Raw genomic sequence first — 57017 nt, 5'->3', positions numbered from 1 at the left:
GGATGCCGCGTGGTACAGCAACGACGAATGGTGCATGCCGTGCTCGCGGTCGGCCCACGCGGCGATGACCGGCTCGCGCTCGCGGCCGTGGTCGGTGTAGCGGCTGCCGCCGAAGCTGCGCGGGGCGCCGTGCAGCTTCTCCCAGGCGGCGGACTTCACCGAGGTGCGGGTCGCGAGCTTCGCGGCATCGGTCGCGGTGATGCCCTGCGACCGGGCCCGGAGCCAGGCCACCCGATCGGTCGAGTCGGCGACGACGCGGGTCTCGTGCGGCAGCTTCGCGCGCGGCGCGATCGAGCCGCGGTCGTCGCGGGGGTCGCGCGTCTCACGCAGATCGCCGTCTGGCGTGAGATCGAAGAGCGCGAAGGGGGAGTCGGGCACACCCAGAGAGTATCGCGGGCCGCCCACGCGCGGACGGCGGGTTCGGTGTGTCAGCGCGACGCGCTCGCGACGATGCGGTCGAACGCGGCATCCGCTTCGGGGTCGATGCGCTGCAGCTCGGGCGTCGCGTCGATGAACTCGATGATCTCCTGTGCGCCGCGGTCGAACGTGATCGTCGTGGCGAAGTCGGGAACGAGGGCCTTCACCTTCGAGTTGTCGAACACCATCGAGTGCGCCTTGTCGCCGAGCAGGCCGGGGCCCCACTCGGGGTTGAGCGCGGCGATGGTCTCGGATGCCACGTGCACGAGGTCGGGCGAGGAGACCCCGGCCGCGTCGGCGAGCCAGGTGTAGATCTGGTTCCACGTGGGGGAGTGGTCGCCGGTGATGTGGAACGCGTCGCCGATCGCGAGCGGGTTGCCGAGCAGGCCCGCGAACGCGACGGCGAAGTCGCGGTGGTGGGTGATGGTCCAGAGGCTCGTGCCGTCGCCGTGCACGAGCACCGGCCGGCCGGCGCGCATGCGGGCGATGTCGGTGTACCCGCCGATGGTCGGCAGCAGCGTGCGATCGTACGTGTGCGACGGGCGCACGATCGTCGCCGGGAACCCGCGCTCGCGCACGGCCTCGACGAGCAGGTCCTCGCACGCGATCTTGTCGCGGGAGTACTGCCATTCGGAGTTCACGAGCGGCGTCGACTCGGTCACCGGCAGGCGCGACGGCGGGGTCTGGTAGGCCGATGCGCTGCTGATGAAGACGTACTGGCCGACGCGACCCTCGAAGAGCTCGAGGTCGGTGCGGACGTGCTCGGGGGTGAACGCGAGGAACTCGCACACGACGTCGAACTCCAGCGGGTTCGCGGTGTCGCGGCCGAGGGCGGCGCGCACCGAGTCGGGCTCGCGGATGTCGGCGGTGATCGTGCGCACGGTCGGAGGCAGCGGCCGCAGGGTCGAGGACGACCCGCGATTCAGCACGGTCACGTCGTGCCCGAGGTCGACCGCCCTGGCGACGCAGGCCGAGCTGATCACGCCGCTGCCGCCGATGAAGAGGATCCGCTTGCTCATCCCTCGATGCTCGCAGATATCCACGCGGGCGGTGCTGATCCCGAACCGGGAAGCGTGGGCGGATGTCGCGTGCCGACCACTTGGGCGACGCTCAGCTCACCTGCACGAGTCGCCGCTGCCACCCGGTCGAGCCGTCGGGGGCGATGGGCGCTCGCTCCTCGACCTGGAGGTTGCCGTCGCGGTCGGTGGCCCGCACGGTCACGTTGTGGCTGCCGCTCGTGGCCTCCCACTCGAGGAACCACTGCACCCAGGTGTCGGCGTTCACGGGGTTCGAGAGGGTCGCGCGCTGCCAGTCGGCGTCGTCGATCTTGACCTCGACGTGGTCGATGCCGACGGTCTGCGCCCAGGCGACGCCCGCGATGACGGTCGTGCCGGGTGCGACGGCCTTGTCGAGCCGGGGCGTGTCGATGCGCGACGAGAGCTTGATGGGGGCCTTCGCGCTGTACCCGCGCGGGGTCCAGTACGCCTCCTCGGCGTCGAAGCGCGTGACCTTCAGCTCGGTGATCCACTTCGTCGCCGAGACGTAGCCGTAGAGGCCGGGCACGACCATGCGCACCGGGAATCCGTGTTCGAGCGGCAGCGGCTCGCCGTTCATGGCGACCGCGAGGATCGCGTCGAGCCCGTCGTCGGTGAGCGAGGCGAGCGGCGTCGACGCGGTGAAGCCGTCGACGCTCCGCGAGAGCACCATGTCGGCGTCGGCGCCCGGCGAGGCCTTCGCGAGCACGTCGCGCACAGGCACGCCGAGCCACTTCGCGGTGCCGAGCAGGTCGCCGCCGACCTCGTTCGAGACGCAGGTCAGCGTGATCGAGTACTCGTCGAGGCCCATCGCCACGAGGTCGTCGAACGTCAGCTCGACGCGCTCGCCGACCATGCCGTCGACGACGAGTCGCCATGTGGCCGGGTCGACCGAGGGCACGGTGAGCGCGGTGTCGACGCGATAGAAGTCGGCGTTGGGCGTGTACAGCGGCGTGAGGCCCGGGATGTCGAGCTCGGCGCCGTCCGGAACCGTGACGATCGAGTTCGGCGCCGGCAGCTTCAGCGCCTTGCGGATTGCGGCGATCGAGCTCGTCGCGGCGCCGGCGACGCGCGAGCCGACGCCGACCACGAGGGCGGATGCCGCGGCGATCCCGGCGAGCACGAAGAACCCGCGACGGTCGACGGATGCCGCGGGCCGGCCGGCCTTCGCGCGCTCGCCGGGATCGGGCGGAACCGCCGAGCCCGCCACGTCGTCGTTCGCAACCGCGGACCCGTGCCACGCCCGGAGCCGACGCGCGAGCAGCACGAGCACGACGATGCCCGCGGCGGAGCCGACGAGCGGGGGCAGCCACGCGAACGCGGTCGCGCCCGTTCGCGTCACGACGGCCGCGAGCGAGAGTGCGCCGGCGAGTCCGAGGGCGATCGCGCCGAGCGGGGGCTTGACGAACTGCAGCACGCCGGCGATCGCCGAGGCGACGAGCACGGCGAGGCCGAGCCCGCCGAGCAGCGCGATCTTGTCGTACTCGCCGAACACCTCGATCGCGAACTCCTTGGCCCACTGCGGCACGATGTCGATCACGAACGATCCGACGGCGAGGATCGGGCTGCCGTCGCGGGCGACGACGAGTGCCACGAGTTCGGCCGCGGCGAGGAACACACCGGCGCTGACGACGCCGGAGAGCGCGGCGAGCGACCGCCAGCGCAGCCGCCTCCGGGCCGATCGTGCGGCCGGCGCCGCCGATGCCGCAGGCGCGGGGTCGCCGCCGCGGCCGCTCGCTCGCCGTTCCTCGTGCTCCATGTCGGGCCCTCCGTCCGGTGCGCGGCGCATCGCCTCGCTGTCGGTGGTTCGGCGCGGGCGTCGGCGCGGATTGGCCGGGAGCGATCCGGTGTGCTCGCGTAGCTGCGTGCGGGCTGAACATCTCGCCGCTCGTCTTGCCCTTGAGGTAAGGCTTACCTAAAGTGGACTTCGAACCCCTGACAGTTGAGGAAAGGCCGGTCGATGGTCAGCAGGATGCGCCCGCCAGCACCGCCCGCGGCACACGTGCTCATGGCCGGCGACACGGGCGACATCGCCGCGATCCGCTCCCGGCTCGCCGACTGCGACCCGAACGCCACCGGACTCGTGTTCGTCGAGGCGTTCAACGCCGTGCAGATCGTGCACCTCGACGCGCCCGCGGGGGTCGGCGTGCACTGGGTGTTCCGCGAGAACGCGCTCGGCACGGTCGCACCCCGCGGTCAGGTGCTCGTCGCCGCGGTCGACGGGTGGCTCGACGAGTGGATGCGCCCCGAGGGCGGCGTCGAGATCGTCATCTGGCTCGGCGCGCGTTCGTCGGGCATCGTCAACACCTACGCGAGTCGACTCGACCGCGAGCTCGCCGCGATCTAGCCCGTTCTGCGCACGAGCACGTGCCGTGGCCCGTCGGCCCGCGTCACGTGCGCACGGGGACGGCCGCGATCGCGCTCACCTCGACGACGAACGCCGGGTTCGCGAACCCCGCCACCTGGATCACCTGCACGGTCGTCGCGTGCCGACCCCAGACCTCGGCCGAGGCCTCGTAGCCGGCCGTCGCATCGGCGCCCGCGACGAGCGTGATCGTCAGCGATACGACGTTGGTCTGGTCGGCGCCCGCCTCGGCGAGCACGGCGAGCAGGTTCTGCATGGCGCGGCGGGTCTGCGGCCCGAGGCCGCCCTCGACGACGACGCCGTCGGCATCGACGCCGTTCTGCCCGCCGACGTAGAGGGTGTCGTGCGCCCCGGTCACGAGCACACCCTGGCTGAAGGCCGGGCTGCGGTGCAGCGACGGCGGGTTGAGGTGCGTGATCTCCATGGGTCCGGTCTACGCCTGCCCACCGACATCCGCACGCATCGGTGCAGGCGGCGTCAGTCGGCGATGCTCCAGTAGTACACGTCTCCGCCGGGGTGCAGCTCGGTGATCGCGTAGTCGACCGAGCGATCCCATGTGGCGTCGGTGTGGCCCGCGTAGAGGACGTCGATCGATCCGTCGTCGTTCGTCACGACGGCGGTGACGATGCCCGTGTGGTCGCGATCGCCGGAGACGTCCCAGTCGAACTGCACGATGTCGCCGACCTTCACCTGGTCGCGCTGGTCGTCGGTGAGCGCGGTCGCGAGGTCGGGGCGCGACTCGAGGTACTCCATGAACGCCGTCGAGCTGCGCCAGGCGGCCGAGCTCGAGTAGGCGTCGCCGACGGCGTACCACCACTCGTCGTCTTCGACCCAGCCGCGGGCGATGAGCGACTGGCTCGCCAGGTTCATGCAGTCGTTCTCGTCGATGAAGCCGTACTCGTCGCTCCAGGTCGAGTCCCAGTTCTGCTCGACGTACTCCATCTGCGCCGCGACGTCGGTGCTCAACGACGCCCAGTCGAGTTCGAGGCCCGAGTCGGGGTCGGCCGTCGTGTCGGCGCTGGCGGCGGACTCCTGCACCTCGACCGAATCCTCGGCGCTCTCGGCGGGGGAGGGCGCGCCCTGCGTCGCCGACGCCCAGCCGATCGCCACGAATCCGCACCCCACGGCGAGCACCGTCACGACGGCCGTGACGGCGAGTGCGCGGCGGCGGCGGAACATGCGGCGGCGGTCGTCCTCGGTCGGCTCGTCGGCGCCCGAGAGCTCGGCCGGCTCGAAATCGTCGTGGGGGTCTGAGGGCGGTTCGGGGTACGACATCCCTTCGACGGTAGGTGTCGAGCCTGTGCATCCCCTTTGGCTTCCATCCGAAAGCCCCCGGGGAGGCAGCACCGGCATCGAACCGTGCACACGGACGACCGATGCCGTAGCCACGCGCGGTGGCTGCGGCATCCGGTCAGCGGTGCTCGAAGGGGTCGGGTCAGCGTTCGGTGACGGTGCCGGCCTTGATGTGGAGGCGGCGCTGGGCGCGCTTGGCCACCGCCGAGTCGTGCGTCACGACGATGAGGGTCAGCCCGCGGTCGCGGTGCAGCCCCTCGAGGATCTCGAGGATCTCGTCGCGGGTCTCCTCGTCGAGGGCGCCCGTCGGCTCGTCGGCGAGCAGCACGTCGGGCTCCTTGACGAGTGCGCGGGCGATCGCGACGCGCTGCTGCTGGCCGCCGGAGAGCTCGGTCGGCAGGTGCCCCGCCCGGTCGGCGAGCCCGACCGAGGCGAGGGCCTCCGCGGCCCGCTTCGCGCGCACCTCGCCCGAGACGCCGAGCGGTTCGAGCGCGGTCTCGACGTTCTCCTGCGCGGTGAGCGTGGGGATCAGGTTGAAGTTCTGGAAGACGAACCCGATCTCCTTCGCGCGGATCTTCGCGAGCCTGCCGTCGGGCATGTTCGAGATGTCGTCGGCGCCGATGGTGATCGTGCCCGACGTCGGCCGGTCGAGTCCGCCGAGCATCTGCAGCAGCGTCGACTTGCCGCCGCCCGTCGGGCCCTGGATGGCGACGTGCTGGCCTGCGCCGATGGCGAGGTCGACGTTCTTCAGCGCGTGCACCGTGCGGTTGCCCTGCCGGTACGTCTTGGTGAGTTTCGTGAGCGTGTACATGGTGTCCTTCGGTTCGAGGGCGAACGGAGATTCGGTCGTGCGCGGATGCCGGTGGCCGGTCTCAGCCGACGCTCCGCAGTGCCTCGGCGGGCCGCAGCCGCGACGCGCGCCAGCCGCCGATCGCACCGGCGAGCAGGCCGCCGAGGATCGCGATGCCCACGGCGATCGCGATGACCGACACCGTGATGGGCGCGTTCAGCGCGACCTCGGTCGTGGCCGCCGCGGTCTGGCTCATGGGGCCGCCGAAGCCGCGCGTCACGGTGCCGCCGCTCGCGTCGCCGCCCGCCGCACCGCCGGGGCCGCCCTGTCCGCCGGCCAGGTCGAAGCCGCTGCTCGAGGCGCTGCCCGAGAGGGTCGGGGCGATCACGTTGATCACGAGGATGCCGATGAGGCCGATCGCGATGCCGGCCGCGCCGCCGATGAGGCCGGTGACGAGCGACTCGCCGGCGACCTGGCCGGTGATGCGGCGGTTCGACCAGCCGATGGCCTTCAGGGTGCCGAACTCGCGTGTGCGGCGCGTGACGCCCGAGATGGTGAACAGGATCGCGATGAGGAACGCGGCGACGAGCACGGCGAGCGACAGCCAGAGGCCGAGGTTCGACACGAGGTCGGAGGCCGTGCTGAGCGAACCCGAGACGCTCGACGCGAGGTCCTCCTGCGTCGACACGGTCGCGTCGGGCAGCGCGGCCTCGATGTCGGCCTGCACCTGCGAGATGTCGGTCGACGATGCCGCTTGAACGTAGATGTTCGAGAGCATGCCCTCTTCGCCCGAGAGGGTCTGGGCCACGTCGAGCGGGATGTAGACATTCGACGCGCTCGCCGAGTCTGCCGCGTTCGACGTGACCGTGCCGACGATCTCGAAGTCGGTGCCGCCGATGTCGATGGTGCCGCCCACGGCGAGTTCGGCGCTCGTGGCGTAGTCGGCGTCGAGCACGGCGACGTTCGCGCCCGTGTCGTCGGCGTCGAGCGTTCGGCCCTCGGCGAGGGACACGGCCGAGAGCGGGCCGATCGCGTCGGCAGACGGGTCGAGGCCGAGCACGCTGAACGAGTCGACGTCGAAGGCGCTGCCGCCCGCGCCGTCCGGGCCGCCCTGCGGCGCCTCGCCGTCAGTGCCCTCCGTCGTCGTCGGGCCGCTCGGCACGGTGCCGTCGCCGCCCTGCTGCATCTGCGGCATCTGGCCGTTGAAGGTCGTGTTCGTCAGCGACAGGGTGCCGGATGCGGCGGCGACGTTGTCGACGCCGAGCACCGTGTCGAGGGCGCTCGCGTCGAATGTGCTCGCGCCGAACCCGGCCATCAGGCGCGACTGGCTGAGCTCGGTCGTGCCGTCGGTCGTGGTGCCGGCGTCCGCGTCGAACTCGAAGCGCGGACCGCCGCCGCCCTCGCCCTCCTCGGGAGGCGTCGGCGATTGCGACACCGTGATGTCGGTGCCGACGCCGTAGACCGACTCGAGCACCGAGGCCTGCGCGGCCTTCACGCCCGAGGCGACGGAGTTGACGATGATGACGAGCGCGATCGCGAGCGCCATCCCGATGGCGATGATCGCCGTCTGTCTGCGGCGACCGGCGAGCTCGCGCCGGAGATACGTGAAGAACATGGGAATCCTCGGGGGTCGGGCGGAGCGCACCGGGCGGGGCGCCGTCCACGAACGTAGGGACGCGGGCTTTGGCCCCCCTTGCCGCACCCTATGGATCGGCCATGAGCGCCGGCACGCGGCATCCGCTCACAAAGCTCATAGGAAACGCATAGCGCGACGCGGATACTGGAGACATGACGAGCACCAGCCAGCATCGCGCTCCCCAGATCGCCAAGGGCGACGGATCCATGGTCCGCGTGCTCGTGGTCGACGACGAGCACTCGCTCACCGACCTGCTGAAGATGGCCCTGCGCTACGAGGGCTGGGACGTGCGCACCGCCGCCGACGGCGTCAGCGCCGTGAAGGTCGCCCGCGAGTTCCGGCCCGACGCGATCGTGCTCGACATCATGCTGCCCGACATCGACGGGCTCGAGGTGCTGCAGCGCGTGCGCGCCGACGGCACCGAGACGCCCGTGCTGTTCCTCACCGCGAAGGACTCGCTCGACGACCGCATCGCGGGCCTCACCGCGGGCGGCGACGACTACGTCACCAAGCCGTTCAGCCTCGAAGAGGTCGTCGCGCGCCTGCGCGGACTCATCCGCCGGTCGTCGCTCACGCTCGCGAACGCGAAGGACCCCGTGCTCGTCGTCGGCGACCTCTCGCTCGACGAGGACAGCTACGAGGTCGAGCGCGCCGGCACGCAGATCGAGCTCACCGCGACCGAGTTCGAGCTGCTGCGCTTCCTGATGCGCAACCCGCGCCGCGTGCTCAGCAAGGCGCAGATCCTCGATCGCGTGTGGTCCTACGACTTCGGCGGCAAGGAGTCGGTCGTCGAGCTCTACATCTCGTACCTGCGCAAGAAGATCGACGCGGGGCGCGAGCCGATGATCCACACCGTGCGCGGCGCGGGCTACATGATCAAGGCCGCCGGATGACGAAGCCCGGCGACCCCGGCCACGCGGCCGCCGCGCGGGCCGACGCCCAGACGCACGCCTCCGCGCTGCTCGACGCCGAGGCGCACGAGGCCGGCGGTCGACGCCGCGGACGCCCGTGGACCCTGCATCGTCGGCTGCTCGTGATCGTCGCGGCCCTCCTCATCGCGGTGAGCGCGGTCGTCGGGCTCGTGACGGTCGCCGTCTTCCACAGCGCGTCGCTGAGCCGGCTCGACACGAACCTCGACTCCGCGATCTCGCGCACGAACCTCGGACCGGCCCTCCCCGGAGACCCGGCCGATGCGCCGGGCATCGCCCTGAACGTCCCGGGTCAGGAGGCCGGCACGCTCGCGGCGCTCGTGCAGACCGACGGCACCGCCAACGCGGGGTACATCACCGATCGCGGTCGTGTGCTCGAGCTTCCCGCCGACGTCGCCGAACCCCTCACCACCGTGCCCGCCGACGGCGGATCGCACACGATCTCCATCGACCGGCTGGGCGAGTACCGGGCGAAGGCCGTCGAGCGCCCCGAGTGGAACGGCATCACCGTCGTGCTCGCGCTGCCGCTCGGCGAGGTGACCACCGCGACGACGCAGCTCGCGATCACGATCACGATCGTGGCGGTGCTCGGGCTGGTGCTCGCGCTCTTCGTCGGATCCGCGGTCATCCGCCGTGCGCTGAGCCCGCTCGCCAACGTCACCGCGACCGCGCAGCGCGTGTCGGAGCTGCCGCTCGAGCGCGGCGACGTCGCGCTCGCCGAACGCGTGCCCGTCGACGACGAGCGAACCGAGGTCGGCCGCCTCGGCACGGCGTTCAACCGCATGCTCGGGCACGTGGCATCCGCCCTCACCGCCCGCGAGCACAGCGAACGCAAGGTGCGACGCTTCGTGGCCGACGCCTCGCACGAGCTGCGCACGCCGCTCGCGTCGATCCGCGGCTACGCCGAGCTCACGCGCCTGCACGGCGGCGACCTGCCGCCCGACGTCACGCACGCGATCTCGCGCATCGAGTCCGAGTCCGTGCGCATGACCGAGCTCGTCGAAGACCTCCTGCTCCTCGCCCGGCTCGACGAGGGCCGCGAGCTCGCCGCCAGGCCGGTCGACCTCGAGCGCATGCTCGGCGAGGCCGTCGGCGACGCGCAGGCGGCGGGCCCCGGCCACGACTGGGAGGTGCGGGCGACGGATGCCGCGACGGCCGTCGTCGGCGACGAACCCCGCCTGCGCCAGGTCGTGACGAACCTGCTGGCGAACGCCCGGGTGCACACGCCGGAGGGCACGCACGTCGTCGCCTCGCTCGACCGCGAGGGCGACGAGGTCGTGCTGCGCGTGAGCGACGACGGACCCGGCATCCCGCCCGAGCTCCTGGGCTCGCTGTTCGAGCGCTTCGCCCGCGGGGACTCCTCCCGCTCGCGCCGGGCCGGCAGCACCGGCCTCGGGCTCGCGATCGTTCGCGCGGTCGTCGAGGCGCACGACGGCGAGGTCGACGTGGCGAGCGAGCCCGGCTCCACGGTGTTCACCGTGCGCCTGCCCGCCGCCCCGCCCGCCTCGCCCGTCGAGTAGACCGCCGGTCGAGGAGCGAAGCGTCTCGAGACCAGCGCCCGGCCGCAACGCTGGTCTCGAGACGGCGCTGGCGCGCCTCCTCGACCGGCGTCGCACGCGACGAAGGCCCGCCCTCCAGATGGAGGGCGGGCCTTCGGACGTTCGCGGCGACCGGGCGTCAGGCGTTGCCGATGCTCCGCAGCAGGTCGGCGAAGCGGCGGAGCTCGGCCTCTGGCCGACCGGTGAGCACGTCGCGCAGGCGCTGCTGGTTGGCATCGCGCACGCTCTGCACGCGCTCGATCGCCTTGGGCGTCGCGACGAGCACCCGGACGCGGCCGTCGTGCTCGTCGGCCCGGGTCTCGACCAGGCCGAACTCCTCGAGCACGCGGATCTGGCGACTGACGACGGACTTGTCCATCTCGTACATCTCCGCGAGTACGTGCGCGTTGGTCGTGCCGAGGCGCGTGATCGACGAGAGCAGCTTGTAGGCGGCCGGTTGCAGATCGGGGTGGATCTGCTGGGCCGCCTCCTTCCAGACCGTGCGGACCCGGTTGAACAGCATGCTCAGCTGTTCTTCGACCTCGGCGATGGCGGAGGCCGTGGCCTGGTCGGCCGTCGAGTCGATCGCGTCGATCAGCTCGATCGACTCGCCGGAGTCGGTCTGGTCGGAGGCCTCGGTCACGAGCGTCATGTTATCGGGCGGTCGTGGTGTCGGCCGTGTCGGAGCCGGCCGCCGACGGGCGGTTGCCCGTGCCGGCGGTCGCCTTCGAGGGGGCGTCCGCCGCGGCATCCGTCTCGACGAGCTGGATCGACGAGGTCACGGGTGCACCGATCTCGGCTTCGGCCAGGTCGATCGCGACCTGCTCGAACTCCTCCTTCAGCTGCTCGGCCGAGGTCTTCGTCGAGAGGGCCTTGTTCGGCAGGAAGGCGATCGCGATCACGCTGAGCAGCGCGAGCGGCACGGTGACCCAGAAGACATCGGCGATGCCGTTGCCGTAGGCGTTCTCGATGATCACGCGGATGCCCTCGGGCAGCTGCGAGACGTGGGGGATGCCGCCGCCGGCGAGGCCCTTCAGCGCGTCGATCTCCTCGGGCGAGGTGGGCGTGAAGTTCTTCAGGCCCGACGTGATGTGCGTCGTGACCTGCGTGGCCAGCAGCGAGCCCATGACGGTGACGCCGATGGTGCCCGCGATGGTGCGGAAGAAGTTCACGTTCGAGCTCGCGGCACCCAGCTGCGAGGCCGGGGTGTCGTTCTGCACGACGAGCGTGAGGTTCTGCATGACCATGCCGAGGCCCGCGCCGAGCACGACCATGTAGACGCTGACCCAGAGGTAGTCGGTGTCGTAGTCGAGCGTCGTCATGAGGTAGCCGCCGGCGACGACGAGCAGCGAGCCGAGCACCATGAAGCGCTTCCACTTGCCGAACTTGCTGATGAGTGCGCCGACGAGGATCGAGGCGCCCATCTGGCCGACGATCATGGGGATCGTCATGAGGCCAGACTCGGTCGGGGTCGCGCCACGGGCGAGCTGGAAGTACTGCGCGAGGAACACGCTGGTCGCGAACATCGAGACGCCGATCGCGATGGACGCGATGACGGCGAGCGTGAAGGTGCGGTTCTTGAAGAGCGTCATCGGCACGATGGGCTCCGGCACGAAGAACTCGGTGACCACGAAGCCGATGATGGCCGCGGCCGAGACGCCGATCACGACGTAGCTCGTCATCGAGTCCCACTCGAACTCGCTCCCGCCGAGGGAGACCCAGATGAGCAGCAGCGAGACGCCGACCGTGAGCAGCGCGATGCCGACGTAGTCGATCTTCACGGCGCGCTTGGGCATGGGCGGAAGGTGCAGCGTGCGCTGGATGACGATGAGCGCGATGATCGCGAGCGGGATCGGCAGGAAGAAGTTGGCGCGCCAACCCCAGGCGTCGGTCACGACGCCGCCGAGCAGCGGGCCGCCGATGGTCGCGACGGCCATGATGCCGCCGACGAAGCCCATGTACTTGCCGCGCTCGCGCGGCGAGATGATGACCGCGATGAGGATCATGACGAGCGACATGAGGCCACCCGCGCCGAGGCCCTGGATCACGCGGACGGCGATGAGGGTCGTGGTGTCCTGGGCGAAGCCGGCGATCGCCGTGCCGACGACGAAGAGGCTGATCGCCGAGATGAGCAGCACCTTGCGGTTCACCAGGTCGGCGAGCTTGCCCCAGATCGGGGTCGAGACGGCCATGGCGAGCAGGCTCGCGGTGATGACCCAGGTGTAGGCGGTCTGGTCGCCGCCGAGGTCGGCGATGATGAGCGGCATCGAGGTCGAGACGACCGTGCCGGAGATGACGGCGACGAACATCGCCACGACTAGGCCGGAGATCGCGACGATCACCTCGCGCGGGGTGCGTTGCGCCGACGCGGCCGGCATGCTGCCGGTCGTGGGCTTGTCTGTCACAGAAGTCACGTGTGTTTCCTTACGTCTTGCACGTCTTGTCGATTCACAAGGTTGATATAGAGCAACTATATATAAATGGTTGCATTGAGTCAACTTTGGACTTCGGTCAACTATTCCCGCGTGGGCCGATCCGATGGGCGGATGCCGCGGGCGGCCGCCTGCGGCCCGATTTGGCCGAGCCGGCGGCATCCGGTAATGTGGTCCGAAGCCGAAGACCGCTGGTTGTCGTGCCGCCCGGGTTCATCCCCGAGAAGCCGACCGAAGTCTTGCGAAAGCAAGGGCCCGCGCAGGTGTGACGAAGACTTTCCGATGCGAATCGGGCCAGGCTCCGCGCAACTGCGCCGGAGCCTTTTTGTTTGTTCGCACCACCTCGCCACCCAGTCGCGATCCGAAGCCGTGCATCGCCACCGTGATGCACGTTGAATACTCAAGGAGTGGCCATGGCGAACAAGGAAGCCTCGGTTGCCGAACTCACGAACCTGTTCGAGAGCTCTGCTGCCGTTCTGCTGACCGAATACCGCGGCCTGACGGTTGCACAGCTCAAGCAGCTGCGCAACAGCATCCGTCAGGACGCGAGCTACGCCGTGGTGAAGAACACGCTGACCAAGATCGCCGCGAACAACGCGGGGATCACGACGCTGGACGACGACCTCACCGGTCCGTCCGCCGTCGCCTTCGTGCACGGCGACTTCGTCGCCACTGCCAAGGCCGTTCGTGACTTCGCCAAGGCAAACCCGAATCTTGTGATCAAGGGCGGCGTCTTCGAGGGCAAGACCCTCAACGCCGACGAGGTCAACAAGTACGCCTCGCTCGAGAGCCGCGAGGTTCTGCTTGCGAAGGCAGCGGGAATGATGAAGGCGACGATGGGCAAGGCTGCCGCCACCATCGACGCGCTTCGCGAAAAGCTGGAGACCGCCGAGGCCGCGTAAGCGCCCGACGTTCTCGTTCTACAAACCCCATCTATTAGGAGATACATCATGGCGAAGCTCACCACCGAAGAGCTGCTCGAGCAGTTTGCCGGCCTGACGCTTGTCGAGCTCAGCGAGTTCGTGAAGGCGTTCGAGGAGAAGTTCGAAGTCACCGCTGCCGCTCCCGTCGCCGCTGCCGGCGGCGCTGGCGCTGCTGCTGAAGAGGTTGAGGAGAAGGACTCCTTCGACGTCATCCTCGAGGCTGCCGGCGACAAGAAGATCCAGGTCATCAAGACCGTCCGCGAGCTCACCTCGCTCGGTCTCGGCGAGGCCAAGGCCGTCGTCGACGGTGCTCCCAAGGCCGTGCTCGAGGGCGCGAACAAGGAAGCCGCCGAGAAGGCCAAGGAGGCCCTCGAGGCTGCTGGCGCCACCGTCACCCTCAAGTAATCCGGCGCGCCCGATCCGGGCGCACTCGGCTTGAGGTGACCAGCGTCACCTGAACTGAACGGATGCCCCGTGACTCGTCATGAGTCACGGGGCATTCGTGCATCCGGGCGGCCGATGGCGTCCGGCGGGATAGTTACATAGCTTGGCTATGTATACTGGGAGCGTGACCTCAGAACTCCGCACCGTGCTCGGCGACCTCATCTCGGTGAACAACCGACTCACCCGACTCGCGGCATCCGTCAGCGGCAACACCGAATCGCCCGCGATCTGGCGCACCATCGTCGTGCTGCGCGATCTCGGCCCCATGCGACTCGGCGAGCTCGCCCGCGTCAGCCGGGTGAGCCAGCCCACCATGACCAAGCTCGTGCACACGCTCGACGAGCGCGGATGGATCCGGCGCATCGCCGACGCCGGCGATGCGAGGGCGTGGCTCATCTCGGCCGACCCGAGCGGTCTCGCGGCCCTCGCCGCGTGGCGCGACGAGGTCACCGCCGCGCTCGAGCCCACCTTCGACGACCTCTCCGACGACGAGATCGCGACGCTCGCGGCCTCCGTCGAGATCGTGCGCAGCCGACTCGAGCGGGCGCGCGAGGCGCTCCGCGAGGGCAAGTCGGCATGAGCGCGCAGACCGGCAGCATCGCCGCGGCACCCGCGGCACCCGCCACCCGCGGCGGCGGCTCGGGCCACGGCGGCGGCCACGCGGCATCCGCCTCGATCCTGAAGCAGCCGAAGGCCGTCTGGGCCGTCGCCTTCGCGAGCGTCATCGCATTCATGGGCATCGGGCTCGTCGACCCGATCCTGCCCGCGATCGCCGAGAGCCTGCAGGCGACCCCGACCGAGACCGAGATGCTCTTCACGAGCTACCTGCTCGTCACGGGCTTCGCCATGCTCGGCACGAGCTGGATCTCGAGCCGCATCGGGGCGAAGAAGACGCTGCTCATCGGGCTCGCCATCATCGTCGTGTTCGCGGCGGCGGCGGGGCTCTCGCAGAACGTCGAGGAGATCATCGGCTTCCGCGCGGGCTGGGGCCTCGGCAACGCGCTCTTCATCTCGACCGCGCTCGCGACGATCGTCGGCGCGGCCTCGGGCGGCACGGGCTCGGCGATCATCCTCTACGAGGCGGCGCTCGGCCTCGGCATCGCGATCGGCCCACTGCTGGGCGGCCTGCTCGGCCACCTCAGCTGGCGCGGTCCGTTCTTCGGCACCGCAGCCCTCATGGCGATCGGGTTCATCGCGATCCTCGTGCTGCTCAAGCGCGACCCCGACGCGGCGAGGCCCGAGCCGACCCGGCTCTCGGCGCCGATCCGCGCGCTGCGGCAGCCCGCCCTCGCGGTGCTCGCCGGTGCCGCCCTGTTCTACAACATCGGCTTCTTCGTGCTGCTCGCGTACTCGCCGTTCCCGCTCGGCTTCGACGCGCTCGGCCTGGGCTTCACCTTCTTCGGGTGGGGCGTCGCGCTCGCGATCACGTCGGTCTTCGTCGCACCCCTGCTGACCGCACGGATGCCGCGCACTCGCGTGCTGTGGATCGCGCTGCCCCTGCTGGCGGTCGTGCTCGCCGCGGCGGGCCTCTCGATCTCGTCGCCCGCGTGGCTCGTGGTCTGGATCGTCGTCGGCGGGCTCGTGCTCGGCGTGCTGAACACCGTGCTCACCGAGTGCGTGATGGAGGCGACCGACCTGCAGCGTTCGGTCGCGTCGAGCGCCTACTCGGCGGTGCGGTTCCTCGGCGGTGCGGTCGCCCCGCCCGCCGCGGCCGAGCTCGCGCGCCTCATCTCGCCCGAAGCGCCCTACTACGCGGCCGCGGGGTCGGTGCTCATCGCGACGCTCATCGTCGTGCTCGGACGTCGGGCCCTGCGCCGGGTCGACGGCCCGGCCGAGCCGGCGCTCGTCGAGGCCGAGGCGATCGCGGTCGGCGACGCGGCGTAGGTCCGCACCGATCGATCCGGCGGCGGTCGTCTCAGGCGACGGCTGGCCGCGCGGTGCTGCCGCGCACCACGAGCCGCGTCGGCATCGGCGCACCCGAGTCGGGCAGCGGGTCGGGGGCCCCTCCGCCGCCGCCCTCGCCGCCGAGCATGCGCAGGGCGACCTCGACCGCGAGCCGACCCTGCTCGGTGGGCGACTGCTCGATGGTCGTGAGGTCGAAGAGCTCGGCGTGCTCGTGCCCGTCGACGCCGATCACCGAGAGGTCGCGCGGCATCGAGAGCCCCAGGCGCTCGGCCGCTCGGATCACTCCGAACGCCATCTCGTCGGATGCCGCGAACACCGCGGTGGGCCGGTGCGCCGGATGCCCGAGCAGCTGCAGCCCGGCCGCGAATCCCGCCGGCATGCCCATGTCGGCCTCGACGAGGATCGCGCCGGGACCCCCGGCCGAGCTCTCGTCTGCCAGCAGCGGCAGGCCCGCGGCATCCGTCGTCTCGAGGAAGCCCGCCGCACGCAGCCCCGCGACGCTCGCCGGCTGGCTCGTCGCGCCGACGCCCGCGAGGTGCGCGATGCGCGTGTGCCCGAGGTGCAGCAGATGCGAGGTCGCGAGCGCGCCGACCCCGTGGTCGTCGATCGTGAGCCTCGCGGTCACCTCGCCGCTGCCGCCGATGCACACGACCGGCTTCTCTCGGCGCTCGAGGCCGCCGATCTCGCCGGGCGTCAGGTCGACGCCGATCACGATGACCGCGTCGACGCGTTTCCTGGCCAGGAAGAACTCGAAGACGCGCGAGCGCTCCGGCCCCGAGACCGGCAGGTTGTACAGCGTGAGGTCGTAGCCCGCGGCGAGCAGCGTGCGCTCGATGCCGTCGAGCACGGCCCCGAAGAACCAGCGGTTCACGAACGGGATCACCACGCCGATGTTCTTCGTGCGCCCCGTCACGAGGCTCGCGGCGTCGGGCGACGCGATGTACCCGATCTCGGATGCCGCGAGCTGCACCCTGCGCCGGGTGTCGGCGGCGACGTGGCCGCGGCCCGACAGTGCACGTGACGCCGTGGCCTTGGAGACCCCCGCGAGGCGGGCGACATCGCCGATGGCGGGCATCCGCGCCTCCCTCCGTCGGGTGTTCCGAGGCCGATCGTAGTGCCCCCGCCCGCCGAGTGGAACCGGTCTCGGTCCTGCGGTCGGATGAGGCATCCGTCGCCCGATCGTGACCGGCAAACGCTTGTGCGGGCTTGCCGCCGTCCCATAGCGTTGCCGATGGAACCGGTTCCGGGTCCGCCCCTGCACCACATTCGCTACTCAACGAGGAGAAGACATGAGACTCAGAGGGCATCGCCGTTTGACGGCCTCGCTCGTGGCGGCCGCGGCACTCGGCCTCACACTCACGGCCTGCACCGGCGACATCGCACAAGAAGACAACGCCGACGTCGACTGCGCCGACTACGAGTCGTACGGCTCGTTCGACGGCGCCGAGGTCACGATCGCCGGCACGATCCTCGACCTCGAGGCCGACCGCCTCAACGAGTCGTGGGCCGACTTCGAGCAGTGCACCGGCATCGCGATCGACTACCAGGGCTCGAGCGAGTTCGAGGCGCAGATCGCCGTGCTCGCCGAGGGCGGCAACGCGCCCGACATCGGCATCGTGCCGCAGCCCGGCCTGCTCGCCCGTCTCGCAGACGGCGGCTGGCTGATCCCGGCGTCGCAGGCCGTCGAAGACAACGTCGACGAGTTCTGGTCCGAGGACTGGAAGAAGTACGGCACCTACGACGACACCTTCTACGCGGCACCGCTCATGGCCAGCATCAAGGGGTACGTCTGGTACTCGCCGGCCGAGTTCGAGGAGAAGGGCTACGAGATCCCGAAGACCCTCGACGAGCTGAAGACGCTGTCCGAGACCATCGCGGCCGAGGGCGACCACAAGCCCTGGTGCGTCGGCCTCGAGTCCGGCGACGCGACCGGCTGGCCGGGCACCGACTGGGTCGAGGACTTCGTGCTCCGCCAGGCCGGCGCCGACGTCTACGACCAGTGGGTGACGCACGAGATCCCGTTCAACGACCCGCAGATCGCCACGGCGTTCGACTCGGTCGGCGAGTACCTGAAGAGCGACGACATGGTCAACGGCGGCATCGGCGACGTGTCGACGCTCGTCACCGAGGCGTTCCAGACCGCAGGTCTGCCGATCGTCGACGGCGAGTGCTCGCTGCACCACCAGGCCTCGTTCTACGAGACCTTCTGGAACCCCGACGGCGGCGACGCGGTGAAGGTCGCGTCCGACGGCGACGTGTTCGGATTCCTGCTGCCGCCGGTCAGTGCCGACGACCCGCAGGCCGTCACGGGCGGTGGCGAGTTCCCGGTCGCGTTCCGCGACGCCGAAGAGGTCGAGGCCGTGCGCGCCTACCTGTCGAGCGACACGTGGGCGAACAACCGCGTCAGCCTCGGCGGCGTGGTGAGCGCCAACAAGGGCGTCGACCCCGAGAACGCGTCGAGCGAGCTGCTCGTGCAGTCCATCGAGATCCTCCAGGATCCCGAGACCACGTTCCGGTTCGACGGTTCCGACCTGATGCCCGGTGCCGTCGGCGCCGACTCCTTCTGGAAGGGCATCGTGTCGTGGGTCGGCGGAGAGGACACCAAGCAGGTGCTCGACACGATCGAGGCCAGCTGGCCGACCAGCTGATCGGCGCCGTGACGCGTCCGGCCTGAGCCGGAGCTCACGGTAACGACGAGGGGTGGGGTTCCAGGAGCCCCACCCCTCGGCAACCCGGCATCATCCACGGCTGAATTCAACGAGGAATTTGGGAGGCACGATGACCACGGCCGATCTGCTCGGCAAGATCCTGCAGGTGGTGATGGGGCTCGCCGTGTTCGCGGCGGTCGTCGGCCTCCTCATCTTCCTCATCGACAAGGCGCCCAAGAAGGGGCGCGACTACTGGCAGCTGGCAGGGTTCCTGGCCCCCGCGATGATCTTCCTCGCGGTCGGCCTGGTCTACCCCGCCATCCGCACGGGCATCCTCGCCTTCCAGGACAAGGGCGGCGACTGGACGTTCGACAACTTCGTCTGGATGTTCACGCAGCCCGCGGCGATCCGCACCCTGATCAACACGATCGTGTGGGTCGCGCTCGTGCCCGTGATCTCGACCGCGATCGGCCTGGCGTACGCGATGTTCATCGACCGGTCGCGCGGCGAGAAGTTCTACAAGGTGATCCTGTTCATGCCGATCGCGATCTCGTTCGTCGGGGCGAGCGTCATCTGGCGGTTCGTCTACGAGTACCGCTCGGGCGACCGCGAGCAGATCGGCCTGCTGAACGCGATCGTCGTCGCCTTCGGCGGCGACCCGGTGCAGTGGTTGCAGACCGACCCGATCAACACGATCCTGCTGATCGTCATCATGATCTGGATCCAGACCGGGTTCGCGATGGTGCTGTTGAGCGCGGCCATCAAGGGCGTCCCGAGCGAGCAGATCGAAGCCGCGCAGCTCGACGGCACCAACGCCTGGCAGCGGTTCATGAACGTGACGGTGCCCGGCATCCGAGGATCGCTGGTCGTCGTGTTCACGACGATCTCGATCGCCACGCTCAAGGTCTTCGACATCGTCCGAACGATGACCGCCGGAAACTTCAACACGAGCGTCGTCGCGAACGAGATGTACACGCAGGCGTTCCGGGCGAGCGAGGTCGGGCGAGGTTCTGCGCTGGCGTTGATCCTCTTCGTCATGGTGCTGCCGATCGTCATCTACAACGTGAACGTGCTCCGCAAGCAGAGGGAGATCCGATGAGCAGCGTCGCCCCCGCCGAACTCCCGATCGATCGCGAACTCGCCGACGGCGAGGCCGCGGAGATCGCCGAGCACGAGCCGAGCACGAAGGCCGGCCGCGTCAAGAAGCGGCTCACCTCGCGCACGGCGACGATCGCATCGATCGTCATCGCCGTGCTCTGGACGATCCCGACGTTCGGCCTGCTGATCTCGTCGTTCCGCCCGGCGGAGCTGATCCGCACCACGGGCTGGTGGACGATCTTCCAGAACCCGGGCTTCACGCTCGAGAACTACCAGGACGTGCTGTTCTCGGCGTCGTCGTCGTCACCGCAGCTCGGTGCGTACATCGTGAACTCGATCGCGATCACGCTGCTCGGCACGCTCATCACGCTGGTCTTCGCGGCGATGGCGGCCTACGCGTTCGCGTGGATCAAGTTCAAGTGGGTGAACTGGCTCTTCATCTTCGTGTTCGCACTGCAGATCATCCCGCTGCAGATGTCGCTCGTGCCGCTGCTGCAGATCTTCTCGACCGTGCTGCGGCCGATGCAGGCGTGGCTCCACGACATCGTGCCGATCATCCCCGAGCAGAACTACCTGCCGCTCTGGCTGGCGCACGCGATGTTCGGCCTGCCGCTCGCGATCTTCCTGCTGCACAACTTCATCTCCGACATCCCGGGCGACGTCATCGAGGCGGCGCGGGTCGACGGGGCCACGCACGGTCAGGTGTTCTTCCGCATCGTGCTTCCGCTCGCGACCCCGGCGCTCGCGTCGTTCGCGATCTTCCAGTTCATCTGGGTCTGGAACGACCTGCTCGTCGCGTTGATCTTCTCGGGCGGTACGCAAGACGTCGCCCCGATCACGCAACGATTGGCGGAGTTGGTCGGCACGAGAGGTCAGGACTGGCAGTTGCTCACCGCGGCCGCCTTCATCTCGATCATCATTCCGCTGATCGTGTTCTTCAGCCTGCAGCGCTACTTCGTGCGCGGGCTCCTGGCGGGCGCGACCAAGGGGTAGTCGGGCCTCAGACGCACAGGGAAGACGGATGCCGCGGGCGGCCGCCCGCGCCATCCGTTCGCCCTGCATCGTCGGCACCGGCAGCAGCCTGAAGCGAACAGCGCGGTCGGGGTCGTCCGCGACCGGCGGCCGGGTCCGCGGGCGGACGTAGGGTTGGCGCATGAGCATGCACGGCGGTGGCGGGGGCGCGCCCGGAGGACAGACCGGGCGATTCGGCAAGCCGCGCACGCGCATCTCGGGGGCCGACGAGTCGGCGCAGCGAGCCGAGAACGAGGCGGCGCCGAAGATCCCGAACCTGCTGGGCCGCATCGCCGAGCTGTTCCAGCCGCACCGCGGATCCCTCGTGGTCGTGGTCGTGCTCGTGCTCGTGGGGGCCGGCCTCAGCGTGATCCCGCCGCTGCTCACCGAGCGCGCGTTCGACGAGGGCCTGTTCCCGCCCGACCCGGCGAACGAGGGTGCCACGACCGGCCCGAACCTGCAGGTGCTCGTCTGGATCGTGGCCGCGATGATCGGCATCTACGTGGTCTCGTCGCTGCTCGCCGTGTGGCAGACGTGGATGACCGCGACGATCGGCAACAACGTCATGGGCGCGCTGCGGGTGCGCATGTTCACGCACCTCCAGTCGATGGAGCTGAGCTTCTTCACGCGCACGAAGACGGGCGTGATCCAGTCGCGCCTGCAGAACGACGTCGGCGGCGTCGCCTCGGTGCTGACGAACACCGTCTCGAGCGTGCTGGGCAACACGGTCACCGTGATCTCGGCGTTCATCGCGATGCTCATCCTCAACTGGCAGCTGACGGTCGTCGCGCTCGTGCTGATGCCGTTCATGGTGTTCGCGCAGCGACGCGTCGGCAAGGTCCGGGCGCGCATCGCGGGCGAGACGCAGGAGTCGCTCTCCGAGATGACGGCGATCACCCAGGAGACGCTGAGCGTCTCGGGCATCCTGCTCTCGAAGTCGTTCACCCGGCAGCAGAACGAGATCGACCGCTACGCCGACGAGAACCGCAACCAGGTGCGCCTGCAGGTGCGCCAGCAGATGACGGGCCAGTGGTTCTTCGCCCTGGTGGGCATCTTCATGTCGTCGATCCCCGCGATCGTGTACCTCGCGTCCGGCCTGCTCATCTCCAACGGGGCGGCGGATGTCACGGCCGGCACGATCGTGGCCTTCACGACCGTTCAGGCGCGGTTGCTGTTCCCGCTCATGGCGCTCATGCGGGTCTCGCTCGACCTCCAGACCTCGACCGCGCTGTTCGCGCGGATCTTCGAGTACCTCGATCTGCGGCCCACCATCGTCGATGCGCCCGACGCCCGCGACGCGGCATCCGGAGCCGCGCTGGGCCGGGTCGAGTTCGAGAACGTGACGTTCCGGTACCCCGATGCGACCGACGACACCGTGCCGACGCTCGACGGCGTGAGCTTCGCGATCGAGCCGGGCCAGTTCGCGGCGTTCGTCGGGCCGTCGGGCGCCGGGAAGACGACGGTGTCCTACCTCGTTCCCCGGCTGTACGAGGCGACCGGCGGAGTCGTGCGGTTCGCGGGCGACGACGTGCGCGAGCTCCGGCAGGAGTCGCTCGTGCGCAACATCGGCATCGTGAGCCAGGAGACCTACCTCTTCCACGCCTCGATCGCCGAGAACCTGCGGTACGCGAAGCCCGACGCGACCGACGCAGAGCTCGAGGCGGCGGCCCGTGCGGCCAACATCCACGAGACGATCGCGTCCTTCCCCGACGGCTACGAGACCACCGTGGGCGAGCGCGGCTACCGACTGTCTGGTGGCGAGAAGCAGCGCATCGCGATCGCGCGCGTGCTGCTCAAGGACCCGCCCGTGCTCGTGCTCGACGAGGCGACGAGCGCGCTCGACACGATCTCCGAGCGGGTCGTGCAGCAGGCCCTCGACGACGCCGCGAAGGGGCGCACCACGATCGCGATCGCCCACCGGCTCTCGACGGTCATCTCGGCCGACGTGATCTTCGTGGTCGTCGCAGGGCGCATCGTCGAGCGCGGCACGCACGCCGAGCTCGTGGCGGCCGACGGCGTCTACGCGACACTCTCGCGGCAGCAGGAGCACCTGCCCACGAGCCCGGGTTGGCGGTAGGCTCCAAAGCACGGCCGGGGGAACGCCGACGAGGGCGAGGGGGATCCGATGAGCGGTGTCAAGGGTGATGCGCAGCAATTGCCGAAGAGCGTGAATCGCAAGGTCATCGGGCTCGCTGCGGCCGGTGCCGTCGGCGGTTTCCTCTTCGGGTTCGACTCCTCGGTGGTCAACGGCGCGGTCGACGCGATCCAAGCCGACTTCGGGCTCTCCGCCGCCGTGACCGGGTTCGCCGTCGCGAGTGCGCTGCTCGGCTGCGCGATCGGCGCCGAGCTCGCGGGGCGCCTGGCCGACCGGTTCGGCCGCATCCCCGTGATGATCATCGGCGCGGTGCTCTTCCTCGTGTCGTCGATCGGCGCGGGCCTCGCGATCGGCGTCGTCGACCTCATCATCTGGCGCGTGCTCGGCGGCATGGGCATCGGCATCGCGTCGGTCGTGGCGCCGGCCTACATCGCCGAGATCTCGCCGAGTGCGATCCGCGGCAGGCTCGCATCGCTGCAGCAGCTCGCGATCGTCTTCGGCATCTTCGCCGCCCTGCTCTCCGATTCGCTGTTCGCGGCGGCCGCGGGCGGCGCAGACCAGCCGTTCTGGTTCGGGCTCGAGGCCTGGCGGTGGATGTTCCTCGCGTGCGCCGTGCCGTCGATCGTGTACGGCGTGATCGCCCTGCTGCTGCCCGAGTCGCCGCGCTACCTGGTCAAGGTGGGCCGCGACAAGCAGGCCGCCGAGGTGCTCGAGCGCATCGGCAGCCCCGACCCCGAGAAGGCCGTCGCCGACATCACCGGGTCGCTGCACCGCGACGAGGTCGCCGAGTCGCAGGGCACGCTCCGCGGCCCGGTGCTCGGCCTCAAGGGCATCGTGTGGATCGGCATCCTGTTGTCGGTGTTCCAGCAGTTCGTCGGCATCAACGTGATCTTCTACTACTCGACCACCCTCTGGAAGGCCGTCGGCTTCGACGAGTCCGACTCGTTCACGATCAGCGTGTTCACGTCGGTCACGAACATCGTGGTGACGTTCATCGCGATCGCCCTCGTCGACAAGGTCGGTCGGCGCCCGCTGCTGCTCATCGGCTCGACGGGCATGGCGGTCACGCTCGCGACGATGGCGATCGCCTTCGCCAACTCGGTGACCGTCGACGGCGAGGTGAGCCTGCCGGGAGCCTGGGGACCGATCGCGCTCGTCGCCGCCAACCTGTTCGTGGTCGCGTTCGGCTTCTCGTGGGGTCCGCTCGTGTGGGTGCTGCTCGGCGAGATCTTCCCGAACAGCATCCGAGGTCGAGCGCTCGGCCTCGCGGCCGCCGCGCAGTGGATCGCGAACTTCCTCATCACGGTGTCGTTCCCGTCGATGTCCGAGTTCTCGTTGTTCTGGACCTACTCGATGTACGCCGGGTTCGCCGTGCTGTCGTTCATCTTCGTGCTCTGGAAGGTGCCCGAGACCAAGGGCATGGCCCTCGAGGACTCCGAGGCGGTCTTCGCGGCGGGCACGGCGAGAGACAAACGACGGCGCGCAAGTCAGACCGCCGCAGGGTAGGGTGTGTCTCGTGCTGCTCACGTGTTGTTGTTGTCGTCGCTCAGACCGACCATGACCTTTCGCGCCACTGCGCCCGCTGAGCGGGTCTCGCACGGCGCACCACGATGACGACACCCAGGGGAGAACCCTCACCATGAAGTACGCAGAATCCATCGTCGACCTCGTCGGCAACACGCCGCTCGTGAAGCTCAACCGCGTGGTCGCCGGGGCGACCGAGGCGACCGTGCTCGTGAAGCTCGAGTACCTGAACCCGGGCGGTTCGGTGAAGGACCGCATCGCGTCGCGCATGATCGACGCGGCCGAGCGCGACGGCCTGCTGGAGCCCGGCGGCACCATCGTCGAGCCGACCTCGGGCAACACGGGCGTGGGGCTCGCGCTCGTCGCGCAGCAGCGCGGCTACCGCTGCATCTTCGTCGTGCCCGACAAATTCGGCGAGGAGAAGCGCAACGTGCTCACGGCGTACGGCGCCCAGGTGGTCGTGACGCCCACGTCGGTCGACCCCGACGGCCCCGAGTCGTACTACAGCGTCTCCGACCGCATCGTCCGCGAGACGCCCGGCGCCTACAAGCCCAACCAGTTCGCGAACCCCAACGGTCCCCGCGCGCACTACGAGACCACGGGTCCCGAGATCTGGAACGACACCGAAGGTCGCATCACGCACTTCGTGGCCGGCATCGGCACGGGCGGCACGATCACGGGCACCGGCCGCTACCTGCGCGAGATCTCGGGCGACCGGGTTCGCGTGATCGGCGCCGACCCCGAGGGCTCGGTGTACTCGGGCGGCACCGGCCGGCCGTACTTCGTCGAGGGCGTCGGCGAGGACATGTGGCCAGACACGTTCGACCCGGCCGTGCCGCACGAGGTGCTCGCCGTCTCCGACCGCGACGCGTTCGAGATGACGAGGCGGCTCGCCAATGAGGAGGGTCTGCTCGTCGGCGGCTCGAGCGGCATGGCGGTCGCGGCGGCGTTGCGCGCCGCGAAAGATGCCTCGCCCGACGACGTGTTCGTGGTGCTGCTGCCCGACGGCGGCCGCGGCTACCTCGGCAAGATCTTCAACGACAAATGGATGCGCGCGTACGGCTTCTCGAACGCCCCCGAGGGGCACACGATCGCCGACGTGCTCGCGACCAAGGCCGACCGCACGGCGCCGCTCGTCTACGTGCACCCCAACGACAGCGTGCGCGAGGCGATCGACCTGATGGCCTCGACCGGCGTCTCGCAGGTGCTCGTGCTCTCGGCCGAACCGCCCGTCGTGCTCGGCGAGGTGAAGGGCACCATCACCGAAGACGTGCTGCTCGACCTCGTCTTCACGGGCAAGGTCAAGCTCACCGACGAGGTCGGCGCCGTCGTGGGCCCGCAGCTGCCGCTCATCGGCGTGAACGAGCCCGTCTCGGCGGCGCGCTCGGCGTTCGCCGACGCCTCCGCGATGCTCGTGACCGACGGCGGCAAGGCCCTCGGCGTCATCACGCGCACCGACCTGCTCACCTACCTCTCGGCGTAGCCGCCGGCATCCGCTCGCTCGAATCGACGGATGCCGCGACCCGGCGAGTCCCGCAGACCTCGCGAACCCGGGGCTCAAGAACCCCGAGAACGCTCAGACCCGAACCAGAACCAGAAACGGATGTCACGATGAACATCTCCGACCGCGCCGGCTTCGACACGCTCGCGATCCACGCCGGCCAGGCGTTCGACCCCACGACGGGCGCGGTGATCCCGCCCGTCTACCTCACCTCGACCTACGTGCAGGACGGCATCGGCAACCTGCGCGAGGGCTACGAGTACTCGCGCGGCGGCAACCCGACCCGCACCGCGCTCGAGACCCAGCTCGCGGCATTGGAGCGCGGCATCCGCGGCCTGTCGTTCGCGTCGGGCCTCGCTGCGGAAGACGCGCTGCTGCGCACGGTGCTCGCGCCGGGCGACCACGTCGTCGTCGGCAACGACGTGTACGGCGGTACGCACCGCCTGATCCGCAAGGTGCACGGCGCCTGGGGCGTGCGGCACAGCACGGTCGACCTGGGCGACCTCGACGCGGTGCGCGCGGCGATCGAGCCGGGGGTCACGAAGGTGCTGTGGATCGAGACGCCCTCGAACCCGCTCATGAAGATCACCGACATTGCTGCGCTCGCGGCGATCGGCCGCGAGTCGGGCGCGCTCGTCGTCGTCGACAACACGTTCGCGACGCCCGCGCTGCAGCAGCCGATCGCGCTCGGCGCGCAGGTCGTCGTGCACTCGACGACGAAGTACCTCGGCGGCCACTCCGACGTCATCGGCGGTGCACTCGTGTTCGCGCCGGGGCAGGAGGAGCTCGCCGAGCAGGTGACGTTCACCCAGTTCGCGGCCGGCGCGGTCTCCGGCCCGTTCGACGCGTTCCTCACCACGCGCGGCATCAAGACCCTCGGCATCCGGATGCAGCGGCACAGCGCCACGGCGCAGCTCATCGCCGAGCGGCTCGCCGAGCACGACGGCATCGCACGTGTCTACTACCCGGGGCTCGAGTCGCACCCCGGCCACGAGCTCGCGGCGCGCCAGATGTCGGGATTCGGCGGCATGCTCTCGATCGAGCTCGCCGGCGGCGGTGAGGCGGCCCGCCGGTTCGCCGAGTCGACGACGCTGTTCCAGCTCGCCGAGTCACTCGGCGGCGTCGAGTCGCTCGTGAACCACCCGTGGGCGATGACGCATGCATCCGTTCGCGGAACCGACGCCGAGGTCGCCGAGTCGATCGTGCGCCTGTCGGTCGGCATCGAAGACGCGGACGACCTGCTCGCCGACATCGACGAGGCGCTCGCGCGACTGTAGGGCCTGTTCGGGTTCGGGTGACGGATGCCGCGGGCGGCCGCGCGCGACATCCGCCCCTCGAGGCTGGCAGGAAGTCGTCGATGTGCGTCAGCCCTGCCATCGCATGGTGGCGAGCGGATGCCCCAGACTGAACGGGTGAGCACGAAACCCATCGAGTCGAGCGGCGCAGCGCCGACCACCGAGCGCCACGGCAGCCTCGGCCTCGTGCAGGGCACGGCCCTGTACATCGCGAGCGTGCTCGGCACGGGCATCCTCGTGCTGCCGGGCCTGGCCGCCGCGGCCGCCGGGCCGGCCTCGGTCGTCGCGGTCGCCGTCGTGCTCGTGCTCTCGATCCCGCTCGCCGGAACCTTCGCCGCCCTCGCCTCGCGCTACCCCGACGCGGGCGGCGTCGCGAGCTACGTGCGCCGAGCACTCGGCGACACGGCGGCGCGCATGGCCGGGTACTGGTTCTACTTCGGCGTCTGCATCGGCGCCCCCGTGCTCGCGGTGCTCGGCGGCGAGTACGTCGTCGCCGTGCTCGGCATCGACCGCTCGGCCGTGCCGATCATCGGGTTCGCGGTCTTCATCCCGCCGTTCGTCGTCAACTGGTTCGGCGTCCGCGTCGCCGGGTGGGTGCAGTTCGTGCTCACCGGACTGCTCGTCGCAGTCGTCGTCGGCGTGGTCGCCGTGACGTTCCCGGCCGCCGAGGCCTCGAACTTCACCCCGTTCCTCCCGAACGGCTGGGGCGGCGTCGGGGTCGCCATCAGCCTCTTCGTGTGGGCGTTCGCAGGCTGGGAGGTCGGCACCCACATCGCCGGGGAGTTCAAGAACCCGCGCAAGATCATCCCGCTCGCGACCGGCATCGCCGTCGTCGTGGTCGGGGCCGGGTACCTCGCGCTCCAGTTCGTCACCGTCGCCGTGCTCGGCGATCGTGCGGGCGACGGGCAGGTGCCGCTGCTCGACCTCGTCGAGACCACCGCGCCCGGCATCGGCCCGGTGATCGTCGCCATCGTCGCGGCGATCGTCACACTCGGCGTCATGAACGCCTACCTGCCCGCGTTCGGCAAGCTCGGCGCCGCGCTCGGCCGCGACGGCGACCTGCCGAAGTTCTTCGCGAAGGGCGCCGCCGACGGCGAGGTGCCGCGCCGATCGCTCGCGCTCACGGGCGTGATCATCCTCGTGTACTTCGGTCTGATGCTGCTCAACGACCTCGACCTGACCGGGTTCATCCTCATCCACACGAGCAACATGGTCGCGATCTACGCCGCCGGCATGCTCGCCGCGACGCTGCTGCTCAAGCGGTGGTCGTTCGGATGGTGGCTGGCCGTCGTCGCGACCGTCATGACGGCGGGCCTGCTCGTGCTCGCCTGGCAGAACCTGTTCGTGCCGTTGGTGCTCGCGTTCGCCGCGGTCGTCGTGACGATCGTGCGGCGGGTGCGCGGCCTGAGGTCCGGGGCCGGCCCCGACGGCCACGACGGCCGCGGTCGAGCGGGTGGCGCGGGCGAGCCGGTCGACGTCGGTGCGCCGGTGGCTGAGGCGGCCGTGCTCGTGCCCGCGGCGCCGGCTGCGGCATCCGTCGTCTCCTCGACCTCCACTGGCACCGCCGACCCGAAGGACACCGAGTGACCGAGTACCGCGCCCGATTCGACGCCGACATCGCGTTCGCGAACGGGGGAGGGCTGCGCGCCGACGCGTTCCGCCTCGACCTGCCTGCGGCCGACCTGACCGAGGCGGAGATCGCCGAGCTGCTCGTGCGGCACCTCGGGCTGACGCTCGTGGGCAGCGTGCGCCTGTCGAACCTCGAGGTCGTCGAGGAGGCGCACCGCGGATCGCGCGGCGTGCTGCCCGAACGGGGCGACTCCGGCATCGTGAACGCCTCCTCGCGGACGCTCGTCGACCTCAGCCACCCGATCCGCGCCGGACTCGTGACCTACCCGGGCATCCCCGCGCCCGTCATCACGCCGCATCTCACGCGCGAGGCGTCGCGCGGGGTCTACGCGCCGGGCACCGAGTTCGAGATCGACGTCATCGCCATGGCGGGCAACACGGGCACCTACCTCGACAGCCCGTTCCACCGCTACGCCGACGGGGGAGACCTCGCGAGCCTCGACCTCGAGACGCTCGTCGGGCTGCCCGCCGAGGTCTTCCGGCTCACGGATGCGGCGAGCCGCGGCATCCCGGCGGAGGTGTTCTTCGACCGCGAGCTCGCGGGCACGGCCGTGCTGCTGCACACCGGCTTCGACCGCCACTTCGGCACGCCCGAGTACGGGCACGGCTCGCCGTTCCTCACCGAGGCGGGGGCGCGGCACCTCGTGGCGGCCGGCGTCGCACTCGTCGGCATCGACGCCCTGAACATCGACGACACCGAGTCCGGCGGCGAACGCCCCGCGCACTCGCTGCTGCTCGAGGCCGGCATCCACGTGGTCGAGCACCTCACCGCGCTCGAGCGCGTGCCCGTGCGCGGTGCGAGGTTCACGGCCGTGCCGCCGCGCGTCGAGGGCTTCGGCACGTTCCCGGTGCGCGCGTTCGCCGAGGTGCCGCCGGTCGCGGTGCCGCCGGTCGAGGTGCCGCTGGTCGGGTAGCGACGCAGGAGCGCATCGAGACCAGCCTGTCTCGGACCACGCGGTCGGCCGCCGATACGGCGCTGCGCGCCACCTCGAACGGCGGGGGACCGTGCATCTGCCGCCCGCGTGCGTGAGGATGGAGCAATGAGCCTTCCCTCCTACGCGCTGCGCGACGGAAACACGATTCCCGCGATCGGCCTCGGCACCTACGGGCTCAACGAGCAGGTCGGCGTCGAGGCGATCTCCGACGCCATCGGCGACGGCTACCGCCTGCTCGACACCGCCTACAACTACGGCAACGAAGACGTCGTGGGCGAGGCGATCCGCCGCTCGGGCGTGGACCGCAGCGACCTCGTCGTCGCCACGAAGCTGCCGGGCCGTCACCACGGATTCGACGAGACGATCGCGAGCTTCGAGGAGTCGCGCGCCCGCCTCGACCTCGACTGGGTCGACCTCTACCTCATCCACTGGCCGAACCCGAGCGTCGACAAGTTCGTCGACAGCTGGAAGGCGATGATCCGCCTGCGCGAGAAGGGGCTCGTGCGCTCCATCGGCGTCTCGAACTTCACGGCGCCCATGCTCGACCGCCTCGAGCACGAGACCGGCGTCGTGCCGGTCGTCAACCAGGTCGAGCTGCACCCGTACTTCTCGCAGCGCGAGCTGCGCGGCTATCACGCCGAGCACGGCATCCGCACCGAGAGCTGGAGCCCGCTCGGCCGCAAGAGCGATCTTCTGAACGAACCGGTGCTGACCGAGATCGCCGCGCGCCTCGGCCGCTCGGTGCCGCAGGTCGTGCTGCGCTGGCACGTGCAGCTCGGCTCGGTGCCGATCCCGAAGTCGTCGCAGGCCGACCGGCGCCGGGCGAACCTCGACGTGTTCTCGTTCGAGTTGAGCGAGGCGGATGTCGCGGCCATCGACGGCCTCGAGCGCGGCCGCATCTGGGGCGCGGACCCCGACACGCACGAAGAGCTCTAGGCCGGCTCGCCGGTCGTCCCGGCCGAGCCGGTCTTCCCGGTCGAGCCGTGCGCACCGGCCCGGGGGCGGGCCGCAACGTCGGCGGCACGACGTAGGCTCGATCAAGTGATGCGATCAACGGGCGACGGGGCTGCGAACGACGAGATCGAGACGGGCGAGGCCGAGTCGGCCGAGCTCGAGTCGGCCGAGTACTCGCTCGCCCCGGCGGCCGATGCGTACACGTCGGCCGAGGCATCGGCTCACGAGGCGTCCGCTCACGAGGCCTCGCTGAACGACCCCCGCCTGCCCGACGCGAAGGGCCCGCTGTCGGCGCCCTACACGTGGCTGTCGATCGGCATGTTCGCGACGATCTTCCTCGCGGCGTTCGAGGCGATGGCCGTGACCACGATCATGCCGCTCGTCGTGCGCGACCTCGACGGCGAGTCGCTGTTCGCGCTCTCGTTCGCCGTGCCGCTGGCCGCGGGCATCATCGGCATGGTGCTCGCGGGCAACTGGACCGACCGTTCGGGGCCGCTGCCCTCGCTCATCACGGCGGCCGCGCTCTTCGTCGTCGGCCTCGTGATCGCGGGCACCGCGACCGACATGACCGTGTTCATCCTCGGGCGGTTCGTGCACGGGTTGAGCGGTGCGGCCGTCATCGTGCCGCTCTACGTGATCGTCGCCCGCGCCTACCCCGAGGCGCTGCGCGCGCGGGTGTTCGCGGGGTTCGCGGCCGCGTGGGTGATCCCGTCGATCGTGGGGCCGGCGCTCGCCGGGCTCGTCGCCGAGGCGTTCAGCTGGCACTGGGTGTTCCTCGGTGTCATCGTGATCGTCGTGCCGGCCGCCGCCATGATGGTGCCGCCGATCCTGCGGGTGCGCGACCTCGTGCAGGGCGACGCCTCGGTTCCGTGGAGCCTCGGGCGCGTGGGCTGGGCGGTGCTAACAGCCGCCGCTGCTCTCGCGGTCTCGCTCGCGAAGGAGCTCGACGACCCGTGGCGATGGGTCGCCGCCGGTCTCGGCATCGTGGTCGCGGCCCTCGCCGCCCGCCCGCTGCTGCCACCCGGAACGCTGCATGCCGTGCGCGGCATGCCGGCGACCGTCGCCGTGAAGTTCGTCGTCGCCGGCGCCTTCTTCGGCAGCGAGGTCTACCTGCCCTATCTCTTCATCGAGAACTACGAGATGTCGCCGAGCCTCGCGGGCGTCGTGCTGACGGGTGCCGGAGTCACCTGGGCTGCGGCGTCATGGCTGCAGGGCCGGCTCACGCACAAGGTCAGCGATACGCGCGCCGTGCAGATCGGCGCGACGACCCTCGTGCTCGCGCTGCTGGTCGTGCTCGCCGTCGCCGCGTTCACGCTGCCCCCGGCCATCGCGTTCGTGGCCTGGGCGCTCGCCGGCGCCTCGATGGGCTTCATGTACCCCCGCTTCTCGGTCTCGGTGCTCGCCCAGTCCAAGCGCGAGGAGCAGGGCTTCAACAGCGCCGCCCTCACGATCTCCGAGTCGCTCGGCGCGTCGATCGCCCTCGCGGTCACGGCCCTCGTCTCGTCGGCCGTCGGCGCCGGCGCGTTCACGGCCGACTTCGCCGTCACCGTGGGCATCGCGGTCGTCGGTCTGCTCATCGCGGGGCGCGTGCGCCCGCCGGGCGTCCCGCGCGGCTGACCCCCGTCAGCGGCATCCGGATGTCGCGTGCGGGCGCCGCACCCGTGCCCCGCCCCCTTGCCCGATCGCCCGTGAAAGCCTGTGCCGGAGTGCCGGAGTGCCGGAGTGCCGGAGTGCCGGAGTGCCGGAGTGCCGGAGTGCCGGAGTGCCGGAGTGCCGGAGTGCCGGAGTGCCGGAGTGCCGGAGTGCCGGAGTGCCGGAGTGCGGGAGTGCCGGAGTGCCGGAGTGCCGGAGTGCCGGAGTCGGACGGCAGGCGCATGGCGCGACGGCCCAGCGACGCTGGATGCGCGTCGGCCGCGCAGGTGAAGACGCCGGCCTGCGGCATCCGTCGCTCAGAAGGCGGGGCGACCCGTCGACGACCGCACGACGAGTTCGGGCACGATCGCGTCGCGGGGCTCGGGCGCCCCGGCGTCGCTGCCGAGCAGCAGGGCCACGCAGCGGCGGCCGAGCTCGGCGAAGTCCTGACGCACGGTCGTGAGCGGCGGCCAGAAGTGCGCGGCCTCCGGAATGTCGTCGAACCCGACGATCGAGACGTCGCGCGGGATCTCGAGCCCGGCGTCGCGGATCGCGTGCATGAGGCCGAGCGCCATCTGGTCGTTCGAGGAGAAGATCGCGGTGAAGTCGCGCACCGTGAGCAGCTCTCGCCCGGCGTAGTAACCGAAGTCCGCGGTCCAGTCGCCGAGGATCGGCGCGGTGGTGGGCACGTCGCTCGCGCTCATCTCCTCGAGGAATCCGCGCATGCGCGCCTCGGCCTCGATCCAGTCCTGAGGACCGGTGAGGTGGTAGATGTTGCGGTGCCCGAGCTCGATGAGGTGGCGGGTCGCGAGTCGCGCGCCGGCGATCTGGTCGACGGAGAGGGTGTGGTCGGGGTCTTGGCCGGTCGACTGCAGGCTGACGTACGGCACGTCGATCGAGCGCTGGGCGAGCGTGTCGAACACGCGCGCCTGCGGGGCGATGACCACGAGCCCCTCGACCCCCTGCGCGACCAGGTGCGCGAGGCCGTCGGCGATCGAGCGGTCGTCGGATGCGTCGATGTTGGCCGTGCTCACCCAGTACCCGGCCTCGCGGGCGGCCGCCTCGATGGCGGTGATGCTCGAGGCCGGACCGTACTGGGTGCTCTGCGACGAGAGGATGCCGATCGTGTGCGAGCGGCTCGTGACGAGCGCGCGCGCGGCGCGGTTGGGCTGGTACTGCACCTCCGCCATGACGTCGAGCACGCGCTGCTTCGTCTCCGGGCGGATGCTCGGGTGGTGGTTGAGCACGCGGGAGACCGTCTGATGCGAGACGCCGGCCAGGCGTGCGACGTCTCGAATGCTGGGCGCACGGCCCTTCGACGGCTCGTCTGACACGGTCACATCCTCGTTCGTGTTTTGCGGGCATGTGCACGGTCACACGCCTCATCGCCCCTCATTATGCACGTCAGACCGGGAATGTGACCGTCACACATGTGACGGTCACATGAAATTCGCCGAGCCGGCGACCCCGTTCAGGGGCCCGAAGGAAGGAGTCCGAACGTATGGCCGCGCGGCCGCGCCCGCCTGTGTGGCGCGTCATTCCGGGCGTCCGAGCCGACCTCGCCCGGAATTCGGGGCGTTCCGTCCTGCGAGGCGAAGGCCCACGGGCCGTTATCGATCCGTGACCAATCCTGAGTTGACAGTTCGGCTCGGCATCGGGCTAACATGAGTGTCGCCATGTGAACGGTCACATTTGATCGGCACATGACACCGATCCAGCGACCGGGGCAGATGCACCCGAACCATCGACGAAGGAGTCAGCACGTGAACCACGGCGACCTGCACCAGTTCGGAGCATCCTCCGGAGTGCACGCCCGTGTTCTCACGCTCGGCTCCACGGCCATCACGGTGGTCGTCGCATGAGCAGCTACGGTCCCCAGCTCGAGGTCGCGATCGCCCGTGTGCGGACCGAGGTTGCGAAGTTGCATGCGGAGTTGACGCGGTATGGCCTGGTGGTGTGGACGGGCGGGAACGTCAGCGGTCGGGTTCCGGGTGCGGATCTGTTCGTGATCAAGCCGTCGGGTGTCAGTTATGACGATCTGGCGCCGGAGAACATGATCTTGTGCGATCTGGACGGCACCGTGATCGAGGGCACCCCTGGTGCGGAGCGCAGCCCGTCGTCGGACACGGCGGCGCATGCGTACGTGTATCGGAACATGCCCGAGGTCGGCGGTGTGGTGCACACGCATTCGACGTATGCGGTGGCGTGGGCGGCACGCAATGAGCCGATTCCGTGTGTGATCACGGCGATGGCCGATGAGTTCGGTGGTCCGATCCCGGTGGGTCCGTTCGCGATCATCGGGGACGACTCGATCGGTCGGGGCATCGTCGAGACGTTGACCGGGCATCGCAGCCGGGCGGTGTTGATGGCCAATCACGGGCCGTTCACGATCGGGTCGTCGGCGAAGGACGCGGTCAAGGCCGCGGTCATGGTCGAGGACGTCGCCCGCACGGTGCACCTCGCTCGTGAAGCGGGCCCGTTGGTCCCGATCCCGCAGGAAGCGATCGACCGGTTGTACGACCGGTACCAGAACGTCTACGGACAGGCCGCCGATGCACGTCGGGCGGCGACCCGCGCATGAGGCCAAGACCGTAGTCGAGCACGACCCGCGCCGAAGGCGCCTAACTCAACAACACAAGCTTGCGACATCCGGTCACCTCGACGGAATGGCGTGGGGGAGCGGCGTTCATGGACACCGCCGCTCCGACTGTCACCAAGACGATGACGTCCATGAATGACACAGTGAAAGGAAACACCGTGAAGAACACGAAGAAGGTGCTTCTCGCAACGATGGCGGCAGCTTCCATGCTCGCACTCGCGGCGTGCTCGGGCGGCTCGGGCGACAGCGGCAGCGGCGACGGCGGCGGCGACGGCGGCCTGATCGGCGTCGCGATGCCGACCAAGAGCTCCGAGCGCTGGATCCAGGACGGCGACGCCGTCAAGGCGCAGCTCGAGGACCAGGGCTTCACCGTCGACCTGCAGTACGCAGAGGACGACATCCCCACCCAGGTCTCGCAGATCGAGAACATGATCACCAAGGGTGCTGAGGCCCTGATCATCGCGTCGATCGACGGCACCACGCTCTCGCAGGTGCTCCAGGACGCGGCTGACGCCGACATCCCGGTCATCGCCTACGACCGCCTCATCCGCGACTCCGAGAACGTCGACTACTACGCGTCGTTCGACAACTACGTCGTCGGCCAGCAGCAGGCATGGTCGGTGCTCAACGGCCTCGGCCTCGTCGAGCTCGACGGCACCCCGATCGAGGGCGCACCCGCGGGTCCGTTCAACGTCGAGCTGTTCGCCGGTTCGCCCGACGACAACAACGCCACGTTCTTCTGGAACGGTGCGATCGACACGCTGCAGCCGTACCTCGACGAGGGCACCCTCGTCGTGAAGTCGGGTCAGACCGACTTCGAACAGGCCGCAACCCTCCGTTGGGACGGCGAAGTCGCTCAGGAGCGCATGGAGAACATCCTCACCTCCACGTACTCCGACGGCTCGAAGGTCAACGGCGTGCTCTCGCCGTACGACGGCCTCTCGCGCGGCATCATCTCGGCTCTGACCGACGCCGGCTACACCGTCGGTGACGAGTGGCCGGTCATCTCGGGCCAGGACGCCGAGCTCGACTCGGTCAAGGCGATCAACTCGGGTGAGCAGTACGCGACGATCTTCAAGGACACGCGTCAGCTCGCCGAGGTCGCCGTGAACATGGCTGCCGCGATCCTCAACGGCGAAGACGTCGAGGTCAACAACACGACGGACTACGACAACGGCGTGAAGGTCGTTCCCTCGTACCTGCTCGAGTCGCAGATCGTCGTCAAGGACAACATCACCGAGGTCCTGGTCGACAGCGGCTACTGGACCGAAGAGGAAATCAACGGCTGATCGACCCGACCGGGTTGACCCGCTGATGGGATGACGCGGCCGGAGCCTGAGGCGGGAGTAGTCTCGCCTCAGGTCCGGCCGCGGCATCCGCGTCCGACAGGGCACCGGCGATGAAGCAGGAGCGAATATGACCACCAACATTCTCGAGATGCGCGGCATCACGAAGACCTTCCCCGGCGTGAAGGCACTGTCCAACGTGACCATCGAGGTCGAGCGCGGCGAAGTCCACGCCATCTGCGGTGAGAACGGCGCGGGCAAGTCCACGCTGATGAAGGTGCTTTCGGGCGTCTACCCCCACGGCACCTATGACGGCGACATCGTCTTCGAGAACGAGACGGTCGAGTTCAAGGACCTCACGGACAGCGAAGCCAAGGGCATCGTCATCATCCACCAGGAACTCGCACTCAGCCCGTACCTGTCGATCGCCGAGAACATCTTCCTCAACAACGAGTTGAAGGGGCGCGGCGGCCTCATCGACTGGAACAAGACGAACTTCGAGGCCTCCAAGCTCCTCGCGCGCGTCGGCCTGCGCGAGAACCCGACGACGAAGATCATGGACATCGGCGTCGGCAAGCAGCAGCTCGTCGAGATCGCGAAGGCGCTCTCGAAGGAGGTCAAGCTCCTCATCCTCGACGAGCCGACCGCGGCGCTGAACGACGAGGACTCCGACCACCTGCTCGACCTGATCCTGCACCTCAAGGGGCAGGGCATCACGTCGATCATCATCAGCCACAAGCTGAACGAGATCAAGAAGGTCGCCGACTCCGTCACGGTCATCCGCGACGGCAAGACGATCGAGACGATCGCCAAGCAGGAGGTGACGGAGGACCGCATCATCAAGGACATGGTCGGCCGTGACCTCGAGCACCGATACCCCGACCACACCCCCAACCTCGGCGACGAGCTGCTCCGCGTCGAGGACTGGACCGCGCACCACCCGCAAGACGCCAACCGCGTCGTGGTCGACAACGTCAACCTCAACGTGCGCGCCGGCGAGATCGTCGGCATCGCCGGCCTCATGGGCGCCGGTCGCACCGAGTTCGCGATGAGCCTGTTCGGCCAGAGCTACGGCTCGCGCATCTCGGGCAAGGTGTTCCTCCGCGGCAAGGAGATCAAGACCCGCACGGTGTCCGAGGCCATCGCGCACGGCATCGCCTACGCGACCGAGGACCGCAAGACCTTCGGCCTCAACCTCATCGAGGACATCAAGCGCAACATCTCGATGGCATCGCTGAAGAAGCTCGAGAAGTTCGGCCTCGTGCACGACAACGAGGAATACAAGATCGCCACCGAGTTCAAGCAGTCGATGAACATCAAGGCGCCGAACGTGCTGGTGAAGACCGGCAAGCTCTCGGGCGGCAATCAGCAGAAGGTCGTGCTGTCGAAGTGGATCTACTCCGACCCCGACGTGCTCATCCTCGATGAGCCCACGCGAGGCATCGACGTCGGCGCCAAGTACGAGATCTACACGATCATCAACCGGCTCGCCGCACAGGGCAAGGGCATCATCGTCATCTCGTCCGAGCTGCCCGAACTGCTCGGAATCTGCGACCGCGTGTACGCCCTCTCCGAGGGTCGCATCACCGGCGAACTCCCCATCGCCGAGGCCACGCCCGAGTCGATGCTCAAGCTCATGACCATGGAAAAGCCGCGCTGACGCCCCGGCGCGCGCGAATCACAGGAGACCCCATGTCCAACCCAACTCCGGTTCCCACCACCGAGTCGATCCAGGCCGGCGGCAACGTCAACCCGCCGAGCAACAAGTTCACCGACCGGCTCAGCCACGTGCTGGCCGACCTCGGCAAGAACGGCATCTTCATCGCCCTCATCGCGGTGGTCGTGCTGTTCGCGATCCTCACCGACGGCATCCTGCTGCGCCCGCAGAACATCTCCAACCTGGTGGTGCAGAACGGGTACATCCTCGTGCTCGCCATCGGCATGGTGATGGTCATCATCGCGGGCCACATCGACCTGTCGGTCGGTTCGGTCGCCGCGTTCGTCGGCGCATGCTCCGGCGTGTTCGCCGTGCAGTGGGGCCTGCCGTGGTGGCTGTCGGTCATCCTCTCGCTCGGCATCGGCGCCCTCGTCGGCGTCTGGCAGGGCTTCTGGATCGCCTTCGTGGGCATCCCGGCGTTCATCGTGACGCTGGCGGGCATGCTCATCTTCCGCGGCCTCGCGCTCGTCGTGCTCGGCAACGCGAACATCGGCTCGTTCCCGGCCGAGTACCGTGCCCTCGGCAACGGCTTCCTGACGGACCTGTTCGGCGAGTTCGAGATCGACCCGCTGACGCTCGGCGTCGGCGCCCTCGCGATCATCATCCTCATCGTGCAGCAGGTGCGCACCCGCCGCGGTCGTCAGAAGTACGGCCAGGACGTCGAGCCCATGGCGTGGTTCGTCATCAAGCTCGTGCTCATCTCGGCCGCGATCGGCTTCTTCGCGTACTCGCTCGCCTCGTACAAGGGCATCCCGATCACGCTGATCATCCTCGCGGTGCTGATCCTCGTCTACGGCGTCGTGATGAACCGCACGGTCTTCGGCCGCCACATCTACGCGATCGGCGGCAACCGCCACGCGGCGGAGCTCTCGGGCATCAAGACGCGTCGCGTCGACTTCTGGCTCTTCGTCAACATGGGCACGCTGGCCGCGCTCGCGGGCCTCATCTTCACGGCTCGACTGAACCTCGCAGGCCCGAAGGCCGGTGACGGCTTCGAGCTCGAGGCGATCTCGGCGGCCTTCATCGGTGGCGCGGCGGTGCAGGGCGGTGTCGGCACGATCGGCGGCGCGATCATCGGTGGTCTCATCATCGGCGTGCTGAACAACGGTATGTCGATCATCGGCCTCGGCATCGAGTGGCAGCAGGTCGTCAAGGGCCTCGTGCTGCTGCTCGCGGTCGCCTTCGACGTCTACAACCGTCGTCGCAGCGGCGGTCGTTGATCGGCTTCGACGCTCACGGCGTGAACTGAAGAGGGGCGGATGCTGCGGCATCCGCCCCTCTGTCGTGCTCAGGGGGTCGTGTTCAGGCCATCGGCGCCGGTCGCGGTGCGGTGTCGCTGCGGCCGTAGAGGAACAGCAGGATCTCGGCGGACGTGCCCTGCAGCACGGGCCCGTGCCCGAAGCTCCAGTCGGCGTCGGTCGCCGCCAGCGTGCGGCCGCGCGTCACGGCCTTGATCTCGGTGGGCGCCTCGAGCGCGCGGCGCAGCGCCACGGCTCCGGAGGCGCGCTCGGGCACGGCGATCGGCACGTCGAGCGTGGCCGCGAGGTCGGCGGCCGCGATGACGGCCTCGGCGAGGGCGCTGATCCCGGTCTGGACGGTGTCGTCGCGCTCGCGCTCGTCGTCGCCGACTCCCGCGCCGGGCGAGCCGGAGGCCGCGGCGTCGCGCAGCTCGGTGAGGCGTGCGACGAGTGCGGTCGGCGTTCCGTCGACGGATGCCGCGGCGCGGCGCGCGATCGCGAGCTCGGCGGCCGCGGCGCTGAACCCCTGCTCGGCGAGCGAGCGAGCGCTCGTGCGCCAGCGTTCGCCGCGCGACGTCGAGAGACGCCAGGCCAGATGCGCGACGACGTCGTGCACGCTCCACGCGGGTCGGCGACTCGGGGTCGCCCACGCGGCGTCGGGCAGCGGGGCGAGCACGGCGGTGAGGGCGGTGAGCACCTCGGCGAGCTCGACGTTCCACGTGCTCGTCACGGCGGATTCGTCGCGTTTCGGCCGGTTCGAGAGCGGCAGGTAGCGCGAGAGGTCGGACATGCCAGCAGCCTACGCGCGCGGGCGGCGCGCGGCATCCGCCCTCGTTCGATGCCCCGTTCTCATGATGCTCGGCGCTCCGGCCCCGCGTCGCTCCCGAGCGACCCTGCGCCGCTACCCCTGCGCCGCCTGCGCGCCCTGCGACCAGTCGGGCAGCTGCTGCAGCGTCCAGGTGTTGCCGTCGGGGTCCTTCACGGTGATGAACCGGCCCCAGGCCTGCTCGTCGACGCCCTCGCACTCGACGCCCTTGGCGCGCAGGTCGGCGAGCACGGCGTCGGCGTCGGCGATCACGACCTGGATCACGTCGAGCGAGCCCGGCTCCAGCGTGGCGCCGAGGCCCTCGCCGATCGCGATCGAGCAGGCCGAGCCGGGCGGGGTGAGCTGCACGAAGCGCAGGTCGTCGCTGACGCGCTGGTCGTGGTCGGCGTTGAAGCCGAGCTTCTCGACGTAGAACTCCTTCGCGCGGTCGACGTCGGTGACGGGCACGTGGATGAGTTCGATCTTCCAGTCCATGGGTTCGCTCCTCGAGAGGTGTGGTGCGGTCGATCCGTTCCATCGAATCGCCTGAGGCCAGTCTCGCCAAGCATGCGGTCAGTTCCTGTCCGCAATGATCGTGGATGGCTCGTCGCGCTCGTTGCGGCGCTCAGGCTTTCGGATGCCGCGGGCGGCCCGGTGGGAGGATGGACGCATGGCACTGCACATCACCGGAGACCCCGCCGCCGACGAACTGCTGAGCGACGACGCGTTCGCCCTGCTCACGGGCATGCTGCTCGACCAGCAGGTCACCATGGAGTCCGCGTTCGCGGGCCCGGTGAAGATCCGCGACCGCGTGGGCTCGATCGATCCGGCCGTGATCGCCGACGTCGCTCCCGACGCGTTCGTCGAGGCGTTCAAGCAGACGCCCGCCGTGCACCGCTTCCCCGGGTCGATGGCCGAGCGCGTGCAGACGCTCGCGACGGCCGTGCGCGACGAGTGGGGCGGCGACGCCTCGCAGATCTGGACGCGCGGCGAGCCCACGGGTGCCGAGGTGCTGAAGCGCCTCAAGGCGCTGCCCGGGTTCGGCGACCAGAAGGCCCGCATCTTCCTCGCGCTGCTCGGCAAGCAGTGCGGGCTCCAGGCACCCGGCTGGCGCGAGGCCGCAGGCCCGTACGGCGAGGCCGACGCGTACCGCTCGGTCGCCGACATCGTCGACCCCGAGTCGCTCGCCAGGGTGCGTGCCACGAAGCAGGCGGCGAAGGCCGCTGCCAAGGCCGCCAAGGGCTGAGCCCCGGCGGCCGCCGCACCATACCGGCGAGGGATGCCGCAACAGCCCCTCGGAGGGATGTGCGCGCTGCGCGTGCGTGCCAGAGTGACGGGCATGGTCACCGCATCACGACCGGGTCCGCCCGTTCCTCCGCCTCCGCCGACCCCGTCGGACGTCGCCGCAGCGCGCCCCGGCACCGCCCGGGCCGCCGCCCTCGGCCGCTCCGACGCCGTCCGGTCGCCGGGAATCCTCGCCGGGCCGTCGCTCGGCGTCGAGCCGAAGACGGTCATGTGGGTGCTCACCGTGTTCGTCGCGGTGGTGCTCTTCGCCGTCTCGGTGCCGATCGATGCGGCGGTCTACCACGTGCACGTCGCCGCGGCCTTCGGCATCGCGCTCGTGCAGGTCGGGTCGCTGCTGCTCGCGATGTGGAACGGCTGGGCGGCGGCCGCCGCGTTCCTCGTGGGGCAGACGGCGTTCGGGCTGCTCGCCTCGGCCGATCCGGGGCTTCCGTGGCCGGTGACGGTTCCGCAGCTGATCCTGCTGTGCGCGGTGCTCGCACTGCTCGTGCTGCGCGGGTCGTCGCAAGCGGCGGTCACCCTGTGGCTCGGCGCGATCGTGCTGCCGCTCGCCATCGCGTTCGTACCGGGGCACGGTGCGACGCCCGACGGCGTGATCGCGAACCTCGTGACGAGCGGTGCGGTGAGCGCGCTCGTGCTCGGAGCGGCGCTCGCGGTCACGGCCGGGCGGGCGAGGCTCGATGCCGCGCTCGACGAGGAGCGCCGCTCGAGCGCCGTCGAGCACGAGCGCCGACTCGTCGCCGAGGAGCGCACGCGCATCGCCCGAGAGATGCACGACGTCATCGCGCACGGCATGTCGATCATCCAGGTGCAGGCGTCGAGCGCGCCCTACCGGCTCACGGGGCTCGACGAGGCGGCGACGGCCGAGTTCGCCGAGATCGCGGCATCCGCCCGCTCGGCGATGGCCGAGATGCGCGCGCTGCTCGGCGTGCTGCGCGACCCGACCGGTGAGCCCGAGACCGCGCCGCAGCCGGGGCTCGCCGAACTGCCGGAGCTCGTCGCGAGCGTCGAGCGCGCCGGCGTGCCCGTGTCGCTCGAGCTCGCGCCCGGTCTGCTCGACGGCGGCCCGGCCGCCCGGGCCGCGTACCGCATCGTGCAGGAGTCGCTGAGCAACGTGCTGCGGCACGCGCCCGGGGCGGCGACGCTCGTGACCGTCGAACGGTCGGCGGGTCCACGTGCGGGCCTCGATCTCGTGGTGCGCAATGCGCCGAGTGCTCCGGATGCCGCGGGCACCGGTGGCGCGGCCGCAGCCGGGGGAGCGGTCGATCCGTCTGCTGCCCGCCGCGAACCCGGCGCCGGCCACGGGCTCATCGGCATGCGCGAGCGCGTGCGCATGCTCGGTGGCAGGATCGAGAGCGGAGAAACCGTCGACGGCGGTTTCGAGGTTCGCGCGACGCTGCCGCTCGCGGCCGACGCCGAAGACGGCGCCGGCGCAGCCGCCGACATCCGCTCGACCGGATCACGTTCAGGGGAGGACTCGTGACGATCTCGGTGCTCATCGCCGACGACCAGGCGATGGTGCGCGCGGGATTCGCCGCGGTGCTCGACGCACACGAGGGCATCAGCGTCGTCGGCCAGGCCGCCGACGGCGCCGAGGCCGTGCTGCTCGCGCACGAGCTGCGCCCCGACGTCGTCGTCATGGACGTGCGCATGCCCGGCATGAACGGCATCGACGCGACGCGCGCGCTGCAGACGCCGCCGCGTTCGAGCGACTACGTGCCGCGCGTGCTGATGCTCACGACGTTCGACATCGACGACTACGTCTACGCGGCGCTCCGCGCGGGCGCGAGCGGATTCCTCCTGAAGGACGCCCTGCCGGCCGAGGTCGTGAACGCCGTGCGGGTCATCGCCGCGGGCGAGGCGCTGCTCGCCCCGAGCGTCACCCGTCGCCTCATCGAGGAGGTCGCGCGCACGGCGCCCGCCCCGCGCGTCGACGAGCACCTGCTCTCGGCGCTCACGGCGCGCGAGCGGGAAGTACTCGTGCTCATCGCCCGCGGGCGCTCGAACCAGGAGATCGCCGGCGACCTCTTCATCGCCGAGCAGACCGTGAAGACCCACGTCGGCAAGATCCTCGCCAAGCTGCACCTGCGCGACCGCGTGCACGCCGTCGTCTTCGCCTACGACGTCGGCCTGGTGCAGCCCGGCCGCTGACGGCGAACGCGCCGGTGGGCGGTCGCCAGACGGGATCCGACGGGCTTCGAGCTCCGACCCACCTGCGCGTTCCTTCGCCCGGTGAGCGCCGGTGCTCTGCCTCGCCACAGTCCTTCGTCGGGCCGGCTCCCTCGGCACGCACGCCGAGCGCCTGCGTCGGATCGGCGATCCGTATGCCGGTTCCGCCTCATCGTTGAGGCGGAACTGGCATACGCGATCCGCTGGCGGCGACGGGCGTCGTCGCCGCCGCCGTGCAGCGCAATTCCGGATGGGCGCGCCGCCGCGCCGTGGCACGCCGGGGTGCGGGCGGCGAGTCGTGCGCGCGATCCGGAGTTGCGCACGTGCCGCGCGCGGCCGCGACATCCGCTCGCCCGTCTCGGAAGGGGGCATCCGCTCGCTCGTGCCGGAAGGGGACATCCGCTCGCCCGCACGGGACGAGGACACCGCTCGCCCGTACCGGGGTAGGGGGTGCGAACCGCACCGGCGGGTGATGCTGCGGCGGGTACCGCGTTCGTAGCCTGCCCGCACGGGCGGAGGTGCCGCCCCGGGAGGAGCGTCATCGTGACGCTGAACGCAGAGCGGATCACCGCGTCGGGCCGGGTCCCGGCATCCTCGCGGGAGGAGCGATCGCCCGCCGGGGCGACGGGCGATCGCGTGAAGGCCGGTCGTGCGGCGGGCGGCTCGCACCGGGATGCCGCGATCGACGCCGCGCGTGCCGCCTGCCTCGTGGTCGTGTTCGCGCTGCACGCCATGATGGTCGGCGTCAGCGTGGGCGCGGGCGGGCCGGTGCTCGAGAACGCGCTCGAGCACTGGGACGGGTTCGCGGCCGCGACGTGGTTCGTGCAGATCATGCCCCTCTTCTTCGTGATCGGCGGCTATTCGGCCCTCTCGCAGTGGCGTCGCATGCAGGCCCGAGGGGCGGATGCCGCGACCTACGTGCGCGGTCGCCTCGCCCGCCTCGTGCGTCCGGCCATCGCGCTGGTCGCCGTGGTCGCGCTCGCGCTCGCCGTGCTCGCGGCCGCGGGCCTGCCCGCCGAGGTCGTCGCGACCGCCGGATACCGCATCGGGCAGCCGCTCTGGTTCCTCGCCGTGTACCTCGCCTGCACGTCGCTCGTTCCGTTGATGGCGCAAGCGCATGCGCGGCATCCGTTCGTCACCGTCGGGGCGCTGCTCGCCGTCGTCGTCGCGGTCGATGCCCTGCGCATGTCGACCGGCGTCGACGCGATCGGGTTCGCCAACCTGCTCGCGGTGTGGCTGCTCGTGCAGCAGGGCGGGTTCCTCCTCGCCGACGGCACGGTCGAGCGGATGCCGCGTGCCTCGCGCCTCGTCGTGGCGGTCGCCGCACTCGGCGCGCTCGCCGCCCTGACCCTCGCCGGACCGTACTCGCCCGACCTGCTCATGAACCTCAACCCGCCGACCGTGTGCCTCGTGGTGCTCGGAACGGCCCAGCTGATGCTGTTCTCGCTCGTGCGTCCGGCGCTGCGCCGATGGGCCGAGCGGCCGAGGCCCGCCCGCACGATCGCGAGCTTCGGCGAGTGGGGCATGACGCTCTACCTCTGGCACATGCCCGCGTTCATTCTGCTCGCCGGCGTGCTGCTCTGGCTGAACGGCACCGTCGGCCTTGCACTGCCCGTGCCGCTCGAGCCCGAGTGGTGGGCGACCCGACCGATCTGGCTCGTCGCGGCGGCGGCCGTGACGGCGGGGTTCGTGCGCGTGTTCTCGCGGTGGGAGCGGGGCGGCGCGAGGCGCGTCGGGGGGCCTGCCCGAGTGCGGGTGCCCGTCGGGGTCGCGGCCGTCTGCGGCATCCTGGGCGTCGGGCTGGTGCTCGTGTTCGGCTTCGGCCCGTGGATCGCGCTCGCCGCGCTCGTGCTGCTCGGCGTCGCGCTGCGCGGCTCGCGCGACGACTCGCTCAGCCCCTCGCGCGACACGCGCACGGCCCCCGCCTCGATGTCGGTGGGTGGTGGCAGCATGGAGGCACAACACAACATGTAGGGGTCGCAGCATCCTGAACCCCCCAAGTGTCGTTCCGGCGACACGCCCGGGAGTCCATCCACAAGCAGCGAATCGAGATGGTTTCGGTCTGTGGATAACCTCGGCGGGCTTCGCGAGAATCCGCGGATCACCGGGGCATCCGATTGGGGATGGACTGTGGATGAAGCGGTGGAAAACTACAGGAATGTAATTACTGCATGTTGTGTCGGGTCAGTTCGTCAGCCACTAGATGTAGTATTGAACTCGCTAGAAATCACGGGGGCGGGCTCCTCCGGAGCCCGAGAAGAACAGGGGAGAACATGACGGTCACGGTCTACACCAAGCCTTCTTGCGTCCAGTGCAACGCCACCTACCGGGCGCTCGACAGCAAGGGCATCGAGTACGAAGTGCTCGACGTCTCGACTGACGAGGGTGCGCTCGCGCACGTCAAGGAACTGGGCTACCTGCAGGCCCCCGTCGTCATCACCGACGAAGACCACTGGTCGGGCTTCCGCCCCGACAAAATCGCTGAGCTCGCCTCGCGCCTGGGCTGATCCTCGACCCGCATGGCACCGGTGAGCTCCACGGAGTGAACCGAAGCCGCGGAAGGGAGCCCCAGCATGACGAACCTCGTCTACTTCTCGAGCGTGTCGGGCAACACCGCACGGTTCATCGAGAAACTCGGACGCCCCGCCAGCCGCATCCCGCTGCATGCGAAAGATGCGCCGCTCGTGGCATCCGAACCCTATGTGCTCGTCCTCCCCACCTACGGCGGGGGTGACGGCAACGGCGCCGTGCCCAAACAGGTCATCCGGTTTCTCAACGACGAGCACAACCGGTCACTGATCCGAGGGGTCATCGGCGCCGGCAACACGAATTTCGGCACGGGCTACTGCCTGGCCGGAGACATCATCGCGGCCAAATGCCATGTGCCGCACCTGTATCGCTTCGAAGTATTCGGAACACCTGACGACGTGAACGCCGTCAACGAGGGATTGGACGCATTTTGGTCAACTCAGCAGCTTCTGACAGCGGTGTAGCCGTGATCGACGCACCCCGCACGGCGATGGACTACCACTCGCTCAACGCGATGCTGAACCTCTACGGCGACGACGGACAGATCCAGTTCGACAAGGACCGCGAGGCGGCGCGCGAGTACTTCCTGCAGCACGTCAACCAGAACACGGTCTTCTTCCACTCGCTGAAGGAGCGCCTCGACTACCTCGTCGAGAAGGAGTACTACGAGCCCGAGGTGCTCGCGCAGTACGACTTCGCGTTCATCCAGAAGCTCAACGACCTGGCGTACTCGAAGAAGTTCCGCTTCGAGACGTTCCTCGGCGCGTTCAAGTACTACACGAGCTACACGCTCAAGACGTTCGACGGCAAGCGCTACCTCGAGCGCTTCGAGGACCGCGTCGTCATGACCGCGCTCGGCCTCGCGCAGGGCGACGAGCAGCTCGCGATCGACCTCGTCGAAGAGATCATCGGCGGCCGCTTCCAGCCGGCCACCCCGACGTTCCTCAACACGGGCAAGGCGCAGCGCGGCGAGCTCGTCTCCTGCTTCCTGCTGCGCATCGAAGACAACATGGAGTCGATCGCCCGCGGCATCAACTCGGCCCTGCAGCTCTCGAAGCGCGGCGGCGGCGTCGCCCTGCTGCTCTCGAACGTCCGCGAGTCGGGCGCCCCGATCAAGCAGATCGAGAACCAGTCGTCGGGCATCATCCCCGTGATGAAGCTCCTCGAAGACAGCTTCAGCTACGCCAACCAGCTCGGTGCCCGCCAGGGCGCCGGCGCCGTGTACCTGAGCGCGCACCACCCCGACATCATGCGGTTCCTCGACACCAAGCGCGAGAACGCCGACGAGAAGATCCGCATCAAGACGCTGTCGCTCGGCGTCGTCGTGCCCGACATCACGTTCGAGCTCGCGAAGAACAACGAGGACATGTACCTCTTCTCGCCGTACGACGTCGAGAAGGTCTACGGCAAGCCGTTCGGCGACGTGCCGATCAGCGAGCACTACCGCGAGATGGTCGACAACCCGCGCATCAAGAAGACGAAGATCAACGCGCGCGAGTTCTTCCAGACCCTCGCCGAGATCCAGTTCGAGTCGGGCTACCCCTACATCGTGTTCGAGGACACGGTGAACAAGGCGAACCCGATCAAGGGCCGCATCAACATGTCGAACCTCTGCAGCGAGATCCTGCAGGTGAACACGCCGACCACGTACAACGAGGACCTCTCGTACAACGAGATCGGCAAGGACATCAGCTGCAACCTCGGTTCGCTGAACATCGCCCTCACCATGGACTCGCCCGACTTCGGCAAGACCGTCGCGACCGCCATCCGCGGCCTCACCTCGGTGTCGAACCAGAGCCACATCGCGTCGGTGCGTTCGATCGAAGACGGCAACGACAAGTCGCACGCCATCGGCCTCGGCCAGATGAACCTGCACGGCTACCTCGCCCGCGAGCGCATCTTCTACGGCAGCGAAGAGGGCGTCGACTTCACGAACATCTACTTCTACACGGTGCTGTTCCACGCCCTGCGCGCGTCGAACCAGATCTCCATCGAGCGCGGCGAGACCTTCGAGGGCTTCGCCGACTCCAGGTACGCGTCGGGCGAGTTCTTCGACAAGTACACGGATGCCGCGTGGGTGCCCGAGACCGCCAAGGTCACGCAGCTCTTCGCCGATGCCGGCGTGCACATCCCGACCCAGCAGGACTGGGCCGAGCTGAAGGCGTCCGTGCAGGAGCACGGCATCTACAACCAGAACCTCCAGGCCGTGCCGCCCACCGGTTCGATCTCGTACATCAACAACTCGACGGCCTCGATCCACCCGATCGCGTCGAAGATCGAGATCCGCAAGGAAGGCAAGCTCGGTCGCGTCTACTACCCGGCTGCGTTCATGACGAACGACAACCTCGAGTACTACCAGGACGCCTACGAGATCGGCTACGAGAAGGTCATCGACACCTACGCCGCGGCGACGCAGCACGTCGACCAGGGCCTCTCGCTCACCCTGTTCTTCAAGGACACGGCGACGACCCGCGACATCAACCGCGCGCAGATCTACGCGTGGAAGAAGGGCATCAAGACCATCTACTACATCCGCCTGCGGCAGATGGCACTCGAGGGCACCGAGCTCGAGATGTGCGTCTCCTGCGCGCTGTGACGCCCGTCCGCGACATCCGTCATCTGAGAGAAGCCAAGAAACCATGACCCCTCCCGGCAAGCTCAAGCTGGTCAACCACGTCGACGCGATCAACTGGAACCGCATCCAAGACGACAAGGACCTCGAGGTCTGGAACCGTCTCGTGAACAACTTCTGGCTGCCCGAGAAGGTGCCGCTGTCGAACGACATCCAGTCGTGGAACACGCTGACTGCCGAAGAGCAGACGCTCACGATGCGCGTGTTCACCGGCCTGACCCTGCTCGACACGATCCAGGGCACGGTCGGCGCGGTCTCGCTGATCCCCGATGCGATCACGCCGCACGAAGAGGCGGTCTACACGAACATCGCGTTCATGGAGTCGGTGCACGCGAAGAGCTACTCGTCGATCTTCTCGACCCTCTGCTCGACGAAGGACATCGACGACGCGTTCCGCTGGAGCGTCGAGAACGAGAACCTTCAGAAGAAGGCCGAGATCGTCATGGAGTACTACCAGGGCGACTCCCCGCTGAAGCGCAAGGTCGCCTCGACGCTGCTCGAGAGCTTCCTCTTCTACTCGGGCTTCTACCTGCCCATGTACTGGTCGTCGCGCGCGAAGCTCACCAACACGGCCGACCTCATCCGCCTCATCATCCGCGACGAGGCCGTGCACGGGTACTACATCGGCTACAAGTTCCAGAAGGGCCTCGAGAAGCTCTCGCAGGCCGAGCGCGACGAGCTCAAGGACTACACGTTCTCGCTGCTCTACGAGCTCTACGACAACGAGGTGCAGTACACGCAGGACCTCTACGACGGCGTCGGCCTCACCGAAGACGTCAAGAAGTTCCTGCACTACAACGCCAACAAGGCCCTCATGAACCTCGGCTACGAGCCGATGTTCCCGAAGTCCGTCACCGACGTGAACCCGGCGATCCTCTCGGCGCTGTCGCCGAACGCCGACGAGAACCACGACTTCTTCTCGGGCTCGGGCTCGTCGTACGTCATCGGCAAGGCCGTCGTGACCGAAGACGAGGACTGGGACTTCTAGGGGTCTGTGACCGCTCGCGATAGTTGATCCGACGTGGCATTCAAGTTGATCCAGTTCAAACTTCTTGATCCAACAAGAGGTAGTTGATCCATGGAAATACTGGGATCCACGCCGGACCGCTGTGGGAGCCTCTGAGATGGGACGGACCGCGCGCGAGAAACCACGCGAGCTCACGAGCTCGTGGCCAGACGTTCCCTCCCAGGACCCAGCCGGAGAGGTCGCCCGCCAGTTCGCGCTCAAGCTCGCGCAGGCGGCGGGCGGACGAAGCATCCGCGCGATGGCTGAGGAGGCCGCAGTCGACGAGGGAACGATCCGCCGCGTGATCGCGGGCGAGTCGTGGCCCGACCTTCGGACGATTGCGCGGCTAGAGCTCAGCCTGAAGAAGCGGCTCTACCGCTCAGGGAGATGACATTTCGGCTCCTAACCGACATACGCACCCCTGTGCGATCAGGGTGTCGTCCCTGTTGCGTTTAGGGCACCGTCATCGGGATTTGCTGCGGGCGGGTCTTGCGGGACCGAGACGTTCTGAGTCGCGGATGGCATTGCGGCACCTGATTGGCCGCCGCGAGCGGACCGCCTTGCGGGCGGAGACAGCCTCGCGATGCGGGAGCGTCGGTGGATAGTGTGGCGGCGAGTCTTGTAAAGGAGCCGAATGACCGCGGGCCGCTCGTTTCCCCTCCAGCCGCGCAGCTCAATGGAACTGGAAGTTGGCGACATCATCGCCGTGCCATGCGAGCCCGTCGGATGGGCGTGTCTCATCGTGGTCGATGTACAACGTCGGGGCCCAGGAGCGCGAACGACATTCGTGGCAGGCATCGTGAACTGGCACGGCGAGCAGCCACCCCGTGAAGTGGACATCGCGGGCCTACCTGTCATTGCACAGGGACTCACACGCACTGAACTGTTCACTGAGGGCCGCTTGGCGGTGGTCGGGAACATAGGACCCGTCTCCACGACGTTCGACTCGAACTATCGCGACCTCCATGTCGGGGCCGCCCACCACGTTTGGGGCTGGAAAGCGGCAATCCGTCGTGCTCAAGCACAGGGCGCGGATCGATCCCGATAACCGATCCGTCAGCGGGACGTTCTAGATGGTTTCGGACACGCGAGCGATGCCATGCTGCATAGATGAATTACGCGCGGAGCCGCTCCCGGACGATCCCGTTCACTGAGGGACGGTCGGAATGATGAGGATTGAGTACTCCAACATCGACTTCAGCGATCTCCGCGGCAACCTCCTTGCTGACTACCTCATCGCCATCGACGCGGATCTCAAGATCGTCGACGATGACGAGCGTCTGATCTACGAGGAGCCCTACTTCCCGATCGTCGAGCTCGCGCGTTCGTTGACGACCTGGCTCATCGAACGCAACGAAAACGACTTCCGGTTCGACTCGCTTTCAGCAGAAGAACGAGGCACCGTGACGATCCTCAGCGAGGGCCTGGGCTGGTTCATCTTCTCCTCATTCGACCCGGGCACGCGCAGCTCTCCTCACGACTGGGTACAGGTCCAGATGTGCGTGAAGGACTACATCGGAAGGGTTCGGATCGACCTGACTCATCAAGGGCTGGATCCTGACCAAATCATCGGTCCTGACCTACCAGTGGACTGATCACAGCCGTGCGGTTGGCCTCGCCTCGTGAGATCGATAAATCGCCCGCTGATGGATCGTCAGGTGCTTCCCCAACCAGGTCGTGACTCGCCACTACCCTTCGACGCGCTGCATGATGAAGGGATGGCGAACTCAACCTCCCCCGACGCGGTCCACATAGGGCGTCGCGTCTGGTTTGATCCTTCGGTCGTGCATACGCCTCGCGGAGATTTCGCACTTGCGCACACCCACGTCTCCACGCGCCTCGTCATCACCAAGCGAAGCTACGCGCTGGGATGGGCCCTTGTGTGCGTGTTCGTCTTCATCTGGCTGTTTCCTCTGAGCCTGCTGTTCTTGCTCTTTCGCGCTGAACGAGAGGAGCGGGACCTCGAGATCACCTTTAGCGACGGATTCAAGAGCCACACGCCTCGGGTGAAGATCCAGTCGGACGAGCAGCTGGCCGAGATCATGAAGCACGTTGCATTCATGCGGTCCGTCTACTCGTCCGACTTGACTGTTGTCCGGTGACCGATCCCTGATCGACACCCGTCTGGGCCGAACACTTCGGGGATCGTCTACGCTGCCGATCGTGAACACAGTATTGACGTGGTCGGGGTGATCCGGTGATCGGGGACTTGTTCGGTCAGCTGGCCGCTGCACTTTTGGGCGGCTGGATCGCAGACGGATTCATCGGTCGCAGTCGAGCGAACGCTGCCAAGCGGCGACTGTTTTTGTGCGGTCTCCGGGTCCTCTCCGGGCGACAGGCTGGCCTGAGCAGGGAGTGGCTTGCCGGCGAGTGGCGCATCCGCCCGGGCCGCCTCAGCCTCGACGGAGTTGACGTTCCCATCTCCGCGATAGTTGCGGGATCGCGTAGGCATGCGACCCTCGGGGAGATCGTCGGCGGTGGCGACACCGTCATCGTTACCGTTCGAACGGACACCGCGGAGCTCGAGTGGTCGATGCTCCGCCGGTTCGACGGATTGGCGATACGCGCTCTTAGTGTGCCGGAAGTCGCCGAAGAGCCCACGCTGCAGTAGGGAATCGCCTCAGCAGTTCTGCTCGGGAGATCCCCAATTCCGCCGTCGCTCAAGGATCCGCCTATGCGACATCGGCTGTCGCGAGAGCGGACCGGCTTGCGGGCGCTCGGTGTCGGACCCGTGTCATCATTCGCAGGTGACCGGTTGGACCCTGCTGACTGACGCGTACGGCCCTGCCGACGAGATCCCGGAATTACTCGCGGCGGCCAGTTCCAACGATCCGGCCGCGTGGGAGGAACTCTGGGGACGGCTGTGTCATCAGGGCACCGTGAGCTCCGCGAGCTATGCGGCGGTCCCGATCCTTGCTGAGCTGGTGTTGCGATCAAAGCCGGTCGGGTACAACCAAGCATTGGCCCTCGCCGCAGCGATCATCGGCTCCGAGGACGGGCCGGAGAAGTCCGAGACCATTCGGCATCGCTACGCAGCCGACGTGGGCGAAATGCGGCGTTTCGCCGAGCAGAACCTAGGCCACGCTCGAAGCGACGTTGAGTTCGTCTACGGGCTCCAGACGGTGCTGTCCTTCGACGGAGTTTCAGTCTGGAAGAACCACCTCGAATCGATCGCAGACGGCGAAGTCGGCCTCGAGTGCCCGAACTGCGAACAGTTCATCCTGGTCGCTCTCGACGGGACGACCCAGTACCAATCAGAGGCGAACGAGTCGATCATGCACTCGCCTCCCGCCCCAGCCGACCCGGATCGCCTTGCTCCCGCGGCCGCGCATATGTATTCGCTCGCTCTCACTCACGAGCGCGCGGACGTTGCCGAGAGCATGCTTCGCCTGTTCGGGGCGGTGACCTGCCCGGCTTGCGGGCACCGCTACGACATCGCTTCCGCGCTCAACGAGTGAAGGACCGCCACTCACTCGCTTGAGGATCCACTTGGGGGCTAGCGCACCTTGCGGGTGAACCGGAACTCGGGCCGCCCTGTTTCGTGACCTACTCGGCTGAAAGTGTTAGCGCGATCGCGAGCACAACCCAGAACCCCGCAAGCGCGAACGCAAACAGCACGAAGATGTCTGCGACCCTCTTGCCGGCACGCAATCCGCTCGACTCCGAGCCGCCGGCAAGCAGACGAAGCCGACGAACAACAAAGACCCTGACCATGGCGATGCCACCGCCGACCATCCCCCAGGCAAAGGCAGAGAACCAGATGAGACTCATTGACATCTGCTCTACTCCCATCCGACGTGGCTAATCCGCTCTCGCTCATCTAGAGACTAGAGGTGGCTCTGATCCGTCTGACCCGCAATGCGATCGGCTTGCGGGCACTCGACTACTCAGAGGCTAGCCCGGCGTTCAGCAGGTTGTGTTGATCCAAGCGCTACGCGGAGTAATTGTCTTGCTTCGGCGATCCGTGATCTCGCGGTGGAGTTGTTGATGCCGAGCACGGCCGCTGCTTCGTGTGAGCGAAGCCCGTCCCAATAGACCAGCCGCAGGAGCTCGGCATCGTCCCTCGGGAGCGTTTCGAGGGCCGCCCTGACCTCGATCGAGAGTTCGTCGGACGGGCCAACTGCATGATGCACCCGCATGTCATCGACCAGGCGTTGAACGGCTGCCGATCGGCGCGCGAGGGATCGACGCGAGGACGCCTTGCGTTGCAGAAGGTGAGGCCGTCGAGCGCGACAACGGACTCGAACATTCCGTGGACGTTGATGAACGAGCCCGTAGGTGCGCTAAAGCCTCTCTAGATACCGCTCCCAGATGACGGCTTTCGATACGGGCCGTCGCCATGGACTAACGAGCAGTGAATGTCGGGAGGCGCGATTTCGCCATCGTCGGCGATAACGTGGCGGAGGCACCTCGCGAGCTCTCGCTTCGCGCAAGGCCCAGTTACGGAACCCGAAGCTCGCGAATAGGTTCGCGGCGCGCGGCAGCAATGGCCGGAAGTAGGCTCGCGATGACACCTACGGCGACTGCGAGCACGATCAGGCCAGCGACGTATGCCGACCCCGGCAAAGGGTCGCCGGTCGAGGCGAGAACGCCGAGTGCAACGGTGCTGCCAGTGATCGCTCCGAGAGCGGAGATCAGTCCTGTCTGAGTGACGAGCAATGCAATGATCAGGCGCTGGCTTGCGCCGAGTGCTCGCCTGCGACCGAAGTCCTTGCGCCGCAGCATGACCAAGCCATAGAGGATGGCAGCAGCTAGGGCTGACGTCAGCAGGAGGATCCCGACAGTCAAACCGCGGCCGAACGCACCAAGTTGCCCCTCAATGAGTCCGCGAAGAGTCGCGAGCGCCGCACTGGTCTGGACGGTGACCTTCGTGGGATCGTCAACTGCGAGAACTCCAGTAACGGCGGATGCAACGGGTGCCACCAAATCAGGCCGTTCAGCGATGACCACCAAGACAGAGACAGGGCCTACAGAGTCAGGTGGCTGCGGTGCAAAGAGGGCAGGCTCGAGAAAGGCGAGATGTGCTGGCAGGTCGAGGAGCCCGCCAACGGCAAATCCGATTCCGTCCGTGTCAGTGATCGTACCTATCGAGTCAGGCATGCCGAGTTGGTCGAGTGCTGCTTGCGAGCCCCAAGCGATGTCTCCAACGCGCGCGGGGTCTCGGGGCAGACCGATGATCCGCCAGTCGTCTGCCCACACCAGTCGAAGCGGTACGCGAGTTCCGCCCGGAAAGGCGCCGTTTTGCACGTCGTTGGCGCTACCGAACGCACCCGCCCATTCCACCCCACCCAGACTGCGGATTCGATCGAGCACGCTGCTGTTCAGATTCGCTGCCGGCTCGGCACGGATCACGATTGAACGTGTACCTGCCGAGTCGATGGAGCTGATCACCGCTTGCTCGGCGCCAACGGTTCGGCCCGAGGTCAGCAGCACCGCGGCACACATTCCAGCGATCATCACAATTGTGATGGTTGTCGCGACCGGTGATGCCCAGGCTGAAACCGCCGCCTCGCGAGCAACCGCCAATGCCCGCCTCACAGTGCCAGCCTTCGGTCGCATTGCTCGACCAAGACCGGGTCATGCGTTACGACGACGACTGCGGCGCCGCGACGGGCCTGAGTATGAAGCGCTTCGACCACAATCTCTGAAGAGGACGGATCGAGGTTCCCGGTCGGTTCGTCGGCGAGAAGTACGCCAGGGTCACCTATCAGCGCCCGGCACAACGCGATGCGTTGCGCCTGCCCACCTGAAACTTGGCCCGGTCTCGCGTCCTTCCTCAGTGCCACACCGAATTGCTCCATCAATTCATCCGCGCGGGAGACAAAATCCTGACGTCGCTCACGACGATAGAGGGCCGTCTCGAGGATGTTGTCGAGGACCGTTCGAGACGGATCTAGGGCGGCATCCTGGAAAACGAATCCAAATCTCATCGCCCGAGCCGAAGCCCTCTCGCGATCGCTGCGACTATGGAATGGCTGCCCGTCCAACAGCACCTCCCCGCCACTGGGCTTCAGCATTAGGCCGAGCAGGTACAAGAGCGTCGACTTGCCGCGGCCCGACGGCCCAGTGACAGCCACTACTTCGCCAGCATGGAACTCGGACGTCCAGTTTTCAAGAAGTGGTTCCGCAGCGTCATAACGGAAGCTGAGTGCTCGAGCGGCAAGTCTGGCTGTCATTCTGTCCCATTCGGCTCTACCGGAATTCTCACTCTCAAGCCCTCTGCGATGCCCTCGACGACCGACATGCCATTTGCCGACGCGATGACCGTGACAGTATGTTCAACGCCCGTGACGCCAATGACGGAAACTTCGTTGTCCGCCGAGCTCTTCAACGCTGCGGACGGAACGATGAGTCCAGTCACGGTCGGTTGGGTGATGATCCGAGAAGCGAGCAACGACTCACCTTCGATCGGCACGAGACTGCAATCTGCGAGGCAGATGGACGCGTTGTTCGGCGACGTGAGCAATACTTGAACCTGGTCACCGCCGTCTGACGAAGGCTCCTGCCCGCCAGCGACGGCGTGCCAGACTCGACCTTGGGCAGCGATCTCCACGGCCGTACCCGGCGGAATCTTCGCTCCCTGCTGCGCCGTTACCGGAATCTTGAAGGCTGGCTCGCTCGAGAGCGCGGAGACGACCGCTTCTCCGCCCACCAGAGTCGCCCCTCGATACACGACTTCGCCGTCAAGCCTGATCCGTGCTGGAAGCGTGGGGACAAACACAAGGTCGGCCGCACGAACGACGCCATCTTCATCGACGCCCAGAGAGGCTTGCCAATCCTCAACCGCGGCAGCTGTTCCGTTGCCAAACTCGCCGTCCTGCGCTCCGTCGTACATGCCGATCGTCGCGAGGAACTGCTGCACCTGCAAGACATCCGAGCCCCTCGATCCGACGGCGATATCGCGAAAGGCGGGGGTGATTCCAGCAGCGATGACAATTGGGCGCAATCCGACCTCGTATAGGGTCTGCCCGGCTGCTACTTCGTCACCAGCATCGACTCGAATGCCTGTGACAATGCCAGCGGCTTGATTTGTACCAACGGGTTGTTGCGTCCACTGTGCGACCGTATTAAGCGAGATCGCCGTACCAACCTCCCCTTGGACCACCTGCACGTCAGTGAATGGGGTCTCCAATACCGCCTTGTTCGGTGGAGCAAACACGACGACCATGGCCCAGCCGATGAGAGCGCCAATGGAAGCCACTGCTAACAGCCCCACCAATACGACTATGGCTTTCGGTTGCCGCTTCGACTGCGAACCTGCTTTGTCGTCCGTTCGATCTTGCATGGGTCCCTCTCCGGAACGTCGTGCCGACCGCGGTACGAGTCGCTCGGTGCGTCGCGGCGCGGCTGAAAGGATCGCCTAGTCCCACAATCCATCTGGGAGCTGCGGGCATGCTGATTCCAAGGTGGCCAATTCGCTTGGTGACGCGGCATTGTTGTATGCCCCCGAGTGCGGCAACCAAGGCTCGGTGTAGTACGAGTCTCGGAATTGCTGCCTGCTGGGCGGCGCCGAAACCTCGTATCCAAGTTCGCGCAAACAAACAGTCATCTCGCCGACGTAATAGTCGTACAAGCGGTCTGAATCGGCCTGACTTTCGTTCCTATCGGTTTGCTTGTCCGGCAGGTGCCGGTTGGGCTGATTCCAGGTCAGCGTAGTACTCCTGCTCGACCTCGATCGGGGTACGCATGTCGAGCTCGCCGTGCAG

53 protein-coding genes (1 of these 53 running past the window's edge) are annotated in these 57017 nt (G+C 68.5%); 35 read left to right on the top strand and 18 right to left on the bottom strand.

Features of this window, described 5'->3' with window-relative positions; all coding sequences use genetic code 11:
• The 3 genes from GQR16_RS12640 to GQR16_RS12630 form a co-directional block, all read right to left on the bottom strand.
• Positions 1 to 291, bottom strand: partial view of a YqaJ viral recombinase family protein gene (locus tag GQR16_RS12640; protein WP_157415529.1) — the 5' end (the start) only. It extends 354 nt beyond the left edge of the window; only the first 291 of its 645 coding nucleotides appear in the window; the start codon lies at positions 289 to 291; the stop codon falls past the left edge of the window.
• A 137-nt stretch (positions 292 to 428) separates the two neighbouring features.
• Entirely contained in the window at positions 429 to 1436 is a 1008-nt protein-coding gene (locus GQR16_RS12635; protein ID WP_157415510.1) for an SDR family oxidoreductase, read from the bottom strand.
• A gap of 91 nt (positions 1437 to 1527) precedes the next feature.
• Positions 1528 to 3210, bottom strand: coding sequence for a molybdopterin-dependent oxidoreductase (locus tag GQR16_RS12630; RefSeq protein ID WP_157415509.1), 1683 nt, complete (start codon positions 3208 to 3210; stop codon positions 1528 to 1530).
• Positions 3211 to 3423: 213 nt separating this feature from the next.
• On the opposite strand from GQR16_RS12630, the gene GQR16_RS12625 reads away from it, so the two are divergent.
• Positions 3424 to 3798, top strand: a complete 375-nt coding sequence (locus GQR16_RS12625; RefSeq protein ID WP_170298494.1) for an SIP domain-containing protein — start codon at positions 3424 to 3426, stop codon at positions 3796 to 3798.
• A 43-nt stretch (positions 3799 to 3841) separates the two neighbouring features.
• Here GQR16_RS12625 and GQR16_RS12620 read toward each other — a convergent pair whose 3' ends face one another.
• The 4 genes from GQR16_RS12620 to GQR16_RS12605 form a co-directional block, all read right to left on the bottom strand.
• On the bottom strand, positions 3842 to 4240 hold the full coding sequence (locus tag GQR16_RS12620; protein ID WP_157415507.1) for a RidA family protein: 399 nt from the start codon (positions 4238 to 4240) through the stop codon (positions 3842 to 3844).
• Positions 4241 to 4293: 53 nt separating this feature from the next.
• The gene (locus tag GQR16_RS12615; RefSeq protein WP_157415506.1) at positions 4294 to 5091 is read right to left on the bottom strand and encodes an amidase domain-containing protein; all 798 of its coding nucleotides are present in this window, start codon (positions 5089 to 5091) and stop codon (positions 4294 to 4296) included.
• 160 nt (positions 5092 to 5251) lie between these two features.
• Entirely contained in the window at positions 5252 to 5920 is a 669-nt protein-coding gene (locus GQR16_RS12610) for an ABC transporter ATP-binding protein (protein ID WP_157415505.1), read from the bottom strand.
• Between the two features lie 61 nt (positions 5921 to 5981).
• Positions 5982 to 7514, bottom strand: coding sequence for an ABC transporter permease (locus GQR16_RS12605; RefSeq protein WP_157415504.1), 1533 nt, complete (start codon positions 7512 to 7514; stop codon positions 5982 to 5984).
• 173 nt (positions 7515 to 7687) lie between these two features.
• Here GQR16_RS12605 and GQR16_RS12600 point away from each other — a divergent pair, with 173 nt between their 5' ends.
• Positions 7688 to 8428 (top strand): response regulator transcription factor, encoded by a 741-nt coding sequence (locus GQR16_RS12600; protein ID WP_157415503.1) that lies wholly within the window; start codon positions 7688 to 7690, stop codon positions 8426 to 8428.
• Positions 8425 to 9984: a sensor histidine kinase gene (locus GQR16_RS12595; protein ID WP_157415502.1), complete on the top strand. Its 1560-nt coding sequence runs from the start codon at positions 8425 to 8427 to the stop codon at positions 9982 to 9984. The genes GQR16_RS12600 and GQR16_RS12595 overlap by 4 nt, the downstream gene beginning before the upstream one ends.
• Before the next feature lie 157 nt (positions 9985 to 10141).
• On the opposite strand, the gene GQR16_RS12590 is transcribed toward GQR16_RS12595, so the two are convergent.
• Positions 10142 to 10645, bottom strand: coding sequence for a MarR family winged helix-turn-helix transcriptional regulator (locus tag GQR16_RS12590; RefSeq protein ID WP_170298493.1), 504 nt, complete (start codon positions 10643 to 10645; stop codon positions 10142 to 10144).
• Between the two features lie 10 nt (positions 10646 to 10655).
• Positions 10656 to 12380, bottom strand: coding sequence for an MDR family MFS transporter (locus tag GQR16_RS12585; RefSeq protein ID WP_157415528.1), 1725 nt, complete (start codon positions 12378 to 12380; stop codon positions 10656 to 10658).
• A gap of 467 nt (positions 12381 to 12847) precedes the next feature.
• Here GQR16_RS12585 and rplJ point away from each other — a divergent pair, with 467 nt between their 5' ends.
• From rplJ to GQR16_RS12565, 4 genes are all read left to right on the top strand, one after another.
• Complete coding sequence (gene rplJ / locus GQR16_RS12580; RefSeq protein ID WP_092964227.1) at positions 12848 to 13336, top strand: 50S ribosomal protein L10; 489 nt, start codon at positions 12848 to 12850, stop codon at positions 13334 to 13336.
• Positions 13337 to 13384: 48 nt separating this feature from the next.
• Positions 13385 to 13762: a 50S ribosomal protein L7/L12 gene (gene rplL, locus GQR16_RS12575; RefSeq protein WP_067873065.1), complete on the top strand. Its 378-nt coding sequence runs from the start codon at positions 13385 to 13387 to the stop codon at positions 13760 to 13762.
• 163 nt (positions 13763 to 13925) lie between these two features.
• Positions 13926 to 14381: a MarR family winged helix-turn-helix transcriptional regulator gene (locus tag GQR16_RS12570; RefSeq protein WP_246200803.1), complete on the top strand. Its 456-nt coding sequence runs from the start codon at positions 13926 to 13928 to the stop codon at positions 14379 to 14381.
• The gene (locus GQR16_RS12565) at positions 14378 to 15685 is read left to right on the top strand and encodes an MFS transporter (RefSeq protein ID WP_157415499.1); all 1308 of its coding nucleotides are present in this window, start codon (positions 14378 to 14380) and stop codon (positions 15683 to 15685) included. The genes GQR16_RS12570 and GQR16_RS12565 overlap by 4 nt, the downstream gene beginning before the upstream one ends.
• 31 nt (positions 15686 to 15716) lie before the next feature.
• Here GQR16_RS12565 and GQR16_RS12560 read toward each other — a convergent pair whose 3' ends face one another.
• The gene (locus GQR16_RS12560) at positions 15717 to 16781 is read right to left on the bottom strand and encodes a LacI family DNA-binding transcriptional regulator (RefSeq protein ID WP_170298492.1); all 1065 of its coding nucleotides are present in this window, start codon (positions 16779 to 16781) and stop codon (positions 15717 to 15719) included.
• A 214-nt stretch (positions 16782 to 16995) separates the two neighbouring features.
• On the opposite strand from GQR16_RS12560, the gene GQR16_RS12555 reads away from it, so the two are divergent.
• The 11 genes from GQR16_RS12555 (at position 16996) to GQR16_RS12505 (ending at position 32013) form a co-directional block, all read left to right on the top strand.
• Positions 16996 to 18354, top strand: a complete 1359-nt coding sequence (locus GQR16_RS12555; protein ID WP_157415497.1) for an ABC transporter substrate-binding protein — start codon at positions 16996 to 16998, stop codon at positions 18352 to 18354.
• A 130-nt stretch (positions 18355 to 18484) separates the two neighbouring features.
• The gene (locus tag GQR16_RS12550; protein ID WP_157415496.1) at positions 18485 to 19453 is read left to right on the top strand and encodes a carbohydrate ABC transporter permease; all 969 of its coding nucleotides are present in this window, start codon (positions 18485 to 18487) and stop codon (positions 19451 to 19453) included.
• Entirely contained in the window at positions 19450 to 20445 is a 996-nt protein-coding gene (locus tag GQR16_RS12545) for a carbohydrate ABC transporter permease (protein ID WP_157415495.1), read from the top strand. Before GQR16_RS12550 ends, GQR16_RS12545 begins: the two co-directional genes overlap by 4 nt.
• Before the next feature lie 160 nt (positions 20446 to 20605).
• A complete protein-coding gene (locus GQR16_RS12540; RefSeq protein ID WP_425482623.1) occupies positions 20606 to 22540 on the top strand; it encodes an ABC transporter ATP-binding protein in 1935 nt (644 codons plus the stop codon).
• Between the two features lie 48 nt (positions 22541 to 22588).
• A complete protein-coding gene (locus GQR16_RS12535; RefSeq protein ID WP_157415494.1) occupies positions 22589 to 24064 on the top strand; it encodes a sugar porter family MFS transporter in 1476 nt (491 codons plus the stop codon).
• Positions 24065 to 24197: 133 nt separating this feature from the next.
• Positions 24198 to 25565 (top strand): cystathionine beta-synthase, encoded by a 1368-nt coding sequence (locus GQR16_RS12530; protein WP_157415493.1) that lies wholly within the window; start codon positions 24198 to 24200, stop codon positions 25563 to 25565.
• Between the two features lie 128 nt (positions 25566 to 25693).
• Positions 25694 to 26860: a cystathionine gamma-synthase gene (locus GQR16_RS12525; RefSeq protein ID WP_157415492.1), complete on the top strand. Its 1167-nt coding sequence runs from the start codon at positions 25694 to 25696 to the stop codon at positions 26858 to 26860.
• A gap of 135 nt (positions 26861 to 26995) precedes the next feature.
• Positions 26996 to 28465 (top strand): APC family permease, encoded by a 1470-nt coding sequence (locus GQR16_RS12520; RefSeq protein ID WP_246200801.1) that lies wholly within the window; start codon positions 26996 to 26998, stop codon positions 28463 to 28465.
• Positions 28462 to 29421, top strand: a complete 960-nt coding sequence (locus GQR16_RS12515; RefSeq protein WP_157415490.1) for a cyclase family protein — start codon at positions 28462 to 28464, stop codon at positions 29419 to 29421. Before GQR16_RS12520 ends, GQR16_RS12515 begins: the two co-directional genes overlap by 4 nt.
• 126 nt (positions 29422 to 29547) lie before the next feature.
• A complete protein-coding gene (locus GQR16_RS12510; protein WP_157415489.1) occupies positions 29548 to 30378 on the top strand; it encodes an aldo/keto reductase in 831 nt (276 codons plus the stop codon).
• A 108-nt stretch (positions 30379 to 30486) separates the two neighbouring features.
• Positions 30487 to 32013: an MFS transporter gene (locus GQR16_RS12505; protein WP_157415526.1), complete on the top strand. Its 1527-nt coding sequence runs from the start codon at positions 30487 to 30489 to the stop codon at positions 32011 to 32013.
• Between the two features lie 332 nt (positions 32014 to 32345).
• Here GQR16_RS12505 and GQR16_RS12500 read toward each other — a convergent pair whose 3' ends face one another.
• Entirely contained in the window at positions 32346 to 33362 is a 1017-nt protein-coding gene (locus GQR16_RS12500; RefSeq protein ID WP_157415488.1) for a LacI family DNA-binding transcriptional regulator, read from the bottom strand.
• Positions 33363 to 33886: 524 nt separating this feature from the next.
• Between GQR16_RS12500 and GQR16_RS12495 the strand changes: the two genes are divergently transcribed.
• The 4 genes from GQR16_RS12495 to mmsB all read left to right on the top strand — a co-directional run bounded on the left by GQR16_RS12495 (position 33887) and on the right by mmsB (position 38850).
• A complete protein-coding gene (locus GQR16_RS12495) occupies positions 33887 to 34609 on the top strand; it encodes an L-ribulose-5-phosphate 4-epimerase (protein WP_157415487.1) in 723 nt (240 codons plus the stop codon).
• A gap of 209 nt (positions 34610 to 34818) precedes the next feature.
• A complete protein-coding gene (gene chvE / locus GQR16_RS12490) occupies positions 34819 to 35916 on the top strand; it encodes a multiple monosaccharide ABC transporter substrate-binding protein (protein WP_157415525.1) in 1098 nt (365 codons plus the stop codon).
• Between the two features lie 127 nt (positions 35917 to 36043).
• A complete protein-coding gene (gene mmsA / locus GQR16_RS12485; RefSeq protein WP_157415486.1) occupies positions 36044 to 37573 on the top strand; it encodes a multiple monosaccharide ABC transporter ATP-binding protein in 1530 nt (509 codons plus the stop codon).
• 32 nt (positions 37574 to 37605) lie between these two features.
• On the top strand, positions 37606 to 38850 hold the full coding sequence (gene mmsB / locus GQR16_RS12480) for a multiple monosaccharide ABC transporter permease (protein WP_157415485.1): 1245 nt from the start codon (positions 37606 to 37608) through the stop codon (positions 38848 to 38850).
• An 82-nt stretch (positions 38851 to 38932) separates the two neighbouring features.
• On the opposite strand, the gene GQR16_RS12475 is transcribed toward mmsB, so the two are convergent.
• Both GQR16_RS12475 and GQR16_RS12470 read right to left on the bottom strand, forming a co-directional pair.
• Positions 38933 to 39658, bottom strand: coding sequence for a maleylpyruvate isomerase family mycothiol-dependent enzyme (locus tag GQR16_RS12475; protein WP_157415484.1), 726 nt, complete (start codon positions 39656 to 39658; stop codon positions 38933 to 38935).
• A 111-nt stretch (positions 39659 to 39769) separates the two neighbouring features.
• A complete protein-coding gene (locus GQR16_RS12470) occupies positions 39770 to 40168 on the bottom strand; it encodes a glyoxalase superfamily protein (RefSeq protein WP_157415483.1) in 399 nt (132 codons plus the stop codon).
• A 175-nt stretch (positions 40169 to 40343) separates the two neighbouring features.
• On the opposite strand from GQR16_RS12470, the gene GQR16_RS12465 reads away from it, so the two are divergent.
• The 13 genes from GQR16_RS12465 (at position 40344) to GQR16_RS12405 (ending at position 52769) form a co-directional block, all read left to right on the top strand.
• Complete coding sequence (locus GQR16_RS12465) at positions 40344 to 40919, top strand: HhH-GPD-type base excision DNA repair protein (protein ID WP_157415482.1); 576 nt, start codon at positions 40344 to 40346, stop codon at positions 40917 to 40919.
• A gap of 93 nt (positions 40920 to 41012) precedes the next feature.
• The gene (locus GQR16_RS12460) at positions 41013 to 42458 is read left to right on the top strand and encodes a sensor histidine kinase (protein ID WP_170298490.1); all 1446 of its coding nucleotides are present in this window, start codon (positions 41013 to 41015) and stop codon (positions 42456 to 42458) included.
• Positions 42455 to 43126, top strand: coding sequence for a response regulator (locus tag GQR16_RS12455; RefSeq protein WP_157415480.1), 672 nt, complete (start codon positions 42455 to 42457; stop codon positions 43124 to 43126). The genes GQR16_RS12460 and GQR16_RS12455 overlap by 4 nt, the downstream gene beginning before the upstream one ends.
• 561 nt (positions 43127 to 43687) lie before the next feature.
• Positions 43688 to 45118, top strand: a complete 1431-nt coding sequence (locus GQR16_RS12450) for an acyltransferase family protein (RefSeq protein ID WP_170298489.1) — start codon at positions 43688 to 43690, stop codon at positions 45116 to 45118.
• 299 nt (positions 45119 to 45417) lie between these two features.
• On the top strand, positions 45418 to 45651 hold the full coding sequence (gene nrdH / locus GQR16_RS12445; RefSeq protein WP_092964252.1) for a glutaredoxin-like protein NrdH: 234 nt from the start codon (positions 45418 to 45420) through the stop codon (positions 45649 to 45651).
• Between the two features lie 66 nt (positions 45652 to 45717).
• A complete protein-coding gene (gene nrdI / locus GQR16_RS12440; protein ID WP_157415478.1) occupies positions 45718 to 46137 on the top strand; it encodes a class Ib ribonucleoside-diphosphate reductase assembly flavoprotein NrdI in 420 nt (139 codons plus the stop codon).
• A 26-nt stretch (positions 46138 to 46163) separates the two neighbouring features.
• Positions 46164 to 48269, top strand: coding sequence for a class 1b ribonucleoside-diphosphate reductase subunit alpha (nrdE, locus tag GQR16_RS12435; RefSeq protein WP_157415524.1), 2106 nt, complete (start codon positions 46164 to 46166; stop codon positions 48267 to 48269).
• 43 nt (positions 48270 to 48312) lie between these two features.
• Positions 48313 to 49293, top strand: coding sequence for a class 1b ribonucleoside-diphosphate reductase subunit beta (nrdF, locus tag GQR16_RS12430; RefSeq protein WP_157415477.1), 981 nt, complete (start codon positions 48313 to 48315; stop codon positions 49291 to 49293).
• A gap of 136 nt (positions 49294 to 49429) precedes the next feature.
• Positions 49430 to 49702, top strand: coding sequence for a hypothetical protein (locus GQR16_RS12425; protein ID WP_157415476.1), 273 nt, complete (start codon positions 49430 to 49432; stop codon positions 49700 to 49702).
• A gap of 778 nt (positions 49703 to 50480) precedes the next feature.
• The gene (locus tag GQR16_RS12420) at positions 50481 to 50906 is read left to right on the top strand and encodes a DUF7878 domain-containing protein (RefSeq protein WP_157415475.1); all 426 of its coding nucleotides are present in this window, start codon (positions 50481 to 50483) and stop codon (positions 50904 to 50906) included.
• Positions 50907 to 51029: 123 nt separating this feature from the next.
• A complete protein-coding gene (locus GQR16_RS12415; RefSeq protein ID WP_157415474.1) occupies positions 51030 to 51413 on the top strand; it encodes a hypothetical protein in 384 nt (127 codons plus the stop codon).
• A 95-nt stretch (positions 51414 to 51508) separates the two neighbouring features.
• Positions 51509 to 51922 carry a hypothetical protein gene (locus GQR16_RS12410; protein ID WP_157415473.1) on the top strand — a complete coding sequence of 138 codons (414 nt, stop codon included), beginning with the start codon at positions 51509 to 51511 and terminating at the stop codon, positions 51920 to 51922.
• Positions 51923 to 52058: 136 nt separating this feature from the next.
• On the top strand, positions 52059 to 52769 hold the full coding sequence (locus tag GQR16_RS12405; protein WP_157415472.1) for a hypothetical protein: 711 nt from the start codon (positions 52059 to 52061) through the stop codon (positions 52767 to 52769).
• 88 nt (positions 52770 to 52857) lie between these two features.
• Here the strand turns inward: GQR16_RS12405 and GQR16_RS12400 are convergent, their stop codons facing one another.
• From GQR16_RS12400 to GQR16_RS12380, 5 genes are all read right to left on the bottom strand, one after another.
• Complete coding sequence (locus GQR16_RS12400; protein WP_157415471.1) at positions 52858 to 53082, bottom strand: hypothetical protein; 225 nt, start codon at positions 53080 to 53082, stop codon at positions 52858 to 52860.
• Positions 53083 to 53198: 116 nt separating this feature from the next.
• Positions 53199 to 53522, bottom strand: a complete 324-nt coding sequence (locus GQR16_RS20180; RefSeq protein WP_157415523.1) for an RNA polymerase sigma factor — start codon at positions 53520 to 53522, stop codon at positions 53199 to 53201.
• A 229-nt stretch (positions 53523 to 53751) separates the two neighbouring features.
• Positions 53752 to 54849 (bottom strand): ABC transporter permease, encoded by a 1098-nt coding sequence (locus GQR16_RS12390; protein WP_246200799.1) that lies wholly within the window; start codon positions 54847 to 54849, stop codon positions 53752 to 53754.
• Positions 54846 to 55487: an ABC transporter ATP-binding protein gene (locus GQR16_RS12385; protein ID WP_157415469.1), complete on the bottom strand. Its 642-nt coding sequence runs from the start codon at positions 55485 to 55487 to the stop codon at positions 54846 to 54848. The genes GQR16_RS12390 and GQR16_RS12385 overlap by 4 nt, the downstream gene beginning before the upstream one ends.
• On the bottom strand, positions 55484 to 56596 hold the full coding sequence (locus GQR16_RS12380; RefSeq protein WP_157415468.1) for a peptidoglycan-binding domain-containing protein: 1113 nt from the start codon (positions 56594 to 56596) through the stop codon (positions 55484 to 55486). Before GQR16_RS12380 ends, GQR16_RS12385 begins: the two co-directional genes overlap by 4 nt.
• Positions 56597 to 57017 lie beyond the last annotated feature (421 nt).

The organism is Agromyces allii, assembly GCF_009749385.1.
Taxonomy (GTDB): Bacteria; Actinomycetota; Actinomycetes; order Actinomycetales; family Microbacteriaceae; genus Agromyces; species Agromyces allii.
This window is presented reverse-complemented; position numbering and strand designations above follow the sequence as displayed.

Excerpts from the sequence above, each read along its gene's own strand:
- GQR16_RS12400 (WP_157415471.1), bottom strand. The coding sequence starts at position 53,082 with ATGAGTCTCATCTGGTTCTCTGCCTTTGCCTGGGGGATGGTCGGCGGT.
- GQR16_RS12505 (WP_157415526.1), top strand. The coding sequence starts at position 30,487 with ATGCGATCAACGGGCGACGGGGCTGCGAACGACGAGATCGAGACGGGC.
- GQR16_RS12495 (WP_157415487.1), top strand. The coding sequence starts at position 33,887 with ATGAGCAGCTACGGTCCCCAGCTCGAGGTCGCGATCGCCCGTGTGCGG.
- chvE (WP_157415525.1), top strand. The coding sequence starts at position 34,819 with ATGGCGGCAGCTTCCATGCTCGCACTCGCGGCGTGCTCGGGCGGCTCG.
- nrdI (WP_157415478.1), top strand. The coding sequence starts at position 45,718 with ATGACGAACCTCGTCTACTTCTCGAGCGTGTCGGGCAACACCGCACGG.
- GQR16_RS12565 (WP_157415499.1), top strand. The coding sequence starts at position 14,378 with ATGAGCGCGCAGACCGGCAGCATCGCCGCGGCACCCGCGGCACCCGCC.
- mmsA (WP_157415486.1), top strand. The coding sequence starts at position 36,044 with ATGACCACCAACATTCTCGAGATGCGCGGCATCACGAAGACCTTCCCC.
- GQR16_RS12635 (WP_157415510.1), bottom strand. The coding sequence starts at position 1,436 with ATGAGCAAGCGGATCCTCTTCATCGGCGGCAGCGGCGTGATCAGCTCG.
- mmsB (WP_157415485.1), top strand. The coding sequence starts at position 37,606 with ATGTCCAACCCAACTCCGGTTCCCACCACCGAGTCGATCCAGGCCGGC.
- GQR16_RS12605 (WP_157415504.1), bottom strand. The coding sequence starts at position 7,514 with ATGTTCTTCACGTATCTCCGGCGCGAGCTCGCCGGTCGCCGCAGACAG.
- GQR16_RS12475 (WP_157415484.1), bottom strand. The coding sequence starts at position 39,658 with ATGTCCGACCTCTCGCGCTACCTGCCGCTCTCGAACCGGCCGAAACGC.
- rplJ (WP_092964227.1), top strand. The coding sequence starts at position 12,848 with ATGGCGAACAAGGAAGCCTCGGTTGCCGAACTCACGAACCTGTTCGAG.
- GQR16_RS12615 (WP_157415506.1), bottom strand. The coding sequence starts at position 5,091 with ATGTCGTACCCCGAACCGCCCTCAGACCCCCACGACGATTTCGAGCCG.
- GQR16_RS12555 (WP_157415497.1), top strand. The coding sequence starts at position 16,996 with ATGAGACTCAGAGGGCATCGCCGTTTGACGGCCTCGCTCGTGGCGGCC.
- GQR16_RS12625 (WP_170298494.1), top strand. The coding sequence starts at position 3,424 with ATGCGCCCGCCAGCACCGCCCGCGGCACACGTGCTCATGGCCGGCGAC.
- GQR16_RS12470 (WP_157415483.1), bottom strand. The coding sequence starts at position 40,168 with ATGGACTGGAAGATCGAACTCATCCACGTGCCCGTCACCGACGTCGAC.
- GQR16_RS12585 (WP_157415528.1), bottom strand. The coding sequence starts at position 12,380 with ATGCCGGCCGCGTCGGCGCAACGCACCCCGCGCGAGGTGATCGTCGCG.
- GQR16_RS12535 (WP_157415494.1), top strand. The coding sequence starts at position 22,589 with ATGAGCGGTGTCAAGGGTGATGCGCAGCAATTGCCGAAGAGCGTGAAT.
- GQR16_RS12595 (WP_157415502.1), top strand. The coding sequence starts at position 8,425 with ATGACGAAGCCCGGCGACCCCGGCCACGCGGCCGCCGCGCGGGCCGAC.
- GQR16_RS12550 (WP_157415496.1), top strand. The coding sequence starts at position 18,485 with ATGACCACGGCCGATCTGCTCGGCAAGATCCTGCAGGTGGTGATGGGG.
- GQR16_RS12460 (WP_170298490.1), top strand. The coding sequence starts at position 41,013 with ATGGTCACCGCATCACGACCGGGTCCGCCCGTTCCTCCGCCTCCGCCG.
- nrdF (WP_157415477.1), top strand. The coding sequence starts at position 48,313 with ATGACCCCTCCCGGCAAGCTCAAGCTGGTCAACCACGTCGACGCGATC.
- GQR16_RS12420 (WP_157415475.1), top strand. The coding sequence starts at position 50,481 with ATGAGGATTGAGTACTCCAACATCGACTTCAGCGATCTCCGCGGCAAC.
- GQR16_RS12525 (WP_157415492.1), top strand. The coding sequence starts at position 25,694 with ATGAACATCTCCGACCGCGCCGGCTTCGACACGCTCGCGATCCACGCC.
- GQR16_RS12630 (WP_157415509.1), bottom strand. The coding sequence starts at position 3,210 with ATGGAGCACGAGGAACGGCGAGCGAGCGGCCGCGGCGGCGACCCCGCG.
- GQR16_RS12415 (WP_157415474.1), top strand. The coding sequence starts at position 51,030 with ATGGCGAACTCAACCTCCCCCGACGCGGTCCACATAGGGCGTCGCGTC.
- GQR16_RS12425 (WP_157415476.1), top strand. The coding sequence starts at position 49,430 with ATGGGACGGACCGCGCGCGAGAAACCACGCGAGCTCACGAGCTCGTGG.
- GQR16_RS12385 (WP_157415469.1), bottom strand. The coding sequence starts at position 55,487 with ATGACAGCCAGACTTGCCGCTCGAGCACTCAGCTTCCGTTATGACGCT.
- GQR16_RS12600 (WP_157415503.1), top strand. The coding sequence starts at position 7,688 with ATGACGAGCACCAGCCAGCATCGCGCTCCCCAGATCGCCAAGGGCGAC.
- GQR16_RS12380 (WP_157415468.1), bottom strand. The coding sequence starts at position 56,596 with ATGCAAGATCGAACGGACGACAAAGCAGGTTCGCAGTCGAAGCGGCAA.
- GQR16_RS12530 (WP_157415493.1), top strand. The coding sequence starts at position 24,198 with ATGAAGTACGCAGAATCCATCGTCGACCTCGTCGGCAACACGCCGCTC.
- nrdE (WP_157415524.1), top strand. The coding sequence starts at position 46,164 with ATGGACTACCACTCGCTCAACGCGATGCTGAACCTCTACGGCGACGAC.
- GQR16_RS12545 (WP_157415495.1), top strand. The coding sequence starts at position 19,450 with ATGAGCAGCGTCGCCCCCGCCGAACTCCCGATCGATCGCGAACTCGCC.
- GQR16_RS12465 (WP_157415482.1), top strand. The coding sequence starts at position 40,344 with ATGGCACTGCACATCACCGGAGACCCCGCCGCCGACGAACTGCTGAGC.
- rplL (WP_067873065.1), top strand. The coding sequence starts at position 13,385 with ATGGCGAAGCTCACCACCGAAGAGCTGCTCGAGCAGTTTGCCGGCCTG.
- GQR16_RS12510 (WP_157415489.1), top strand. The coding sequence starts at position 29,548 with ATGAGCCTTCCCTCCTACGCGCTGCGCGACGGAAACACGATTCCCGCG.
- GQR16_RS12620 (WP_157415507.1), bottom strand. The coding sequence starts at position 4,240 with ATGGAGATCACGCACCTCAACCCGCCGTCGCTGCACCGCAGCCCGGCC.
- nrdH (WP_092964252.1), top strand. The coding sequence starts at position 45,418 with ATGACGGTCACGGTCTACACCAAGCCTTCTTGCGTCCAGTGCAACGCC.
- GQR16_RS12610 (WP_157415505.1), bottom strand. The coding sequence starts at position 5,920 with ATGTACACGCTCACGAAACTCACCAAGACGTACCGGCAGGGCAACCGC.
- GQR16_RS12540 (WP_425482623.1), top strand. The coding sequence starts at position 20,606 with ATGAGCATGCACGGCGGTGGCGGGGGCGCGCCCGGAGGACAGACCGGG.
- GQR16_RS12560 (WP_170298492.1), bottom strand. The coding sequence starts at position 16,781 with ATGCCCGCCATCGGCGATGTCGCCCGCCTCGCGGGGGTCTCCAAGGCC.